Origin of the sequence: Corynebacterium lactis RW2-5 (genome assembly GCF_001274895.1) — a bacterium.
Classification (GTDB): Bacteria; Actinomycetota; Actinomycetes; order Mycobacteriales; family Mycobacteriaceae; genus Corynebacterium; species Corynebacterium lactis.
On record NZ_CP006841.1, the window covers coordinates 461372 to 518025 of the forward strand.

A 56654-nucleotide genomic window follows, 5' to 3' on the forward strand; every position below is an offset into this window, starting at 1 on the left:
AAGAAGGGGCCCACGTCATGCCGGCGCAGGCAACGAGGGTATCGGAATGAAGCCGGGTTGGAACTATCCGGACCGGGCAGCCGATATGACGGCAATCCACATCGCGGCGTAGTGTGCCGCGGCAGCAATAACTGTCGCGGTGTGGAAATGCTCATGGTATCCGTACAGTCTGGCGTTTCGTCCGGGTCTACAGGTGGTAGGCAGCCGAGACACCGAAGAGAAGGAAACCTCCGATGGAGTACACAAGCACCCCGAGCGCCGCTGTGAGGTCTAGTCGCATGAACGCGTAGGTCGACAGCACTGAGCCAGTAACGAGAGAGACTGCGGAGGCGAACAGGTGTGCCCATCCGCGCCCGGCAGGTCGCGGCCCTCGGTCGGCGCGGGGCCGTGGGCGACGGGTGCTGGCAGTGGCAGCTGCGGACGGCGCAGTGGTATTCACACTGTGCAATCTACGTTCCCGTAGTGCAGCCGACAAGAGGCAAAGCTTCGACATAGCTGTGGAATAACACCTATGCTACCTGCGTATTTGGGGAAAAATCCCAGCTAGCGTACTGTTAATGAACGATCCCAGAAACGAATTGGGAACTTGAGACATTACCCAGTAGGCCAGCGAGAGCGGCTGACTGGGTTTCGCACGTTCAAAATCCCCCCGCGTTTCTTGCATAAAGGTGGACTCACCACTGGATGAATAAGGCCCTGAAAGCAGGTCCCTGTTCCGCTCCGGTTGGCGCCGGTGCGAGGCCGAACGCGAGGATTGAAAACAGAAAGAGGCTTCATGCCCACTATGCAGCAGCTGGTCCGCAAGGGCCGCCATGACAAGAAGGCTAAGGTCGCGACCGCAGCCCTGAAGGGTTCTCCGCAGCGTCGCGGCGTTTGCACCCGCGTTTACACCACCACCCCGAAGAAGCCGAACTCGGCGCTTCGTAAGGTTGCTCGTGTTCGCCTGACCTCCGGTATCGAGGTTTCCGCTTACATTCCGGGTGAGGGCCACAACCTCCAGGAGCACTCCATGGTGCTCGTCCGCGGTGGGCGTGTTAAGGACCTCCCGGGTGTTCGCTACAAGATCGTCCGTGGTTCCCTCGACACTCAGGGTGTTAAGGACCGCAAGCAGGCACGTTCCCGCTACGGCGCGAAGAAGGAGAAGTAAACCATGCCACGTAAGGGCCCCGCACAGAAGCGTCCCGTCGTCAACGATCCGGTCTACGGCTCCCCGCTGGTGTCGCAGCTGGTCAACAAGGTTCTCCTGGACGGTAAGAAGTCCACTGCAGAGCGCATCGTCTACGGTGCTCTCGAGCTCTGCCAGGAGAAGACCGGCACCGATCCGGTGCTCACCCTGAAGCGCGCTATCGAGAACGTTAAGCCGGCTCTCGAGGTTCGTTCCCGCCGCGTTGGTGGCGCAACATACCAGGTTCCGGTCGAGGTTCGTCCGGGCCGCGGCAACACCCTGGCTCTGCGCTGGCTGCTGATGTTCTCTCGTCAGCGCCGCGAGAACACCATGACCGAGCGTCTCGCAAACGAAATTCTCGACGCGTCCAACGGCCTGGGTGCATCCGTCAAGCGTCGTGAGGACACTCACAAGATGGCGGAAGCAAACCGCGCATTCGCTCACTACCGCTGGTAAATGCTTGCCGACGGCGGCCGCTGCGGTGGCTGCTTAGTCGGCCGCAGCCGGTAGTCACGGCGCGCGTCGGTCGCGGTCCATCGATCTGTAGGGGATCTAAAAATCTGGGCCAGCCCGACGCTCTCACCCGAGGTCTTGCGGAAAAATTCCAGCAACGGGTGGACGTCACGGCGCGACTTAGCGCCAAGACGGTGGCATTATAGATAAAGCAAACCCGACCGACGGCGGACAGTGGGTGCGCTCGCAATCCTGCAAGCGTGGCCAGCCGCCAAACCGATTTGAAACGAGTGGGGAATCAAGTGGCTGAAGGTGCACTTCCCGTAAAGAAGGACCTCCACAAGGTCCGCAACATCGGCATCATGGCTCACATCGATGCCGGTAAGACGACTACGACCGAGCGCATCCTGTTCTACACGGGCATCAACCGTAAGGTCGGTGAGACGCACGACGGTGCGTCCACCACCGACTGGATGGAGCAGGAGAAGGAGCGCGGCATCACGATTACCTCGGCTGCCGTGACCTGTTTCTGGAACGACAACCAGATCAACATCATTGACACCCCGGGCCACGTTGACTTCACCGTTGAGGTCGAGCGTTCCCTCCGTGTCCTCGACGGCGCAGTTGCAGTCTTCGACGGCAAGGAAGGTGTTGAGCCGCAGTCCGAGCAGGTTTGGCGTCAGGCTCAGAAGTACGATGTCCCGCGTATTTGCTTCGTCAACAAGATGGACAAGCTGGGCGCTGACTTCGAGTACACCGTCGGCACCATCATCGACCGCCTGGGCGCGAAGCCGCTAGTTATGCAGCTGCCGATTGGCGCTGAGGATGACTTCGAGGGCGTTATCGACCTTCTGGAAATGAAGGCTCACGTCTGGCCAGGCAAGGTCGAGATTGGCACCCCTGCCAACATCGAAGAGATTCCGGCTGAGCTTGCCGACAAGGCAGCTGAGTACCGTGAGAAGCTCATTGAGACCGTCGCTGAGTCCGACGAAGAGCTCATGGAGAAGTACTTCGGTGGCGAAGAGCTGACCATGGAAGAGATCAAGGGCGCCATCCGCAAGATGGTCCTCAATAGCGAGATCTACCCGGTCTACTGTGGTTCCGCATACAAGAACAAGGGTGTTGAGCCGCTGCTCGACGCTGTCATCGACTTCCTGCCGAACCCGCTGGACATCGGCGAGGTCCACGGCCACCAGATGGGTGCCGAGGACGTCGGCATGACCCGTAAGCCGTCCAAGGACGAGCCGTTCTCCGCACTCGCGTTCAAGATTGCCGCTCACCCGTTCTTCGGCAAGCTGACCTTCGTCCGCGTTTACTCCGGCCGCGTCGAGCCGGGCCAGCAGGTCCTGAACTCGACCAAGGACAAGAAGGAGCGCGTCGGTAAGCTGTTCCAGATGCACGCCAACAAGGAGAACCCTGTTGACGAGGCAGTGGCTGGTAACATCTACGCGTTCATCGGTCTGAAGGACACCACCACCGGTGACACCCTGTGTGCTCAGGACGCTCCGATTGTTCTGGAGTCCATGTCCTTCCCGGATCCGGTTATCTCCGTCGCTATCGAGCCGAAGTCGAAGGCTGACCAGGAGAAGCTGGGTACCGCTATTCAGCGTCTGGCTGAAGAGGACCCGACCTTCACCGTCAAGCTGGACGAAGAGACCGGCCAGACCGTCATCGGCGGTATGGGCGAGCTGCACCTCGACGTCCTGGTTGACCGCATGAAGCGTGAGTTCAAGGTCGAGGCGAACGTTGGTGCTCCGCAGGTCGCTTACCGTGAGACCATCCGCAAGCCGGTCGAAAAGTACGAATACACCCACAAGAAGCAGACTGGTGGTTCGGGTCAATTTGCTCGCGTCATCATCGCCCTGGAGCCGTACGCTCCGTCCGCTGATGAGCTCGAAGAGGGCGAGTCCGCTACCTACCTCTTCGCTAACGAGGTCACTGGTGGCCGCGTTCCGAAGGAGTACATCCCGTCCGTCGACGCCGGTATCCAGGATGCTATGCAGTACGGTACCGTCGCAGGCTTCCCGCTGGTGAACATCAAGGCAACCCTGCTCGATGGTGCTTACCACGAGGTTGACTCCTCTGAAATGGCCTTCAAGATCGCTGGTCAGCAGGCTCTGAAAGAAGCCGTTCAGAAGGCGAAGCCGGTCCTACTCGAGCCGATGATGGCCGTCGAGGTTATCACTCCGGAAGAGTACATGGGCGAGGTTATTGGCGACATCAACTCCCGCCGTGGCCAGGTCAACTCCATGGAGGACCGCACCGGTGTCAAGGCTGTTAAGGCCCTGGTTCCGCTCTCCGAGATGTTCGGTTACGTTGGCGACCTGCGTTCCAAGACTCAGGGTCGCGCCAATTACACCATGATCTTCGACTCCTACGCTGAGGTTCCGTCCTCCGTGGCCGAGGAGATCATCGCTTCCCGCAACGGCAACTAAGTCTTAGTTCCAAAGCGTTAAGCGCGAGTCAATAAAATAGGTTCCAGCCTTCTCTTACGCCGGTGCGCCCGCTATGGGGGCGTGCTGGGGGAGAGGAGGTGGGTAACCGCTCGCAATTCATATTGTTTGCAAACCGGTGATTTATCACACTGGTCTACTGCAAAATTGCAGGTAGTAGAGGATATGGGTTGCCAGCCGTTACCCAGTAATGGCTAGGGGTTTGTTCTGGTTTGTAAAAGTCCAGTACCCTGCCCTAGTATCGAGTAACTGGCACAGTGAAAGAATAGTGCTCTTCTACGCGCGCTCGCCCCGCTCTTTGGCAGGGCAGGGAGGGCGAAATGCGGGGAGAGTGTCCACAAAATTGTGGCTGCGAGAGTCGTGGCCACCTAGACCTCCAGGAGGACTAAAAGTGGCAAAGGCGAAGTTCGAGCGTACGAAGCCGCACGTCAACATCGGTACCATTGGTCACGTCGACCACGGTAAGACCACCACCACCGCCGCTATCACCAAGGTTCTGGCTGACACCTACCCGGACCTCAACCAGGCTTTCGCTTTCGACGCCATCGACAAGGCGCCGGAGGAGAAGGAGCGCGGTATTACCATCAACGTTTCCCACGTTGAGTACCAGACCGAGAAGCGTCACTACGCTCACGTCGACGCTCCGGGCCACGCTGACTACATCAAGAACATGATCACCGGTGCCGCTCAGATGGACGGCGCAATCCTGGTTGTCGCCGCTACTGACGGCCCGATGCCGCAGACCCGTGAGCACGTTCTCCTGGCTCGCCAGGTCGGCGTTCCGTACATCCTCGTTGCTCTGAACAAGTGCGACATGGTTGACGATGAGGAAATCATCGAGCTCGTCGAGATGGAGGTCCGCGAGCTTCTGGCTGAGCAGGACTACGACGAAGAGGCTCCGATCGTTCACATCTCCGCTCTGAAGGCTCTCGAGGGCGACGCCAAGTGGGCAGAGTCCATCGTCGAGCTCATGCAGGCTTGTGACGACAACATCCCGGATCCGGTTCGCGAGACCGACAAGCCGTTCCTGATGCCGATCGAGGACATCTTCACCATTACCGGTCGTGGCACCGTCGCTACCGGTCGTGTTGAGCGCGGCGTCCTGAATGTCAACGACGAGGTCGAGATCCTGGGCATCAAGGAGAAGTCCCAGAAGACCACCGTCACCGGTATCGAGATGTTCCGCAAGCTGCTCGACTCCGCTGAGGCTGGCGACAACTGTGGTCTGCTGCTCCGCGGTATCAAGCGCGAGGACATCGAGCGCGGTCAGATTGTTGCTAAGCCGGGCGCTTACACCCCGCACACCGAGTTCGAGGGTTCCGTCTACATCCTGTCCAAGGATGAGGGCGGCCGCCACACCCCGTTCTTCAACAACTACCGTCCGCAGTTCTACTTCCGCACCACCGACGTTACCGGTGTTGTGACCCTGCCGGAGGGCACCGAGATGGTTATGCCGGGCGACAACGTCGACATGGCTGTCAAGCTGATCCAGCCGGTCGCTATGGACGAGGGCCTGCGCTTCGCTATCCGCGAGGGTGGCCGCACCGTCGGCGCTGGCCGCGTCACCAAGATCGTCAAGTAAGGTTCTCGCGCCCTAAGGCGCTGACCTTCTTACCAGGTCTTTAAAATCCCGATCTTCGTGGGAAACCACGGGGTCGGGATTTTTCTATCGCCGCGCTACGACGTCGCCTCACGCCCGCAGTGCAATCGTCGTCGGCGCAATCGTAACGAGGCCTATGCTGTGGGCGGGGGAGTGGCTGTCGTCGTAAAGCGAATGGGGAAAGTGTGGTGTGTAGCTCACTTTTGCGAAGGGATTTTACAAGCGGGGCAGTCACGTGTTTTAATACTGGGGTTGCTTTAACAAAGGCATTTACAAGTGATTGTCGGGTGAGGCCCAATCGGGAACCGGCCTGAAATCACCAGAGTGTCTATGGTAAGGCGAGCATGACCACGATGGTGGAAAGGGAAACCAATCCGCCCGTGCCTTGCGGAGAAGATGGGCGACACGCCCGACCGCGGGGGTCGGAGGTGGCATGGCAAATAAACAGCGGCAGTAGGCAATAAGAGCCCCACGGGGGAGCTTGTTCTACTGGGATTTGAGCACAAGCGTTTCTGCGTCCGCTCGGGTCACGGCCAATGTGAGTTTGCCGTGGCTATCGAAGACGAAGTCGCTTTGAAGTAATGCACAACCCAGTTTTAGTTTTCTGGCGCTGGCCATGACAGCTATTTACGACGTCGGAAAACATTGACAGGGTCGACGCCCCTTTGATTGGGGCGCGCCGACCGAGGAGAGGACAAGCGTGGCCGGACAGAAGATCCGCATCAGGCTCAAGGCCTACGACCACGAGGCTATCGACGCATCTGCGCGAAAGATCGTGGAGACCGTTACCCGCACGGGTGCACGCGTCGTTGGCCCGGTGCCGTTGCCAACCGAAAAGAACGTTTACTGTGTCATCCGTTCGCCGCACAAGGACAAGGACTCGCGCGAGCACTTCGAGATGCGCACCCACAAGCGTCTGATCGACATTCTCGACCCAACGCCGAAGACCGTCGATGCGCTCATGCGTATTGATCTTCCGGCAAGCGTCGATGTGAACATTCAGTGATCCTGGACTTTTGGTAGCGGAGACAAGATAAATGAGTGAAAACGAGATCAAGGGCATCCTGGGCAAGAAGCTCGGCATGACCCAGATCTTCGACGAGAATAACCGCGTTGTTCCGGTTACTGTCGTTGAGGCTGGGCCCTGTGTCGTCACCCAGGTGCGCACTAAGGAAACCGACGGCTACGACGCCGTCCAGATCGCATTCGGCGAGATTGACCCGCGCAAGGCCAATCAGCCGCAGGTCGGCCACTTCAAGAAGGCCGGCGTGACCCCGCGTCGTCACAGCGTTGAGATTCGCACCGCAGACGCTTCCTCTTACGAGGTCGGCCAGACTGTCGGTGTTGACATCTTCGGCGACATCGAGTTCGTCGATGTCACTGGCACCACCAAGGGCAAGGGCTTCGCTGGCGCTATGAAGCGCCACGGCTTCGCTGGCCAGGGTGCTGCTCACGGTAACCAGGCTGCTCACCGTCGCGTCGGTGGCATTGGCGCTTGCGCCACGCCGGCACGCGTCTTCAAGGGCAAGCGTATGGCAGGCCGCATGGGTAACGACCGGGTCACTACCCAGAACCTGAAGATCCAGAAGGTTGACGCTGACGCGAACCTGCTGCTCATCAAGGGCGCAGTTCCGGGTGCACGCGGCGGCCTGCTGGTTGTCAAGACTGCCACGAAGGGTGGTGCTCACGCATGACCAACCTCAAGCTAGACGTACACACCGCTGACGGCGGCGTGAACGGTTCGGTTGAGCTTCCCGCTTCCGTCTTCGACGCGGAGGTGTCCATCGCTCTGATGCACCAGGTTGTTGTTGCTCAGCGCGCAGCAGCCCGTCAGGGCACCCACAAGGTCAAGACCCGCGGCGAGGTCCGCGGAGGTGGCCGTAAGCCGTGGCGCCAGAAGGGTACCGGTCGCGCTCGTCAGGGATCGATCCGTGCTCCGCACTGGACCGGCGGTGGCATCGTCCACGGCCCGGTGCCGCGCGATTACTCGCAGCGTACCCCGAAGAAGATGATCGCCGCAGCTCTGCGTGGCGCTCTCTCTGACCGCGCTCGCCACGACCGTATCCACGTCGTCGAGGAACTGGTTTCCGGCCAGACCCCGTCCACCAAGGCAGCACGCTCCTTCGTCGAGCGACTGACCGAGCGCCGCAACGTGCTCGTCGTTCTGCCGCGCGAGGACGCAACCTCTTGGAAGTCCGTTCGCAACCTGCCGGGCGTCCACATCCTGTCCGAAGACCAGCTGAACACCTACGACGTGCTCAAGTCCGATGACGTTATCTTCGCCGTCCAGGCGCTGAACGACTTCATCGCTCGCACCGCCGGTAAGGAGGAGAAGTAATGGCTACCATCGCAGATCCCCGTGACATCATCGTCGCACCGGTAGTGTCGGAGAAGTCCTACGGACTCATGGAGCAGAACGTCTACACGTTCCTGGTCCACACCGACGCAAACAAGACCCAGATCAAGATCGCGGTCCAGGAGATCTTCGGTGTCAAGGTCGCTTCCGTCAACACCCTCAACCGCGAGGGCAAGCGCAAGCGTTCCCGCACCGGCTACGGCAAGCGCAAGGACACCAAGCGCGCCTACGTGACTCTCGCGGCCGGCAGCGATCCCATCGACATCTTCGGCGGTTCGGCTAGCTAACGCGGGCCGACGAGGAAGTTAAGGAAGAGCAAAAGTATGGCTATTCGTAAGTACAAGCCGACTACGCCGGGTCGCCGCCAGAGCTCCGTCTCCGAGTTCAGCGAAATCACTCGCTCGACTCCTGAGAAGTCTCTGCTGCGCCCGCTGTCGAAGACTGGTGGTCGTAACGTTCACGGCCACATCACCACTCGCCACAAGGGTGGCGGACACAAGCGCCAGTACCGTGTCATCGACTTCCGTCGCAATGACAAGGACGGTATTCCGGCAAAGGTCGCTCACATCGAGTACGACCCGAACCGTACCGCCAACATCGCCCTGCTGCACTACGCAGACGGCGAGAAGCGCTACATCGTCGCCCCGAAGAACCTGAAGCAGGGCCAGCACGTTGAGTCCGGCGCTAACGCCGACATCAAGATTGGTAACAACCTGCCGCTGCGTAACATCCCGACTGGTACCACCATTCACTGCGTGGAGCTCAAGCCGGGCGCAGGTGCTCAGCTGGCACGTTCCGCTGGTGCTTCCATTCAGCTGCTGGGTAAGGAAGGCAAGTACGCAATCCTGCGTATGCCGTCTTCTGAAATCCGCCGCGTCGACGCACGTTGCCGTGCAACCATCGGTGAGGTCGGAAACCAGGACCAGATCAACATCCGCTGGGGCAAGGCCGGCCGTATGCGCTGGAAGGGCTGGCGCCCGACCGTCCGCGGTGTTGTCATGAACCCGGTTGACCACCCGCACGGTGGTGGTGAGGGTAAGACCTCCGGTGGTCGCCACCCGGTTTCCCCGTGGGGCCAGAAGGAAGGCCGCACCCGTAAGCCGAACCGTCCGAGCGACCGCCTGATCGTTCGCCGCCGTCGTACCAACAAGAATAAGAAGCGCTAAGGAGGGAACTGAGAATGCCACGCAGCCTTAAGAAGGGCCCGTTCGTCGATGAGCACCTCCTCGCGAAGGTCGATGCACAGAACGACAAGGGCACCAAGCAGGTCATCAAGACCTGGTCCCGCCGCTCCACGATTCTCCCCGACTTCATCGGTCACACCTTCGCCGTCCACGACGGTCGCAAGCACGTGCCGGTATTCGTGGATGACTCCATGGTCGGCCACAAGCTGGGCGAGTTCGCCCCGACCAAGACCTTCAAGGGTCACGTCAAGGATGACAAGAAGGGACGTCGATAAGCCATGAGCAACGACATTACTTCTGCACGCGCTACCGCGCGCTTCGTCCGCGTCACCCCGATGAAGGCACGTCGCGTCCTGGACACCGTTCGCGGCAAGTCCGTCGACGAGGCACTATCCATCCTGGAGTACGCTCCGCAGGGTGCTGCTGAGCCGGTCGCCAAGGTTGTCGCGTCTGCAGCTGCAAACGCTGAGAACAACTTCGGTCTCGACCGTCGTACCCTGGTCATCTCCGAGGCTTTCGCTGACGAGGGACCGACCATGAAGCGCTTCCGCCCGCGTGCGCAGGGCCGTGCTTTCCACGTCCGCAAGCGCACCAGCCACATCACCGTGGTCGTCGAGAGCCAGAAGGAAGGTGACCGATAGTGGGACAGAAGATCCATCCCCACGGCCTTCGCCTCGGTATTTCCAGCGACTGGAAGTCCCGCTGGTACGCCGACAAGCAGTACGCTGACTACCTGGCCGAGGACATCAAGATCCGCGATCTGCTGTCCACCGGTCTGGAGCGCGCCGGCATCGCCGACGTCGTGATCGAGCGCACCCGTGACCGCGTGCGTGTGGATATCCACACCGCTCGCCCGGGTATCGTCATCGGTCGCCGTGGCTCCGAGGCTGACCGCATCCGCGGCAAGCTCGAGAAGCTCACCGGCAAGCAGGTCCAGCTGAACATCCTCGAGGTCAAGAACATTGACGCCGATGCAAAGCTGGTTGCTCAGTCCATCGCCGAGCAGCTGACCAACCGCGTGGCTTTCCGCCGCGCAATGCGCAAGGCTATCCAGTCTGCAATGCGTCAGCCGCACGTCAAGGGCATCAAGGTTGTCTGCTCCGGTCGTCTCGGCGGCGCGGAGATGGGCCGCACCGAGCGCTACCACGAGGGTCGCGTTCCGCTGCACACCCTGCGTGCGGAGATCGACTACGGCACCCACGAGGCTCACACCACCTTCGGACGCATTGGCGTCAAGGTGTGGATCTACAAGGGTGACGTCATCGGTGGCCGTCGCGAGTCCGAGATCAACGCCGGCGGCGACCGCCAGCGTCGCGGCAACGACCGCCCGCGTCGCGGTGGCAAGCGTCGTCAGCGTGCATCTGAGAAGAAGGAGGGCTAATTCATGCTCATCCCGAAGCGCGTTAAGTTCCGTCGCCAGCACCGCCCGACCCGTTCTGGTGTCTCCAAGGGCGGAAACAAGGTGACCTTCGGTGACTACGGTTTGCAGGCTCTCGAGCCGGCCTACATCACCAACCGCCAGATTGAAGCTGCGCGTATTGCAATCAACCGTCACGTCAAGCGTGGTGGTAAGGTCTGGATCCAGATTTTCCCGGACCGCCCACTGACCCAGAAGCCGCTGGGCGTTCGTATGGGTTCCGGTAAGGGCCCAGTCGAGAAGTGGATTGCAAACGTTAAGCCGGGTCGCATCATGTTCGAGATGTCCTACCCGGATGAGGCAACCGCAATGGAGGCGCTGAAGCGCGCCGGCGCGAAGCTGCCGATTAAGACCCGAGTTGTTCGGAAGGAGGATCAGTACTGATGTCGAACGGCATTCCCGCCCACGAGCTCCGCTCGCTGGATAACGATGACCTGGTCGCAAAGCTCAAGGAGTCTAAGGAGGAGCTGTTCAACCTCCGATTCCAGAGCGCTACCGGTCAGCTGACCAACAACCGCCGTCTCCGCACTGTCCGCAAGGATATTGCTCGCATTTACACCGTTATGCGTGAGCGCGAGCTCGGCCTGTCCGCTGCACCCACCGATGGTGATGCGGCATGAGTGAGGAAAACATGAACAACACCGCCGCTGGCGCACGCAAGGTGCGCACCGGTTACGTCGTGTCCGACAAGATGCAGAAGACCATCGTTGTCGAGCTCGAGGACCGCAAGCAGCACGCCCTGTACGGCAAGATCATGCGCACCAACTCCAAGGTCAAGGCGCATGACGAGAACGAGGAAGCCGGCGTTGGCGACCGCGTTCGCATCGAAGAGTGCCGTCCGCTTTCCAAGGACAAGCACTTCCGTCTGCTGGAGATTGTTGAGAAGGCTAAGTAATTAGCTAGCCTGCTCCATCCCGCTTTACGACGACAGCCCCGTCACAGGTAAACGAGTAATCGTTTCGCCAGTGACGGGGTTTCGTGTATTTGGTGGCCCTTTTCGGTATTTTTGGCACAAGCGTATTCCTATTTCATTGTGGCGCCAAGACGTACCGTGAACGTGAAAAGGGGTATCGATGAACGGTCAAGACGGAGAAAGTGGCAACCCTGCGAAGAAGGTCGGCTGCGGCACATACGCCCTGGTGGCAATCGGCATTGTCATAGCCGTCGGAGTTGCCGTTGTGGCTATGGTGGGTTATTCGCTCTCTGCGCATGGGGATGGCGGAAGTACCAAGGCAAAAGTCGAGAAGCTTTTTCACGACGCCGGTTCGACACTTAAGGTCGATGTCTCGGAAGCTATTTCTAAAACTCGAGTATTGGCGGTTGAAACGCGGGGTGAAGTTACCTCTACTGACCAAGCGTTAAAGGAACTTCGGACTCTCTTAGCGGCGGAAGATATCGCCCGCGGCAATGATTGGGAATTTCATGGCTCAAATACGCTGACGGTAGCGGAATCGGGACGCACGTTGGTGCTGACATTCGACGATACTTTTTCCGAAGAGGTGCTAGAGGGGCTACTCACTGACCCGAATGTCTGGGACGTTGGGGCAGTGAGTGTAACTAATCAAATTTGGCTCAAACCCGGTTCTTGTTCGCTGACCGATTTTGAGTGTAATAAGCGCAGAAATGACGCTATTTCCGCTGTAGCAGGGCAGTCGTATGTACAGGATAAGTATGCGGTGTCGGCAACCTTGCTCTTCGAGGGAGTGGGTCTAACGGATTTTGAGACTGAAAATCTCCATTCCGATGCAAGCTACAAGCCGGTACTGGAGGAACTTGAAGTTCAGTTGGAAAATTCCAGTGCTGGAATGAAGAAGGAACATGTCGATGTGGGGCTACGGGTGCTGACTGACTTAGCAGCTGCCGGCATGCAAGGAGTGCCGGAGTTTCCGGGTTTGCGTGTGCAGCCGACAGTGTCAATTAGTCACGGTGGTGGTGTGTTTATTACCTTGGAGGCCCGCCACGCTGAGCTCACTCACGATTACGAGGCGCCCGTTTTGAGGCTCTTGTATGCGCAAGCGAGGAGCCTCGGTGTTTATGCTGACCGATTGAAAGATCTATCCACGCAACCGATAGAGGTGACAGTACTGCGGAACAGTTCTGTGGAAGTTGAGATGAAACTCGGTGAGAAGTGTTCTATTCATGGGTATGACGACGAATTTAACCAAGCGATAAAGGAGCTTTTTGAACAGTGCTAATGCACAAGGCACTCCGCAATGAGTAGTCCAATTCCCTACGGATACAACGCTTACGGCTCGAGTGGAACCGAGCAGTGATACTCGACCAAACACCGGTTATCTGGCCGAATCGAGTTATGCGGCGGGCAACCCAACTGACGAAAGATTCTCGGCGTGGTCTGAATTCGCGTTTCAACCAGGGCTACCACGATAGCTGGGGCAAAGTTTGTCTGGTGCGAGATGTTAAATAGTTTGTTTTGCTGTGCAGGCAAGGCAGAACCCCTACCATGTCTTGTATGCAAAACAATCTTGATGGCAAAAGTACTATTTCTTTAGCAGGAAGCGCTCGGACAGGAGTAGCAAGGACCGGAGTAGCTCGGGCGCAGGCCGGCGGCCAATCCGCGCAAAGTCCACTGGACCTGCTTATCGTCGGCGCGGGCATCTCGGGAATCGACTTAGCCCACCACGTCGCCAAAAATTTCCCCGACTGGGCTTGGCAGGTTATCGACAAGGCCGACGATCTAGGAGGGACGTGGCACACGTTTAAGTATCCGGGCATTCGCTCGGACTCCGACATGGCAACCTTCGGTTTTCCCTTCCTTCCCTGGCCGCACCCGACAACCTTGGGACGCGCGCCGGATATCAAGAACTACATAAAAGCTGCAGCGGCTAATGCCGGAGCTCTCGACCGTCTCCGCCTGAATACTCGTGTCGACAGGCTTTCTTGGGACTCGCAGGCTGGCTTGTGGAAAGTCGCAGTCTCGGACCCGCGATCGGACGACTCGGGGCACACCATCTATGCGCGCCGCGTTCACATGGCCACCGGCTACTACAAACACGAGCAAGGTTATCGCCCCGACTTCCCCGGTGAAGAAGATTTCGCCGGCACCATAATCCATCCGCAGGAGTGGCCGGGGGGCCTTGAGGTCGTCGGCAAGCGAATAGTGGTTGTCGGGTCGGGTGCGACAGCAGTGACCTTGGTTCCTGCACTTCATGACGAAGGCGCGAAGGTGACGATGCTGCAGCGCACCCCGACTTGGATTGGTCCGTTGCCTGCCAGAGACGTTATCTCGGCAATCTGGAAGAAAATCCTGCCCGAGCGGGCGGCTTACACTGCAACGAGGGTAAACCACTCGATCCGCGATATGGCACAGTATGTTATCGCCCAGCGCGCACCATTTTTATTCAAATCTGCACTGTGGGCGATGCAGCGCAGGTGGTTGAGTCCTGCAGAGATTCGCGCGCACTTCCGTCCGTCTTATAGGCCATGGGACCAGCGGGTATGTAAGGCCCCGGACGGCGACATTTTCCAGGCAATCAAGGGTGGTGCGCAGGTGGTCACCGCCCGCATCGACCGCTTCGTGCCCGAGGGGATTGTGCTTGACGATGGCCGCCTCCTCGGCGCTGACATCATTGTCTCGGCGACGGGGCTCGATCTGGAGATTTTCGGCTCGGCGACGCTCGAGGTGGATGGGCGTGAGGTCGACCCCGCAGAATGCGTGACCTACCGTGGGCTGATGCTGGCGGACATTCCAAACTTAAGTTTCACTACGGGGTATATCAACGCGTCGTGGACCCTGCGCGCGGACATGGTCTCGAAGTACATGGTCAAGGTATGGCAGAGGGCGGACCGGGTGGGGCAGGGGATTTTCCGTCCGGTGCCGTCGAACCGAGCACAGGAATTTAATGGCCGCATGATGGAAGAGCTGGATGCGGGCTATATCAAGCGCTCGGGACACAAGCTGCCGCGCCAGGGTACGGAAGATCCGTGGCACTACACGCAGAACATCATCCGTGATTACTTCGATGTGGAGCGTGGCGACGTTACGGAGGAGATGGTGTTTGGCGCCGTCCCCGCGCAATAATGGTTGGCATGAACCCTCATCGCACCTGGAAAGAGATTATCGCCGCAGACCCGGAGCATTCGCGTCGTTATGCGAATCGCTGGCGCGGCTTCGTGCGTCAGGGCCGCGATATTAACGGGGAGGCCCGCCTGGTCGATGCGATGGCACCGCGACACGCCCGAATCCTCGACGCTGGATGCGGTCAGGGGCGCGTCGGTGCGTACCTCGCGGCCGCCGGGCACAAGGTTGTCGGCGTGGATGTCGACCCGTACTTGATTGAGGAGGCGGGGCGCCTCTACTCGGGGGAGCTTTACGACGCCACGACCTGGCTCGTCGGCGACCTTGCGGACCTGTCGGAGGTGCTGGCTGAGGCAGGGCAGTCGGAACCGTTTGACTTCATCGTCTGTCCTGGCAACGTGCTGACTTTCGTGGCGGACGAGGATCGCCAGGCGGTGCTAGAGGGGTTCGCTGCGGCGCTCAGCCAGGATGGCGGCCGCGCCCTTATTGGTTTCGGTGCCGGCCGCGGCTGGGATTTCTCTGACTTTGAAGATGTGGCGATTGCCGCTGGCCTGCGGGTCGTACAGAAGTTCTCGACCTGGGACTTGAGCCCGTTTGCGGACGAGTCGCAGTTCTTGGTCGCTGTGCTGGAGCGGGATTAGGAAACCGCCGCGCCGAAGAGCAGGCCGATTCCGTAGGAGGCGGCCAGGCCCAGGGAGCCGCCGATCACCAGGCGCACTGCGGCCTTGCCCGAGTGAGTATCGCTGAGTTTCGCGCTGACCAGGCCGGTCAGGGCCAACGAGACGAGCGTTGTCGCTACGACAGCGACGGCCCCTCCGCTAGTGAGGAAAACCAGTGCGGCAATCATTGGCAGCAGCGCGCCCATCAAAAACGAGATGGCCGATGACCACGCGGCCGCCCAGGGGTTGGTGAGCTCTTCGCCGTCAATGCCCAGCTCTAGGCGCAGGTGCGCGGAGAGTGGATCGTTGGCTTCGATTCCGCGCGCGGCCTGCTCGGCGATATCTTCGGGAATGCCGTAATCAGCAAGGGATTCGACGAGTTCTCGGTGTTCCTCTTCGGGAAAGCGCCGAAGGCTGGCTGCCTCCTGGGCAATCAGAGCGCGTTCTGTGTCACGCTGAGTAGACACCGACACGTATTCGCCCAGAGCCATGGAGATGGCGCCCGCCAGGATTGCAGCGCTGCCCGCCGTGACGACCGTGCCCTGCGAAGCCCCGGCCGCAATCAAGCTGAGCAGCACGAGAGCCGTGGATACGATGCCGTCGTTGGCGCCGAGTACTCCCGCTCGCAGCCAGTTTAATTTTGCGGTTTGGGAAGACTCATGGGGCTCGGCGCGTACGCTGCTGGCTGAGACGGCCCCTGCCGACGGGGGCGTTTGCTTTGCTGCGTTTCCGGCTAAGAGCGTCATGGTCGCGTCACTCCCAAGTAATGCGTGGCCACTAAAGATAGGCAGGCCTATAAAAAATATCTGGTGTGCAGGGTGGAACTATTTTCCCTGCATATGACCCTATGGTTTCCGAGATTGCGTATAAGCGCAAGCATTTTCCCCCTTCTAACCGTTTGGAGATATGCCTGGCGAATAAGAGTGTGATAGCCCTAAAACGTGCAGGTAGGAGGGGTTTTTGGCCCGGGAGGCAGGCAAAAACGCCATCTGCTTCACGCTTTACGACGGGGGTTTCGGGGCTCGTCGTAAAGCGTGAAGCAGGTGGCAAGGTGCGTGCGCGACCTATGCGACTGCTGCGCCGAAGAGCAGGCCGATTCCGTAGGAGACGGCTAGGCCTAGAGCGCCGCCGATGACTAGTCGGATGGCGGCCTTGCCGGAGTGGGTGGCGGAGAGCTTGGCGCTGACGAAGCCCGTCAGTGCGAGTGTGAGAATCGTGACCACAGTGACGACCAGCGCGCCGTTTGCGGGCGTGGTCAAAAGCGCGGCGAGCATCGGCAGGATGGCACCCAAAATAAAGGCAATCGCGGATGAGAATGCGGCTGCCCACGGGTTCGTGAGGTCTTCACCGTCGATGCCGAGCTCCAGGCGCAGGTGTGCGGACAGCGGATTGTTGGATTCGATTCCGCGTGCGGCATCCTCCGCGATATGGGAGGGAATCCCGTAGTCGGACAGGATTTCTACTAGTTCCTCATGTTCCTCCTCGGGGAAATCGCGCAGTTCCGCGCTTTCCTTGGCGATCAGCGCGCGCTCGGTATCGCGCTGGGTGGACACTGAGACGTACTCGCCGAGGGCCATCGAGATGGCGCCTGCGATAACGGCGGCGGCGCCGGCGGTCAGGATTGCGCCGCGGGAGGATCCTGCGGCGATGACGCTGAGCAGAACCAGGGCGGTTGAGACGATGCCGTCGTTAGCGCCTAAAACGCCCGCGCGCAGCCAGTTCAACTTTGAAGTCTCAGAGGACTGATGGGGCTCGTTCGAGTGGGGTGTGGTTTCTGGGGTGGTCACGAAAGTTCACTCCATGTCAGTGATGCGCCCTCATGGCCGGTGAGTGTGAGCGTGACGATACTGGCGATAGCACCATTGACGGTGATAGCCATGCCCAGGGGCACTGCCCAACTGCGCCAGCCCGCGAGGAAGGATAGTTTCGACAATACGCGAGCGTCCTGGATGAGAAAGGTGCTAATCATGCCCGCGGTCATGACGACGACGGCGATGAGCAGGTACGTGGCGTAGTCGGCGTGAGTCGCGACGGCGCCGGGGTTTTCCTCGCTGAGTCCCATGAGTGGAAGCATTGCCTCTCCGGCAGAGCGGGCAACGACTGTGCTGACGAATGCGACGGCACTCAGAATCGAGGAGGCGAGGCCGAGCCGTTCGCGAAGACGTGGCATGGCCACGTAGACAATCGCGACAATCGCTGCGACGGGGACGATGACGACTGTCAGGTGAACGAACAGCGGGTGCGCAGGGAGACCTGCAATGCGTGTGAACATGTGAGAATTATTAGTTGCGCGGAGGTGCAAATACAACTCTTTTCCCCCTTCTAACCAAAACAGTAATGCCTGGTATTGCCCGCTATGTTCGGCCTAATAAGTGCAGTGTGTGAGGCGTGGAAGATTTGGTCAAGTGGTCTGTCCGGGTGCGTTAATTCGAACCACTGGGGCTAGTCGGCGCCGCGGGTAAAGGAGAGGATTGCGCCCAGTGCGATGACGGCGCACGCGATCATGGAGACGGCAATTGCTAGCGCGGGATTGGAGCCAATGTCGGCCAGAGGGATGGGCGAGGAGTGTCACGATGAGTAGGCCGGCGGAGGTTGCAAGCATTGTGCTGAGCGTGAAAAGAATGATTGCCTTCGGGCTGAAGCTGCGGACCAGTCGGCTGCTGGCAATCGAAGCAACCGTGAGCATCGCCGCATTCGAGGCGAAAACAAAGGAGCATCGCTGGGGCGAAAGGCCGAGTTGCTTCTGAAAGATGAACGGGGAGGCGGCGATGTAGGAGTACGTCACCGAGAAGCCCCCCAGCGAACGTCAGCAGGTATCCGATGTAGGTGGGGCGGCACAGTAGTCGCCCGATGTTGGGGAAGATGCTTTTCAGGGCGCGGTCGGAGCTGGCTTGTGGGCCAGTTAGGGTGCGATATTTGTTAAAGCCGCAGGGACGTGCAATAATACCGAGGTTGTGTTAAACGGCGTCGGCAAGCGTGAGCATGTTTAAAGTGCAAGTCGCGTGGCGCTAAATAAGCACACATCGAATACATCAGACCGCGTGCGTTTAGGACGGAAATCTGACGCACAATGCAACCAGGTCAGGAGAACCGCAGTGATTCAGCAGGAATCGCGTCTGCGCGTTGCCGATAACACTGGTGCACGTGAAATTCTGTGCATCCGTGTTCTCGGCGGCTCGACCCGACGCTTCGCTGGCATCGGCGACACCATTGTCGCAACTGTCAAGGAAGCTACCCCGGGCGGCAACGTCAAGGCAGGCGAAGTTGTTAAGGCAGTAATCGTTCGCGCAAAGAAGGAGACCCGTCGTCCAGACGGCTCCTACATCTCGTTCGATGAAAACGCCGCCGTCATCATCAAGGCTGACGGTGAGCCGAAGGGCACCCGCATCTTCGGCCCGGTCGCGCGTGAGCTGCGCGACAAGAAGTTCATGAAGATCGTCTCGCTCGCACCGGAGGTGATTTAAGTGAAGATCCGTAAGGGCGATACCGTGCTGGTTATCTCCGGTCCGGACAAGGGTGCTCAGGGCAAGGTCATCGAGGCCTACCCGAAGCGCGATAAGGTCCTGGTCGAGGGCGTTAACCGCATCAAGAAGCACGTTGCTAACTCCGCTGCGGAGCGCGGCGCATCCTCGGGTGGAATTGTCACCCAGGAGGCTCCGATTCACGTGTCGAACGTCATGCTGGTCGACGAAGAGGGTACCCCGACTCGCGTCGGTTACCGCTTCGACGAGGATGGCAAGAAAGTTCGCATCTCCCGCCGTACCGGGAAGGACATCTAAGCATGAGCGAAAACTACACCCCTCGTTTGAAGACCCGTTACCGCGAGGAAATCCGCGGCAAGATGCAGGAAGAGTTCTCCTACGAGAACGTCATGCAGATCCCGGGTATCACCAAGGTTGTCGTCAACATGGGCGTCGGCGCAGCTGCTCAGGATAAGAAGCAGATCAACGGTGCTCTCCACGACCTCACCCTGATCACCGGTCAGAAGCCGGAGACTCGCCGTGCTCGCAAGTCGATCGCTAACTTCAAGCTCCGTGAGGGCGACGCCATCGGCGCTCGCGTCACGCTGCGTGGCGACCGCATGTGGGAGTTCCTGGACCGCCTGCTGACCGTGGCTCTGCCGCGAATCCGCGACTTCCGCGGCCTGTCTGATCAGCAGTTCGACGGCCACGGTAACTACACCTTCGGCCTGTCCGAGCAGACGATGTTCTACGAGATCGACGTTGACAAGATCGACCGCCCGCGCGGTATGGACATCACCGTCGTCACCACCGCTACCAACAACGAGGAAGGCCGCGCACTGCTGCGCGAGCTGGGCTTCCCGTTCAAGAAGTAGTCTTTTAAGTCGGCTTTACGACGACCCCAAAGGGCCTCAAGTGCTTAATGCACTTGGGGTCTTTTTTGCTGCGTCGAGTCCTCCCATGGGTCTCTGAGGGGGGCGGGTAAAGGTTAATATTGAGGGGTTTACCTTGGTAATCATCGTTTTCTTAGCTCAAAGTTAGGCGTTCGTGACCAATTCGTTGTAAACTCTCGGATTGTCATGTTTTGGCGACCATATTGTTTGTGGTCAATACCTTCTACGGAACGCCCCTGTGCGACGTACCTAATACTAAAGGGAATAACTAGCATGAAGAATTTCTCCACGGCCGCTCGTTCGGCAGCTCTTGCAACTGTCGCCGCTCTCGGCCTGGGCCTCGGCGCAGGCGCTGCGGCTGCACAGCCACAGATTCCGGGTCTGCCGGAAATTCCGGGTGCCCCGGCTGCTCCGGCGCCGGCTCCGGGTATCCCGGGTCTGCCGATTCCGGGCCTTGGACAGAGCCCTGAAAAGGGTGTCAAGCAGCTCGTTGCTTTCGGTGACTCTTTCACCGCTAATGCTGGCAAGGGTGGTCCGCGCGGCCTGCAGCCGGGGCAGACTCCGCTGGTTGCCAACTGTGCGACTGACATGGAGAACTGGCCGAAGATTGCCGGCGAGCAGCTCAACAAAACTGTGGGCGACTGGTCCTGCAACGGTACCGGTGCGGTGCCGGGGCAGCTCCTGGCGTACCTGGAAGCTGCGATTCAATACGGTGACTTGGGTGAAGGGACCGAGAAGGTCGTCCTGATGTACGGCGGTATGGACCAGGTTCAGTGGGTTGACGTTGCAGGCCAGCTCATCGCAAAGCCGGCTACCCCCAATACGCCGAGCATTTTCAAGAGCCTGGTTAAGCAGTTCACCGATCGCGTTCACTCCGTAGCCCCGAACGCTCAGGTCGTTCTGGCTTCGTACCCGGAGTACGCCACTGACAACCAGCTCTGCCTGGTAAACACCCCGGGTCGCGTCAACCCGATTCCGGCCCCGGGAGCTAATGAGATTCAGGGTGCTTTCCGCGACAGCATCAAGGCCGCCGCTGAGAGCTCCGGTGCTGGTTTCATTGATGTCTACGAGGCAACCCGCGGGCACGGTACCTGTAACCCCAACGATTCCGAGCGTTACGTCGCAGGTTTCATGGATCCGGTGCTTGGCCCGATGACCAACCATCCGACCGTTGCCGGTGAGCACGCAATGGGGCACATCATCGCCGACGGCCTCCGCTAAACTTTCGCTCCCGTAGCCCCAGCTCGAGGCGACGATTCTCGACGCGGGGGAGTGTGAGCGCGTCGCAAAGCGCGAAATAGCTAACCACCCTGGACAAAGCGTCCGGGGTGGTTTTGCATTTCCTGGGGTTTTTGCTAGTATTTGCAGGTCTGCCCTCTATGTGAGGTGCAGGTGTACATGTAACAACTTTGCTGAAGGCCCCTCGCCTCGCATCGTCTCTAGCGTCACCTGGGTGGCGAGCTTTCCTGGCTATTGAACCGGGACGGCGAAAAGTAGCCCTTAAATCGTTGGAATCACGATATTGGTTTGTGCGTGAATTCGCGTCTTGCAACCTCGAGGTGGGAAGGAACCGCAGCGAGAAAGGATACGGTCACTAACCATGACCATGACTGACCCAATCGCCGACATGCTGTCGCGCGTGCGCAACGCTAACAACGCGTACCACGACTCTGTCTCGATGCCGTCGTCCAAACTGAAGGCTAATATCGCCGAGATCCTCAAGTCTGAGGGTTACATTGAGGACTACGCCGTTGAGGATGCCAAGGTCGGCAAGACCCTGACCCTGAACCTGAAGTACGGTCCGTCCCGCGAGCGTTCTATCGCTGGTATGCGCCGTGTCTCCAAGCCGGGTCTGCGTGTCTACGCTAAGTCCACTAACTTGCCGAAGGTCCTCGGTGGCCTGGGCGTGGCTATCATCTCCACGTCTCAGGGTCTGCTGACTGATCGTCAGGCAAATGAGAAGAAGGTTGGCGGGGAAGTCCTCGCTTACGTCTGGTAAAGGGGGAACTACACAATGTCACGTATTGGTAAGAACCCTGTCGTCGTGCCGAGTAACGTCACCGCTTCGGTCAACGGCCAGGACGTCTCTGTTAAGGGCCCGAAGGGCGAGCTTTCCTTCACTGTCCCGGCTCCGATTGCTGTCGAGCTGAAGGACAATGAGATTGTTGTCACCCGTCCGGATGACAACCGCAAGAACCGCTCCCTGCATGGCCTGTCCCGTTCGCTGATCAACAACCTCGTTGTCGGCGTTACCGAGGGCTACACCATTAAGATGGAAATCTTCGGTGTTGGTTACCGTGTCGCCAAGAAGGGCAAGGACCTCGAGTTCTCCCTCGGCTACTCGCACCCAGTCCTGATCGAAGCACCGGAAGGTATCACCTTCGATGTCGACGGCACCACCAAGCTGTCCATCGCAGGTATCGATAAGCAGAAGGTCGGACAGATCGCCGCCGTTATCCGTCGCCTCCGTAAGGACGATCCTTACAAGGGCAAGGGTATCCGCTACGAGGGCGAGCAGATCCGTCGCAAGGTCGGAAAGACGGGTAAGTAATGAGCAACACCAACGAAAAGCGCCTCCCGGTAGGCAAGGACATCTCGACTCGTCGTCGTATCGCCCGCGCCCGCCGTCACGCACGTCTGCGCAAGAACGTTCGCGGCACCTCCGAGGCTCCGCGCCTCGTTGTGCACCGTTCCTCTCGCCACATGACTGCCCAGGTTATCGACGACACCGTCGGCCGTACCCTGGCTGCTGCTTCCACCCTGGACGCAGAGGTCCGTGGCTTCGAGGGCGACAAGAAGGCCAAGAGCGCCAAGGTCGGCGAGCTGGTTGCAGCTCGCGCTAAGGAAGCTGGCATCGAGAAGGTCGTTTTCGACCGCGGTGGCTACCAGTACCACGGCCGCGTTGCTGCTTTGGCTGAGGCCGCACGCGAAGGTGGTCTGAAGTTCTAATGATGCGCACTTACAAGTCCAACGGAAGGAATGCGTGATGTCGGAACGCGATAAGCGCGAAGGCGGACGTGACTCCGCTGACAACAAGAACAACAACCGTCGTGGTGGCCGCGATAACCGTCGCCAGCAGGACGAGCGTTCGCAGTACACCGAGCGCGTTGTAACCATCAACCGAGTTTCCAAGGTCGTCAAGGGTGGTCGTCGCTTCAGCTTCACCGCTCTGGTCATCGTCGGTGACGGCGAGGGCATGGTCGGCGTCGGCTACGGCAAGGCCAAGGAAGTTCCCGCAGCTATCCAGAAGGGTGCAGAAGAGGCTCGTAAGAACTTCTTCCGCGTTCCGATGATCGCTGGCACCATTACTCACCCGGTCCAGGGTGAGACCGCTGCCGGCATCGTCCTGCTGCGTCCGGCCGCTCCGGGTACCGGTCTGATTGCCGGTGGCGCCGTGCGTCCGGTTCTCGAGTGCGCTGGCGTCCAGGACGTTCTGTCCAAGTCGCTGGGTACCAACAATGCCATCAACGTTGTCCACGCAACCGTTGATGCCCTCAAGCAGCTGGTTCGCCCCGAAGAGGTTGCCGCTCGCCGCGGTAAGTCCCTCGAAGAGGTCGCTCCGGCACGTATGCTGCGCGCTCGCGCAGGACAGGGAGCGTGATTTTCATGGCACTGAAGATTACCCAGGTCCGTGGTACCGCTGGTACCAAGCAGAAGCAGAAGGATTCGCTGCGTACTCTCGGTCTGAAGCGCCGTCACCAGTCTGTCGTTCGTCCGGATTCTCCGGAGGTTCGCGGCCTGATTAACGTCGTGCGCCACATGGTCGAGGTTGAAGAAGTAGCGGGGGAGTAGGTAAACCATGAGCGAACCAATCAAGCTCCACGACTTGGCCCCGGCTCCGGGTGCCAAGAAGGACAAGACTCGCGTCGGCCGTGGTGAGGCTTCCAAGGGTAAGACCGCTGGTCGCGGCACCAAGGGCACCAAGGCCCGCAAGCAGGTTTCGGCAGCATTCGAGGGTGGCCAGATGCCAATCCACATGCGCCTGCCGAAGCTAAAGGGCTTCAAGAACCCGGCGAAGGTCACCTACCAGGTGGTCAACGTCTCGGATCTCGAGCGCCTGTTCCCGAACGGTGGCGACGTCACCGTTGCCGACCTGGTTGCGAAGGGCGCCGTCCGCGCCAACCAGCCGGTCAAGGTTCTCGGCGATGGCGACATCAACGTTGCCGTCAAGGTCACCGCAACCAAGTTCTCGGGCTCCGCTAAGTCCAAGATCGAGGCTGCTGGTGGCTCTGTCACCGAGGCCTAAGCCGGATTTTTCCGTGAACTAGCCATAGTGGCAGTTCACCTCGGCTTTAAAAAGGGACCCGCACCTCAACAAATGTTGAAAGTGTGGGTCCCTTTTTGGTCTTGTGGTGCCCCTCAGTTCTCTCGTGCAGCGGCATTCGCCTTCCCGGCTGTACGCCAATTAGTCGCCAACAGCCTCGCCAGCGGAGTCTCTACGACAGGACTCCAACCTCTCGCAATGCCTGCGCTAGGCGAGCAATGTCGTTGTCGCTGTGCTTCGCTGTGACAGTAAGTCGCAGCATCGCCTGGTCGCGGGGAACCGTCGGATAGCGAATCGCCGGGATAAAGATGCCGCGTTCGTTCAGCGCGTCAGCGATCTCCATCGCGCGGCGCTCCTCGCCAATGGGGATTGGGATGATCGCGCTTGCCACCGGGTCTCCCGGCAGGCCCAACGCCGCCCTCACCGCAGCGATGTTCACCCGCAGTCGCTTGCCGACGATTCCTCCACGCAACTGATCCAGTGCGGCGTCAATGGCGGCCACGGAGCCGGGATTCATCGCGGTCGAATAGACAAAACTGCGGGCCTGGTTACGCAGGAGTGTCGCAACCGGGGACGCACACAGGACGTATCCACCCTCTACGCCAAGGGCTTTGCTGGCAGTTCCGACCAGGATGTCCGGAGAGATTCCGAGCTCGTCGCAGGTACCCCGACCATGTTCGCCGAGGACGCCGACGCCGTGGGCGTCGTCAAGCATGAGCCAGGCCCCGCGCTCGCGGCAGATGCTCTCCAGTCGGCGGCCGTCGATGACTTCGCCGGACATGGAGAAGACGGCGTCTGAGATAACGAGCTTATGGCGGGCGATTGAGGCATCGAGTAGACGGGCGAGTACGTCGTAGTCGGCGTGTGGGAAGATAGTCACTCGGGCTCGGGCGGAGCGGCAACCGTCGATGATGGAGGCGTGGTTGTCGGAGTCGGAGAAAATTTCGACGTCCGCGCCGGCGATCGCGGCGATAGTGGAGTGATTGGCCTGGTATCCGGTGGCGAATAGTACGGCATCGCCGAAGCCGAAGAACTCGGCGAGCTTGCGCTCCAGTGCTGAGTGGATGCTCGTACCCGTGGTCAGTCGCGAACCACCTGAGCCTGTCCCGAGGCGCCGGGTCGCGCGGACGGCGGCCTCAATTACTGAGTCATTCGTGGATAGGCCCAAATAGTCGGAAGAGGAGAAGAGCAGGTAGTCGCTGCCGTCGACACGGCTGTGTGGTAGCTGCGCCGATTCGAAAGTGCGCAAGCTGCGCGAAAGGCCCTGGCTAGCCCACTGGTCATTCCGCCGTGCGGCGACCGTCGTAATCGAGTCGCGGACGGGCAGCGGTGCCGTACCAGCAGCGATGGAGGCGAGGTCCACCCGGACTGGCGTGTCCTCGAGGTTGGAAATCAGCTCGTCGACGTCCGTTCCCGGCTTAACGACGAAGATACGCGTGCCCAGGTCAGAGCCCTCAGGCTTGATATTGGGGACACGGTAGAACTTGCCGTCTACCGCCACATATCCCTTGGTGTAGTGGGGATCGTCCGAGAGGCAGATTTCGGCGAGGATTCCTGGGGTGGTGGCGACCTTGGAAGCGAGGATGATTGCTTCGTGGAAGTGGTCCTTGACGCAGTCGGACGCGGGGTGCTTGACGGCGTCGACGAGAGCGGCTCCGCGAAGTCCAGTGAGAGAGTACGCCAGGGCCACGGCCTGCTCTGCTGCGGTGATTCCAGCGTCTTTTAACAGCGTAGTGACTAGCGCCTGGGCGGATTCGGGGGATGCGTTATCCGTCTGCACCGGTTCGAGTGCGGGGACGGTCGCGACAGCATCGGATTCGATCTTCTCCACGGTGATGTGAATGTTGTCGGCGACTCCCTTGTCGTGGCATAGCGCGCGGGAGGTCATCGCGGCCGTGAGCTGCGGCAGCTCCAGCGTGTCTGAGAGGCGCTCGGCCCCGGAGATGTGGGATCCGGCGAGGGAGGAACGCATCCGAATGCTATAGGTGTTCACTCGCAAAACTGTACACTGTTCAAGTTTGTTCTAGTGGTCAACCCGAAGGTGCGGCCGTCCCCAAAAGTGCACCGCATTGCGCCGACAGGTCGGGACGCTGGTAGACTCTCAACGTCAAATACTGTCAATTCATGGTTCACTGCTGTTTAGCCAGCCCGCGCGGTCTGTCGAAAGTCCGCGATGTGGCAGCAAAAGCTTAAGGTGGGCTCGGGAGGATGCACGTGGCTTCCGGTTTTATTGCGGCGTTGCGCGATCCTGATTTGCGAAAGAAGATCCTGTTCACGCTGTTCATGATCATTCTTTACCGAATCGGCGCTCAGATTCCTACTCCTGGAATCGATTACGAGCTGGTCAATGCGCAGTTAGAGCGAATCTCTGAGGACCAGTCCAGCGTTTACTCGCTGATCAACCTGTTCTCCGGTGGCGCTCTGCTGCAGATGGCCATTTTCGGCATCGGCATTATGCCGTACATTACTGCCTCGATTATTGTGCAGTTGCTCACGGTTGTGATTCCGCACTTCGAGCAGCTGAAGAAGGAAGGGCAGTCCGGTCAGGCGAAAATGACGCAGTACACGCGTTACCTGACAGTCGCTCTGGCGCTGCTCCAGTCCGCCGGTATCGTCGCCATGGCCGACCGTGGCGCGCTGCTTGGCGGCACCCAGTCGCTGCTGGTGCCCAACGCCGGTGTCTTCGACATGGTTGTCATGGTCGTCGTGATGACCGCCGGTGCGATTCTGGTGATGTGGATGGGCGAGCTGATCACCGACCGCGGTGTAGGCAACGGCATGTCCCTGCTGATTTTCGCCGGTATTGCCGCCGGCATGCCCGCACAGGGCGCGAACATTTTGCGCTCCACCAGCGGCATTATCTTCGCGACCGTTATCGTCGCTGTCCTGATTCTCATCATCGGCGTGATCTTCATCGAGCAGGGCCAGCGCCGCATCCCAGTTCAGTACGCCAAGCGCATGATTGGTCGCCGTCAGTACGGCGGTTCCTCGACCTACCTGCCGCTGAAGGTTAACCAGGCCGGCGTTATCCCGGTCATCTTCGCGTCTTCGCTGATTTACGTGCCGGTGCTGATCACCCAGATCGTACAGTCGGGGCAGCAGAATCCCTCGCTGGATAACTGGTGGCAGCGCAACGTGATTCAGTACCTGATGGCACCGTCGAGCTGGCAGTACATTGTCCTGTTCTTCCTGATGATCGTATTCTTCTCCTTCTTCTACACCTCCGTGCAGTACGACCCGCACGAGCAGGCGGAGAACATGAAGAAGTACGGCGGCTTCATCCCGGGCTTCCGCCCCGGCCGCCCGACTGCCGAGTACCTCTCCTATGTCTTGACCCGCCTGCTGTGCGTCGGCTCCCTATACCTGGGCATTATCGCCGTGTTGCCGAACTTGGCGCTCGATATGGGCCTCGGCAATGCCGACGCGGGCACGCGAGGCGGTATGTTTGGAGGTACGGCACTGCTGATTCTGGTTAGCGTCGCGCTGACGACGGTCAAGCAGGTTGAAAGCCAAATGATGCAACGTAATTACGAAGGGTTCTTGAAGTAATGCGACTCGTACTAGTAGGTCCTCCGGGTGCCGGCAAGGGCACTCAGGCAGCCATCCTCTCCGAGAAGCTGGGTGTGCCGCACATCTCCACCGGCGATCTATTCCGCGCCAACATCGGCGAGGGTACTCCGCTGGGCATCGAGGCCAAGTCCTACATCGATGCCGGCAACCTGGTCCCGGATGATGTTACGGTTCGCATGGTCGAGTCCCGTCTGGCTGAGGACGATGCCAAGAACGGATTCCTCCTCGATGGCTTCCCGCGCACCGTCGGCCAGGCTGACGAGCTCGAGCGCCTCCTGGGCAACCTGGGCACCACCCTGGATGCCGTTGTTCAGTTCGATGTTTCCGAAGATGTCGTTGTCGAGCGCATGCTCGCCCGCGGTCGCGCGGACGACACCGAAGAGGTTATCCGCAACCGCATGCACGTCTACGACAACGAGACTGCTCCGCTTCTCGATCACTACTCGGACAAGATTGTGAAGATAGCCGCGGAGGGCACCGTTGAGGAAATCAACGATCGCACCATGGCAGAGCTGAACAAGCTGAAGTAGTTAGAGCCTCAAACTACAGCGAAAGACCCGCTGCACCATCCTTCTCCGAGGATGAGTGCGGCGGGTCTTTTGCATCCGCGCAGCGCGCCGGCTAGCCCTGCTGGAAAGCGGCGATGATCGCGTCAATCTCCGGCTGAGCCTGCTCCGCTGAAGCATTGCCGAACGCGTACTCCTGGTAGATTCCCTGTTCCTCATCGAGAATCGTTACGAACGGTGTGCCTCGGCTGATTCCGCTGAAGGCCCGCTTCCCGGGGACGTCAACAGGCTTGTACTGTTCGACGGACTCGGCCCCGGCTGCCATACGGCCAACTGCCTCCGGATCCTGCGCGGTGGTCAGCATGGCGACGGAGCCAGAGGCGGTGCCCATGATGCAGGTAAAGCCGTGGAAGTTCTCACTACCAAACATGATTGGCATTGCCAGGTCGGACTCGACGCAGCTAGAGATGCGCTCACCGACGGCCTGCGGGACACCGTCGCGGAGTTGCTCCGGCAGGGTGGTGGTGCCGAGGAAGCCCGAGCCCTTCGGCGCCGCGGGGTCGGAGGGGTTTTCGGCGGATGGGGTGGACGGGGCGGTCACCGGCGCGGGCGGCCCCGGATTGTCGCCGCAGGCTGCGAGGAGAGCCAGGGAGCCGGCGCCGAACGCCGCCAGAAGCGCGCGTGCGGAAAAAGACTTCTTCGAAACGTGCATGGAAATAGATGTTAGGGCACGGCCGGAGAGAAAGGTAGTGACGACCACGACACACCCAGGGCATAAGGATGGCACGCCGGGGTGAGCTGCACGGGCCTGGCTGAGGCGGGGTAGAGTTTGGACTCGTGATTAAATTCCGTCGCCGCCGTCAGATTGTCCCCGCCCGCACCCCAGGCGAACTCGATGCCATGCAGGCCGCCGGAGAGATTGTCGGCCGCGCACTGCTGGCCTGCCGGGATGCCGCAAAGCCAGGCGTGACCACCACAGACCTCAACGACATCGCGCATCAGGTCATCCTCGATGCCGGCGCCACCCCTTCCTTCCTCGGGTATGAGGGGTTCCCAGCCTCCGTATGTGCCTCGGTCAACGAGGTCATCGTGCACGGCATTCCCTCCAAGGACACCGTGCTTGCCGACGGCGACCTGGTTTCCATCGACTGCGGTGCAATCCTCGACGGCTGGCACGGTGACTCCGCGTTGACGTTCGGAGTGGGCAAGCTCGCGGAGGATGTCGAGAAGCTGAACATCGCCACTTCGGAGGTGCTCGAAGCTGGAATTGCAGCTATGGTTCCGGGCGCGCGTCTGACTGATATTTCCCACGCCCTGGAGATGGCGACTCGGGACGCGGAGCTGCGCCACGATATCGAGTTGGGCATCGTCGACGGCTACGGTGGACACGGAATCGGTCGCGAGATGCACATGGATCCCTTCCTCGCCAATGAGGGCAAGCCGGGTCATGGGCCGCGCATCGTGGAGGGCTCGGTGCTGGCGATTGAGCCGATGCTGATTCTCGGCGGGGAGTGGGGCAGCGACGAGCTGGACGACGGGTGGACCGTCGTCAGTGCGGATCGCATGCCGGCGTCGCACTGGGAGCATACCGTCGCCGCTACTGAGTCGGGGCCGCGAATCCTGACCCCGCGCTACGAGTAGTCGGTTACTAGAGCATCACCTCTGAGCGCACTTGTCGATTGTGAACTGATCGAGCGTGTCGCCTGGTTCCGTGACGCCGTTTGAAGTTTTCTGATTCTCGCCGCGGTGAGTGATAACGGACTCGTAGTGCATCGTGCAGCCTTCGACTCGAATTTTCTGGAATGTTGCAGTTTCCTGCGCCCAGACCTCCCGGTGAGCGCCGCCGCGACGCCAGAAATCAATCGACTCGTCTGTCGGGAAGAACTTGGACCCGGAGGTTGCGACGACGTACTGAGGTCCGGAAGTTTGCTCCGTGCCGTCTTTCGCCCCGCGGCCGTAGGTGTGATCGTGGCCGGTGAGGACCAGGTCGACGCCGTACTTTTCGATAATCTCGCCGAACGCCTCCCGATAGGCGTCCGTGTAGTTTCGCTCGGTCCCGTTGTAAATAGGCTGGTGGACGACAACTACCGACCACCTGTTGGGGTTGCTCTCCAGCTGCTGCTCGAGGAACTTCGCTTGTCGGTCAAGGAAGACGCCATTTCCCGTCAGGGTAATGAATCTGACTCCCTGGTAGTCGAAGCTGTAGGTCGTCTCGTCCAACGGGGCTGGGCCGTTGCTGGGGAGGGTGAAGGCATTCTTGAACTTTGAGGCCGTGAGATCGAACACGAGCTCGTGATTGCCCAGCGCACCGACGGTTTGTATGCGCGCGTTCGCGCCCTGCTGCGCTTGCCAGAAGTCGCTCCACTCCTTCTCCGAGCCCGTATCGACCATGTCGCCCCCGTGCACGATAAGCGAGGCGTCTGGCGCAGCCGCAAGTCCGGCTTCCGCGGTGGTACGCCACTGCTTATCAAGGCCGTTTTGCGCGTCGCCAAAATAGAGGAACTCAAACGGCTTATCGCTTGCCGACGCTGTTGTAAACGTTTCCCACTGACTTGCAGCGCCCCGCTGGCCGACAATGCGGTAGCGGTAGGAAGTCTCCGGGCGCAGGTCCTTCAACTGCGCGGAATACGTCGACAGGCCAATACCAATCGAGGTTCGCCGCGCCGGTATGGAGGAAGTAACTGCGCCATCCTCACCGAACTCAATCGCGGCAGTGGGGGAGGCTCCATGCAACCGGAACGAGACCCCTACCTGCCGCGCACCGTCCTGCCCGGGCGAGATGACGACCCGGTCCGCGCTGGTGGCTTCAGGGGCGGCGGAAAGGGCGTCGGAAAGCGGGGCTGCGGAGGCTGGCGGCAGCGCGGTCGAGGCGGTGGCGGCGGCGACAAAGAGAGCGGCGATGCGGAGTCTTGGCGAGAACTTCTGGGGTGGCACGGAAAACGACTTTCTGTGGCTGGATGATTGCGGGCGAAAGAATGGTATCGCGGCCCGGATGTTTTAGCAGGCGGAATTTTGCAAAATCGCAGGTCGGGTGTAGAGTTAGACGCTGGTGTGAGCGCAGTGTGCCTTCTCCAGGCTGTAAACTGAGACGTTTGCTGGCCGTAGGGGTAAGTCACTGCGTCCAAAAACACCAGGTAGATAGATGATTTCCCAACTGGTGCCGACAAGGTCGGATATCCGCCAGAGAGACGTGGAGGACATGGCTAAGAAGGAAGGCGCAATTGAGGTCGAGGGTCGCGTAGTCGAGCCTTTGCCGAACGCGATGTTCCGAGTTGAGCTGGACAACGGGCACAAGGTGCTCGCCCACATCAGTGGCAAGATGCGCCAGCACTACATCCGTATTCTCCCGGAAGATCGAGTCGTCGTGGAGCTCTCTCCGTACGACCTCGAGCGTGGGCGAATCGTCTACCGTTACAAGTAAGCCGTACGCACTTTTTAAAGTCGTACAGGGTTACTCCCAAGACAGATAACTCCACCGTCCTAGCTGTGCTCAGTCACGGCGAGACTACCTCCGGCAACGGTGGCTGGAGCCTCTCCATTTAAAAGCCCGCGCGGCTCGGCATCCGACCGAGTCGGCGAGGGGCAGGAGGGGATGGCAGTGGAGTAAACCACCGCATCAACCGGAAGGAAATTGCCTTATGGCACGCCTTGCTGGAGTTGACCTGCCTCGCAACAAGCGTATGGAGGTCGCTCTTACCTACATTTTCGGCATCGGCCCCGCCCGTGCCGCTGAGCTGCTGGAGAAGACCGGCATCTCTCCGGATTTGCGCACCGACAACCTGACCGATGAGCAGGTTGCTGCGCTGCGTGACGTGATTGAAGCTACCTGGAAGGTCGAGGGTGACCTTCGCCGCCAGATTCAGGCTGACATCCGCCGCAAGATTGAAATCGGTTCCTACCAGGGACTGCGCCACCGTCGTGGCCTGCCGGTCCGTGGTCAGCGCACCAAGACCAACGCTCGTACGCGTAAGGGTCCGAAGAAGACGATCGCCGGAAAGAAGAAGTAAAACATGGCAGCTCCGAAGTCCGCACGCGGCCGTCGTACCGGCCGTCGCGTTGTAAAGAAGAACGTGGCCCAGGGCCACGCATACATCAAGTCCACCTTCAACAACACCATCGTGTCCATCACGGACCCGAAGGGCGCTGTTATCTCGTGGGCCTCCTCTGGTCACGTCGGGTTCAAGGGCTCCCGTAAGTCCACCCCGTTCGCTGCTCAGATGGCTGCCGAGAACGCCGCTCGCAAGGCCATGGATCACGGCATGAAGAAGGTTGACGTTTTCGTTAAGGGCCCGGGTTCGGGCCGCGAGACCGCCATCCGTTCCCTCCAGGCCGCCGGCCTCGAGGTGTCCTCGATCTCGGATGTGACCCCGCAGCCGCACAACGGTTGCCGTCCGCCGAAGCGTCGTCGCGTCTAGGAATAGGGTAAGGAGTAAACACTAATGGCCCGTTATACCGGTCCCGCAACCCGTAAGTCCCGTCGTCTCCGCGTCGACCTCGTCGGTGGAGACATGAACTTCGAGCGTCGCCCCTACCCTCCGGGGCAGGCTGGCCGCGCTCGCATCAAGGAGTCGGAGTACCTGCTCCAGCTCCAGGAGAAGCAGAAGGCACGTTTCACCTACGGCGTGATGGAGAAGCAGTTCCGTCGCTACTACGCCGAGGCACACCGTCGCCCGGGCAAGACTGGCGATAACCTCGTCGTCCTGCTGGAGTCGCGTCTCGACAACGTTGTCTACCGCGCTGGTCTGGCTCGCACCCGCCGCCAGGCTCGTCAGCTGGTTTCCCACGGCCACTTCACCGTTAACGGTAAGAAGATCAACGTGCCGTCCTTCCAGGTAAGCCAGTACGACATCATCGACGTGCGCCCGAAGTCGCAGAAGATGATCTGGTTCGAAGAGGCACAGGAGAACCTGGTCGACGCCGTCGTCCCGGCATGGCTCCAGGTTGTTCCTGAGTCCCTGCGTATCCTCGTCCACCAGAACCCGGAACGCGCTCAGATCGACATTCCGATTCAGGAACAGCTGATCGTCGAGTTCTACTCGAAGTAATCACTTACGCGAAGTATTTACTTCACCTGCATCCATTCATTCCCTATGGCGTCATATAGCGGTCGCCACCTGGAGGATTTTCGAAAATGCTCATTTCCCAGCGCCCAACGCTGACCGAGGACTACATTGATTCCTCCCGCTCCCGATTCGTCATCGAGCCGCTGGAGCCGGGTTTCGGTTACACCCTCGGTAACTCCCTGCGTCGTACTCTGCTGTCGTCCATCCCGGGCGCAGCCGTGACCAGCATCCGCATTGACGGCGTGCTGCACGAGTTCACCACCATCCCGGGTGTGAAGGAAGACGTCTCCGACATCATCCTGAACATCAAGGGCCTGGTGCTATCCAGCGAGTTCGACGAGCCGGCAACCGTCTACCTGCGCCGCGAGGGCTCCGGTGCGGTTACCGCTGCTGACATTGAGTGCCCGGCTGGCGTGGAGGTCCACAACCCGGATCACCACATCGCCACCCTCAATGAGACCGGTCGCCTGGAAATCGAGATGACTGTCGAGCGTGGCCGCGGCTACGTTCCGGCAACCCCGAACTCCGGTGGCGAAATTGGCCGCATCCCGATGGACCAGATCTACTCGCCGGTTCTGAAGGTCAGCTACAAGGTCGAGGCGACTCGTGTTGAGCAGCGCACCGACTTCGACAAGCTGATCATCGACGTCGAGACCAAGAACTCCATTACCGCCCGCGACGCGATGGCGTCGGCAGGCAAGACCCTCGTTGAGCTCTTCGGCCTTGCCCGTGAGCTGAACGAGACCGCTGAGGGCATCGAAATCGGCCCGAGCCCGCGCGAGGCTGAGGACGTGGCGGCGTACCAGACCCCGATCGAGGATTTGGACTTCTCCATGCGCTCCTACAACTGCCTCAAGCGTGAGGAGATCCACACCGTCGGTGAGCTCGCAGCTCGTACCGAGTCGGACCTGCTGGATATCCGTAACTTCGGCGATAAGTCCATCAACGAGGTCAAGGAAAAGCTCACTGAGCTCGGCCTGTCCCTGAAGGACTCCCCGAACAACTTCGACCCAGCCGCAGTCTCCGACCTGGATGTCGAGACCGATGGCGACGACGCTGAATGGACTGAGGACGCAGGTGCAGGCTACGACGAGTAGTCCTTATCCCACGCGACTTCATTAAAACGAGGAGAAACCTATGCCTACCCCTAAGCAGGGTGCCCGTCTCGGCGGCTCCGCTTCGCACCAGAAGAAGATTCTGGCGAACCTCGCGAAGCAGCTGATTGAGCACGGCAAGATTAAGACCACCGACACCAAGGCCAAGCTGCTGCGCCCGTACGTAGAGAAGCTGATCACCAAGGCTAAGAGCGGCTCCCTCGCGGACCGCCGCAACGCCGCGAAGCTGCTCAACGACAACTACGCAGTCAAGAAGCTGTTCGACGAGATCGGTCCGCAGTTCGCTGACCGCGAGGGCGGCTACACCCGCATCATCAAGCTGGGTAACCGCAAGGGCGACAACGCCCCGATTTCGCTGATCGCCCTGGTTGAGGAAGAGACCGCAACCGCTGAGGCTACCCGCGCTACTCGCGCTGCTGCCTCCAAGAAGGCCGATGAGGCGCAGCTCGAAGAGCAGGAGCTCGAAGAGGCTGACGACGAGGGCATGGTCGACCAGACCGCCGACAAGGACGACGAGAAGTAAGTTTTTCTTGTTCGAGTCCTCGACTCGTCTATAATTTCCAAGGCAATCCCCGCCACTGCGCTGGTCACAGCGCGGAGGCGGGGATTGCCGCTTTTAGCCGAATATTTCGGTCCACCTTAACCGCTACAATCTTTAAACCGTGACTACTTTAGGACAAGGCGACGATGATGGGCGCGCACAAACAGTGCGGCTGCGCCTGGACATCGCCTATGACGGCACGGATTTCCACGGTTGGGCGTCCCAGCGGGACACCCCCGAAGGTGTTCCGGTACGAACTGTGCAAACGACTGTAGAGCAGACCCTGGCAAAGGTTCTTCGCGTGCCCGTGAACCTCACGGTCGCCGGCCGAACCGATGCCGGAGTGCATGCCTCCGGCCAGGTCGCCCACGTCGATGTCCCCTCAGCGAGTCTCTATACGCGGTCGATTGGCGGCGACCCCTCACGCCTGGTGCGTAGGGTCGCGCGGCTACTTCCGTCGGATGTGACGCTGCGCGCCGCAAGTTTCGCCCCGGACGGATTCGACGCCCGCTTCTCCGCGCTGCGGCGCCACTACGTCTACCGTGTCACGACCGCTCCCAGCGGCGCTCTGCCAACTAGGGCTCGGGACACCTCGGAGTGGAATCGTCCGGTTGATCTGGAGAAGATGCGCCGCGCCGCGGAGGCGCTGATAGGTCTCAACGACTTTGCGGCCTTCTGCCGCTTCAAGCCGCACGCGACGACAATCCGGGACCTGCAGCGGTTCGAGTGGGTGGACGTGTCGTCGGAAAGCGAACCGGAGTTATATGAGGCGCGGGTGAGCGCGGATGCTTTCTGCTGGTCAATGGTCCGGTCGCTGGTGGGGGCGTGCCTGAGCGTTGGGGAGGGGCGTAGACCGGAGACCTTCACACGTGATTTGCTGAAGGAGACTAAGCGCTCTTCGCTCGTGCCGGTGGCGGAAGCCCGGGGGCTGTCTCTGGTCGGGGTCGACTACCCGACGGACGCGGAGCTTGCCTCCAGGGCAGAGAGCACTCGCGGGCTGCGGCGCAACCCCTCCGCCGAATGCAGGGAATGTTCCTCCGAGGGCTAGCGCTCGAGGCATGCGAATGAATGTTTTCCTACGATAACTGAGGAGTTTACGAAACTTGGTTTGGCCGATTATAGCCCTGGTGCTGTTACTGATCATCCCGGGAGCCACAGTGGCGTTTGCTGCCGGGGTTCGCTCTGCGTGGGCCCTAGCTATCGGCCCCGCAGTGACCTTTTCCATCCTCGGCGTGGCAGCTTGGCTCTACGGCGCCATCGACGTTCGCTACGGCCTCGGGAGCGCAGCGCTAGCCTGGGCCGTCGGCATTGTCGCCGCGCTGTTGTGGCGGAAGCTAGTTTTCGCTCCTACCCAGCCGGCGAAGGGGCCAGCCGGGGCACGGGACGTGATTATCCACGCGCTGCCGGCCGCCATTGGTGTCGTAGTGACCGCCGTCGTGCTGGCGACTACGGCTCTGACCAGGATTGCGGCGTCGGCGCAGGGGATGGAGTCCATCCAGCAATCCTGGGATACGCTCTGGCACGCGTCGGTTATCAAGTCGATTGTCGAAAATGGCATGGCTTCGCCGACACGGATGGGTGAAATCCAAAACGTCGAGACCCATGCCGAATCCTTCTACCCGGCCGCGTGGCACGCTCTCGGAGGGGTGTTCGCAGAGATTTCTGGGGTCACCGTCACGGCGGACATGAACTACCTCGGGGTGATTCTGCCGGCAATTCTGATTCCGCTGGCCGCAGCCACTCTCGCGTGGAGAATTGCCGACCGCTACAGTATCGAGTCCTCCTACGCCGCGGGCATCGCTGCGGTGGTCTCCGGCACGCTTCCCGTCCTGATGCCGATTGTCATCTTCGTCGGCGCTTGGCCCTACCAGGTGGCGATTGCTCTCGCCGTAATCGTTTTTTCCTTCGTCACATCGGTGCCGAATTCGCCGGCCCGAATTCTGATCGCGTTCCTGGCATTTCTAGGAGCGGCGATGGTGCACCCCTCGGCAGTGCCGACGGTTTTGTTCCTGGGCGGATTCTGGTGGCTTTTCCACCGTGTGTGGTCACCCGTGCGCCCGGGACTGGGGCCTGTGAAGGCGAGGCTTGCCGACGTCTGCCTGATTCTCGCCGTACTCCTTCCTGCTCTGGCTCTTTTGATTCCCCAGTGGGCGAGCGGCAGCGGGCAGAAGGACGACATCGTCGAGGTCAGCGCCGAGGTGGATGTGAGCCGCTTCGCCTCCTGGTACCGGGCCTTCACAATGCTTACCCGTCACTCGGAGGAGTACCGCCCGTTCTGGCTGATAATCCTATTGGGCTGCGCGGGCATCGCCCTGGTGACGCTGTCTCCCGGCGCACGGCGCCGTGCCTGGGTTCTGCCGGCGTGGCTGATGTCGGCAGTATTCGTCACGCACGCAATTCGTCACTTCGCCGGGCCTGTTGGCTTCGTGCTGGCCAAGTACACTGACCTGCATTACTCGACGCCGCACCGACTCGTCATGGTTAGTGCGTTTGTCGTCTCCGCGACCGCAGGCGTGGCTGTTGCCAGGGCGTGCATCTGGATGGGCTCACTCCTGAAGTCGGCGGCTGCCGCCGCAACGGCAGTGGCAGTGTGTGCGGGCGGGCTGACCACATACGGCGTGGTGTACAACTCACAGGCCGCGGAGTTTGCGTACAGTTCTCCCCGTCAGTGGGAGCTGATCGGGCAAGCGGACCTGAATGCGTTTGACTGGTTGGCAAAGCAGCCGGAGGCGCATGCCCATCGCACGTTCACCAGTCCGTCCCAGGGCTCGGGATGGATGTATGCCCGTAACGGACTTCCTGTGGTTTTCCCGCATTTTGATTGGCCGATTGCCAACAAGTACTCGGACACTGCAATGTTGTACTGGCACGCGGATTTCCTGGGGGCGGGCGAGCCGTGGGATAAGAAGGCCAAAAACGATGTGGACCGGGCGGCGGAGGCTCTGGATGTCGCGTTCATTTATGCGTCCCCTCCCGATATCTGGAAAGACAAGCCAACACCGCGACAGATGGGTGAGCGGCTTCCCGTTACTCCGGGCCTCGCCGAGGTCTATAGGGATAGGGAAGTAACCATCCATGCGGTCAGAGCTGTGGTGCCTGAACAGCGAATTGCCGAGATGAGAGCCACTTCGCCGGAGCCAGTATTCATTCCTTAATCTGTCTTAAGTATTAGCTATTGAGTTCGGCGTCGGGTAGGTTGGTGGACTATGCGGACGAAAAAGATGTTGATGACCGGGGCCGTGGCCACTGCAATCTCCCTTTCCATGGTGGGGTGCAGCGGCATTACTGAGAGCGATTCGGACAAGGTCGCCTCCACGTCGCAACTGCAAACGCAGTCCCCGTCGGAAACCACTACGTCTAAGAAGCCTTCGCCGACGCAGTCGTCTGAAACGGAAGCAAAGCCGCAGGCGCTGTCCCGCGATACCGGAATTGTGGACGTCCCGGAGGCTGACTACACGCCGGCGGATGGCCCGAACGCCCGCATCTTCCAGTTGCAGGACGGGGCTACCAAGTGCTTCCTCAATAATCTGGGCGGCGACGCGTACCTCGCGTGCCAGACTCCGATTGCCAACCCACCAATGGTCGATGACGGAGCGGGAAATCAGGTTCCGGCTAATGCCGTGTCTTGGAATCCGGGTGGTGTCACTTACGAGGTGTTGACTTTCCCGCAGGCCTCGGAGATTCACACTCTCGCTACGAACCAGCGACTGAACGCTTTTGGCTTCACCTGCACCGCGCTCGGGCCCTCATCCGTGGAATGCTCCGGAGGGCCGGGCACTGCTCGTATTGACTCCGGGGTTGTCACTGGCGCTCAGATGCCCAAGCCTCCCGTGACAGGAGGTCAGCAGCCCGGCCCCGGCCAGGCGCCCGCACCGGCTCCGGCGCCTGAGCCCGGCCAGGGACTGCCGAAGTTGCAGGATTTGATTCCGGGAATTCCGGGGTAGCGGAAGAGGCGGGCCACTCAATCGGCTGCAGCGGCTTGATTGTGGTTATAGACCGCGCCGTGTGCAGCAGCCAAACGTAGTCCTGAAATTCCAGGTAGGGGACGAAGCCTGTGGCGGTGCATGCCTGCGGGCTGTCCTGAAGCCTTATGACGCGGGCTTGGAGAGCATCGACGTCGTCGCAACCAACGTCCAGAACGAGGCAATCAATTGTGGGATCCCCTTGGCTGGGGACCAGCACCGCGCCGGCGGCCAGCGTCGCAGCGAAGTAGGGCTGTCGTAAAGTCCGGATTCCTACTCTGTAGCCCGCCTGTAGCGCCGCGAGAATCACACTTTCGATCCCTTTCTGGGCGGCAGCTCCGGAAATGAGCACGTGCAGGAGGGGAACCTCTCCCAACCTCATCGTCACGGGGCGCCCGGTTTCTCCGATACCGAGGACTATCGACGCCGGCGGTGGTAGCTCGATACTGCGGGCCTTGGTAAACCACAAATGCGGGGTGCGCGCTAGCATTGGAGCCCCTCCTGACCTGCGCAGCTCCACTGTTGCAGGCGACGTGGGGAGGTTCTCGAGCCGCCTCGCCCTAGTCCCGAGCAGCATTAGACGGTGCGCGAGGAACTCAGCGGTTGCCGCCACTGCGGCATCCGCCCGGTCAGTGCCGCTACGTTCCTCTGCTCCGGCGGGGTGGTCAATCATCGCAACGAGTTCAACCCAGTCCTGTCGGTCAGCGCTGATGCCGCGGGATATCGGTTCCTCGAGGGACCCGAGCCCTCCTGGAGCAACCCGGTGAATTTTCAGGGTGGAGACCGAGTGTGGGGAGTCCTCGACGAGGCCGACGATGTCAGGGGATTCCAACTGCTTCGATAACCCCGGCGTAACGCGAAAGCCCAGTTCGATGCCAACGTGGGGCCGTCGGAAAGCGTCGCGGAGGCTACGGCCGCGGAAAGAGATATGGGCCACGGCGGTTCCGACGACACTGACACCGATGAGTGAAGCCGCGATGCTCATAGAAAAATCCCCCCGATTTTCCCCTTTGATTTGTGCTCTGGTCGCAGATTACCCGTGGAGGGCTTAATCTGCAGTGCGAAGAGTATTTGTGGGGGAAAATTCTTGGGGGAAAGTATGCCTCGTACGCCAACAACGCCTGCGCAGGTCAGCGGGCATAGGTTTCTATTTCGAAGGATTGAGCACGCGCTAGTTCGCGCTGATGCGAGAATGCTGCACGATCCGCTGCGCACTCGCGGCCGGGCGCTGGTTGTGGGAGGGGCACTGGTCGCGATTATGGCGGCAGGTACCGCAGTACTCACTCTGGTTCGTCCGGGGGCTGCGGCTGTGGCGGAGGCGGACCTACTTGTGGTGGAAGGCTCGCAGGCGATGTACGTCAGGGTGGATAAGCGCCTGCATCCAGTGGCGAATCTTGCCTCCGCCAGGCTAATTCTAGGGCAGCCAGCCGTGCCACAGCGGGTTCGCGAGGACGCCTTGGGCCGGGCGGAGATTGGCTTTCCCCTGGGTATTCCTGGCGCACCAAGGGTGCCAGCAGAGACTTTAACGCTCGATGCCGAGTCAGGTGTAGCCGTGGAGATGTGTGAGTACACTTCCTCTGAGCTGGCTGCAGCCCCGTCGATACGTAAGACCGTGACCAGGCTCGCAGATGCGGAGCAGGAGAGCGCGCGTGAAAACTCGTTGACTTTCCTCGCTCACGACGGGGTCCATACCTGGTTGATTCACCGTGGGAATCGAGCGCGCATCGACCCTGCTGATCCGGCGGTGTCCCGGGCACTTGGTATCGATGGGGCTCCGGTACGTCCTGTCGGGCAAGCAATGCTCCGCTCCATTCCGGAGGCTTCGCCCGTCGAAATTCCCGCCATCCCCAATCGCGGGCACTCGACGGGCTTCGCCGTCCCTTTCGACACCGTGGGCAATATTGTGCAGGTGCGCGACCGGCGCGTGGTAGTGCTTGCCGACGGCGCGGCCACCCTCACCAGCGTCCTCGGGGAACTGCTTGGAGCAGTAGGAAGTGTAGAGGAGGCCACGGAGGAACAGTTAGCGACCATCCCGGTAGCGCCAGCGCTGAAGGTCAAAGGCCTTCCCGACGAACGGCCTGTTTTCTCCAGCGCAATCGGCTGGATGTGCTCGAGCAGGCACTACACGGGGCAGGCTGATGTCGGCAGGAGTCCGGGTGAGACGGTGGCGGAGCCCCGCGTGGCATGGAGCTCGGAGCAGCCTTCAGGCCGGGAGATTGCCTATCCTCACGCGGACGGGCAGGGGCCTGCAGTGGACGGTTTCATCGATGGCCGGGCAGAAAAGGCTCACGCACTTCCTGTCCGTACCGCAGGGACGATGCATCTGATTTCTCCGGAGGGCACCCGCTACAAGGTTCAGAATCGCACAGCGCTGAGCGAGCTGGGATTCGGTTACGCTGTGGCCATTGACTGGCCGATGCTTGCGCCGTTTAGGCTCGGCGCCGAGTTAACCAGGCAGGATTCACTTCGGCCCATCGGTTTGAGGGGAACTCCTCCTACTGCTAGCGCGCAGGAGTAGCCAGAGACACATTCCGCTGGCTAACAGTAGGAGAAGCCCCGCCGTGCGAGATCCGGGTTCGGAATCGGCTGACGGAGACGCGGATGGCACGGGCGAGACTTCTCTGGAGGACTGCGCGGTCAGATCCGCAGCGTCCCAGGACAGCGCCGCCGCCGGATTGAGCACGCCGTGTCCGATTTCAAGCGTTGAGTCGATAGGCGTTGCCGAGGAGATAATCTTCTCGCGGACGGCAAAGGCAGAAAGCCACGGTTCGCGAGAAATGATTAGGGCGGCTGTGCCGGAGACTGCGGGAGCCGCGAAGCTGGTTCCTGCGATAGGTCGCACAGTCCCCGGGCCGGATGCGGATTCGGTGACGTGAAGGTCGGCTAGTGCTTCCGCGTCGTTCGGGTCGGGACCGAGGACGGGTCCGCCCGGCGCGGAGATGTCTATCCACTGCCCGGTCAGAGAGTATGCCGTCGGGGCGAACTGTCCATCCTCACTCGTCTGCACCGCGCCGACGGCCACGACCTGAGACAGTACCGCTGGCCAGGCGATGGCTCCTTCCTGACACGTGTCGCTGTTGTTTCCCGCCGCTGCGATGACTACTGCGCCCTCGCGCTCTGCCCTCTCGACGGCGCTGACCACCTCATTCACCCCGGGTGGTAGGTGCTCAGGGGAGGAGCATGAGGTCAGAGAAATATTGATGACTCGGGAGCCCCGGTCGAGTGCGATGTTGATGGCCTCTGCGAGGGAATATAGATCGCCGTGGCCGTCAGCGGTCTGCTTGATGGAGAGCAAGCGCGCGCCGGGCGCGACTCCTGCGAAAAGATCCTTCCCGGCGGTGCCCGCGATTATGCCTGCCACGAAGGTTCCGTGCGCATCACAGTCGACGAGGGCGCCGCCCCCGTCGGTAAGGTCTGCCCCGTCGATTACTTCACCTAGGCGCGAATGGGCGGATATTCCCGTGTCGATGACCGCAACGGTGACTCCGCTGCCCATGGACAAGGACCAGGCGCTGCGGAAATTCAGCATTTTTTCGAATTCAGTGGCGGAGTACACCACATCTTCGTTAGAGAGTCCGGTCGCTTGGCAGTGCTGCTGGGGTTGAGCATGGGCCAGCTCCGGAAGTGCGGACATTCCGCTTAAAAGAGCTAGGAAAATTCCTGAGGTGCACCGCCACCTTCGGGCTTGGCGTATGCGTCCGGGAAGCGAGTTCAGCCATTTGTTGCGGGAGGAGATCATTGAAATGCCCCGCTAATTAGCTCGGGGATGCCGATGAGGACTGCTACCAGGGGAAGCACGATTGCGATGGCGATTGCCTCGACAAACTCCGCGATGCGGCGCGTAACTGGGGATATTTGGTCGGAGGGAATCGCGACCAACAAGGTGGCGGCAAGCAGCGGTACTGCAATTGCGGTCGATACGTGCCAATTGCCAGTGCCGAATTGGTGGGCTGCGATAGCGAGCAGCACGGATACGGCTGACAAGGCCGCCGCGGCCGCGGGAAGGATACGCGCGTGGCCTCGCGAGTGCACCGCGGCGAAAACGGCGACGGTTGCGCCCAGAGTCAATTGCCAGAGCGGCGCACCATGAGGGGCGGCAAACAGGACGAAGATGGTCGATACGGCCATGGCAGGTGCGAGTACCAGGGTGAAACCATCGAGATACCAACCGGCTCTTATCGGAGCGTCGGCCTTTGTCTCGACGGTGGAGGGCTCGTCAAATGGCTCCCCGGCAGCCGGGATGCGTGGCACTCGGATGCCCGCCAGCGAAATCGCTGCCGTGGGGCTGAGCAGGAGGGCTACGGTGGCTACAGCGACGACCGCAGCGGCAGCCCGGGACGGAGATCCCAGCAGCGTCAGGGCCAGGGGATAGCATCCGAGTGTGAGTCCAGCCACGATAGATCCGGACCCGAAGGTTGCGAATACCCGAGCGTATCCGGGGAAAACAGCATGGTCCGGGCGAAGTAGGAAGAAGGCTATCCCGGCAGCCAGAAGGGTCCCCGCAGCAGCGGCGGAGGGCTCCCAGGTGTCGAACATCGCAAATGGGTCGATGCCAGGCAAAGCGATGGCGCAGGTTATGGACACGGTTATCGCCTGGCAAACGAGAGCCGAGACTGTAGCTGGGGCCGCGGAGCGGGTAATCGCCACTCGAACCCCTGCGAACAGAGCCACTGCGGTTATGAAGCAGATTGCTGCCGCGAGCACGAAGTCAGTCCGACTCAGTGTCAGCATCGCAGCGGAAAGAGCTCCCGTCGCCGCTAGCGCAGTGGTCCGGCCGACAAAGCCATCGACGATACCGATGCCCGAGCTGTTTTCGGCAAGTGCGTCCGCGGCGTCGTAAAGCCTTGGAGCGGGAGTCGGGCCGGGGTCGTTGGAGAGAACCAGCAGGTCCCCGTGCGAAACGGAGGTTTCGGCGAGGGTACTGCCAGCGGGAAGGGCCTCGCCGGTCGCCGTGGAGGTGCGCAGCTGCCACTGGGCCAGCGGATAGTCGGCAATATCGATGCCGAAGATGCGGATTATATCCGGAATCAGCGCTGCGGTCGGGACCGTCGTCGGCAGAGCGACATCAGCCCTAAGCCGCGTGATTTCCGATGGCGCTTGCGTTGCGTCAATGCGCACCCTGACAATTTCCCCCTGCATGTTGATTTCCCCCAAATGATGATTTCGCGCGGAGGTGCCTGACCCCGCGCATGCGTTTGTATTAAAAACTTTTACCCCATTGCGCGGATTCCGCTACTCGAATGGAGGTGGCTTCCCCTGCGCCGGTCCGGGCCGTGGTCTATTCTGAAGCCACTTCTCGTCGGGGATAGCGCTGATGAGCGCGGACGCAGAGGTAGGGGACAGATAATTTGTTGTGAACCCGGGGGGGGGGGATTTTTCAACGTGAGTACTGGTTTACGCGAGGAAATTAGGGTGGGGGAGCGCCGGGTAGTCGGGCCGCAGCCTATGTCGGGGACTATTGCGCCGGACGCGCCGCCGGAGGCGCCTGAGCCGCAGAGTGTTCCTCTAATGCGGGTTTTGATGCCGATTGTGATGGTTATCGCGGTGGTCGGCATGGTGGCTTTGATGTTCGTCTCAGGGATGGGGCGAAACCCGATGTCCTTTCTCTTTCCGCTGATGATGGTGGTGTCGACGGTGGGAATGATGGCCACGGGAGCGGGCGGTGCGGGAGGAAAGGATATCTCCGGGCCCCGCCGGGATTACCAGCGTCACCTCTCCAGCGTGAGGAGGGCCGTGGCGAAGGCCGCCGATCGGCAGCGGGAGGCCGCGGAGTTTATTCACCCCGACCCGCAGGCATTGTGGCAGATTCCTCGGGTGGGCAGGGCTTTTGAGCGCTCGGCGCAGGATTCGGACTTCATGGTGGTGCGGCTGGGGCGCGGAACACAACAGCCGGCGACCCCGGTGGCGCCTCCTGCGATTCCGGCTCCGGAGAAGCTCGATCCCGTCTCGGCGGTGGCCCTGCGCGAGGTCATCAGGGACGCCCTCCGTGTAGAGAGAGTGCCACTGGCAATCGACATGAAGGCCTTCCCGCTAATCGCGCTTGCCGACGGTGCCCAGGACCTCGGGCGCGCACTGATTGGACAGGTGGCGGCGCTGCATCATCCGAAGGAGTGCGCGATTGTCGCGGTCGACGAGCTCGCCTCTACGAGGTCGGAGCCGCAACTGAGGTGGGATTGGCTGAAGTGGTTGCCTCATCACTGGCATCATTCGCAGTGGGTAGCGGGGCTACACGGTGACGAGGCTGGGGCGGCTCGGCTGCGTTTTGGCAGCTGCTCGGAGCTGTCCGCCGCGGTTGGGCAACTGCGCGCGGCACAGCGGATGCCCGCGGTATTGGTCGTTGTGCTTATCGCCCCTACTGATGGTCTCGATACCGAAAGCCTCTCCGAGATCGTAGAGACCGCGGGGACTGATAATTCAGTGGTAATCCTTAGCATCGGCGGTGCTGACAGCCAATCGCTGTGGGACGCTGCGATTGACTACGGGCTTGCGCTCAGCGTCGATGGGGGAAAGGTGATCGCCGAGACTGAGTCGGGGAGTCAGACAGTTGCCGAAGCTGATGCACTTTCGGAGGCTGAGGCGGAGGTCCTAGCCCGGGGCCTCGCGGCAGTTTCGTGGGAAGTCGATCAGGAGGAGCGGAAAAGCAGCCAAGGCGATCCCGTCTTGTCGGAGCTGGGGTTGGTGCCGCCTCGTGAAACGGTCCGCTACCGGGAGCGTCTTGGAACTGCGCGCCTTCGTATCCCGGTAGGGGCGAAGGATGATGGTTCCCCCGTCTACCTGGACTTTAAAGAAAGCGCAGAGGGTGGGATGGGGCCGCACGGCCTGTGTATTGGTGCAACAGGTAGCGGCAAATCCGAGTTTCTTCGGAGCGTTGTCGTCGGGCTAGCTGCGACTCACAGCCCGCAGCAGCTGAACTTCGTGTTGGTCGACTTCAAAGGCGGGGCGACCTTCCTAGGGCTGGACGGTTTGCCTCATGTCTCCGCGGTTATCACCAACCTCGAAGACGAGTTGTCCCTGGTCAACAGGATGGAGGACGCGCTGCGCGGGGAAATGACAAGGCGCCAGGAACTATTGCGAGCGTCGGGAAACTACTCGAGTGTCGCGGAGTACGAGCAGGCGCGGCGTTCCGGCACGAATAGCAACCCGCCGCTGCCTGCGCTACTGATCGTGGTAGACGAGTTCTCAGAATTGCTCAGCGCACGCCCGGAGTTCGCCGAGCTCTTTGTCGCCATTGGGCGGCTGGGGCGTAGTCTGCACATGCATTTGTTGCTGGCCAGCCAGCGCCTGGAAGAGGGGCGACTGAGAGGGCTGGAAAGCCACCTTTCCTACCGTGTGGCTCTCAAGACCTTCTCAGCAGCGGAGTCTCGGAGTGTTCTGGGAGCCCCGGATGCTTTTGATTTGCCGGCAATTCCTGGAATCGGGTTTATCAAGTCATCGTCTTCGGAGCCGGTGCGTTTTCGCTCCGCGTATGTTTCGGGGCCTGTGCCAGAACTCACCGGGGAACGGGGAGAGCCCGCGGTGGCCTCGGCAGCAGCCGTGGTTGCAGAGTTTTCCGCTCTGGCGAAGCCGAACCTGGTGAGTCGGATGCAGGAGAAGCAGCAGACACCTACGGATGAGGAAACTTCCGTCGGTACACAGGGCAAGACGATTCTCGAGTCCTTTGTCTCGTCGGTGGAGCACATACCGATTAGAGCGCACCGTGTGTGGTTGCCGCCCCTTCCTGCGAAGGTTCCGCTAGACCTGTCGGATCCGGAAGGAGTCGAGCCGTGTTCAGCAATGACTGCGGCGATTGGTCTCGTCGATAAGCCCCTTCATCAGCGCCAGGACACCCTGTCTGTGGATTTGCGAGGGACCGGCGGGCACGTGGCGATTGTCGGGGCTCCGCAGTCGGGAAAGACCAACGCGGTGCGGACGCTCACGCTGGCATTGGCGAGGCAAACGGCGCCCGAGAAATTGCACTTCTACGTCATCGATTTCGGTGCGGGTGGTCTGAGCGACCTCGCGAGTTTGCCGCACGTGAGTTCCCTCGCGCACAGGGCCGACGAGGAGTTGATTCGTCGAATTGTGGGGTCTTTGCGGCGCGAGATTGTCAGTCGGGAGCGTCGTTTTCGGGAAAACAACTGGCTCACCCCAGAGGCCGCCCGCGCTGCGGGAAATCCCGATGCCGTGCTGATCATCGACGGATGGTCGGCGTTTCGGGCGGAGCACCTGGCGTTGTCCGACGACGTCTCGGCACTAATCTCCGACGGACTTTCACTCGGAATTCACGTCGTTTTGACGGCGCATAGATGGTCCGAGCTAAGGCCGTCGATACGTGATCTCATGGGAACACGGATTGAGTTACGGCAGGCGGAGGCCATCGATTCCGTTATTGACCGGAAAGCTGCGGAGCTGGTTCCAACGAGTCCGGGTCGAGGAGTTGCCGTGGGAGGGCTGGCGATGCTTATCGCTTATTCCGACGCCCGGGACACCGCGCTGGTGGCGGAGTACTCAGCGCAAGAACATGGGCGTTCAGCCGCGCCCGAGCTGCGGCTTCTGCCTCGCCTGGTCGAGGTCGATGCCCTGCCGATGCCGACGGGGCGGCGCGCGGGCGCGGTGCCAATCGGCCTGGAGGAAGCGGGCCTGGGCACCGTGGTATTTCACCCGGAAAAGGATCGTCACCTGCTCATATTTGGGGCCGCCGGTTCTGGTCGGACATCGGCACTTATGACGGTTATGCAGCAATTGCAGCGCGCCCATTCAGAATCGAAGTTTGTTGTCGTCGACTATCGACGCGGCCTGATGGAGGCAGTTGCCCCGGAGAGAATGGCCGGATACGCAGGCTCGAGCGCAGTGGCCGCGCCGTTGCTGGAGGAACTGGCGGAGAGGCTGCGGCAGCGCCTCCCCAGTCCCGAAATCACCCCGGCGCAGTTGAAGGCGCGCAATTGGTGGTCGGGCCCTGCCATCACGCTAGTGGTCGACGATTATGACCTGGTCGTAGGCTCTCGGGCGAACCCGCTGGCGCCACTGGCGGATATCATCCCGCACGCAGCGGACATTGGTTTGAATATCGTGTTTGCGCGACGGATCAGCGGGGCCCTTCGTTCACTTCACGACCCAGTAATGGGGGCCGTGAAGGACCAGGGCGCTACGGTCTTCGTGATGTCGGGGACCAGGGAAGATGGGCCAATCATGGGAATTGTGCCCACCGAACAACCTCCGGGCCGAGGGCACTGGATCGCGCATGGCAGGCCCTTCGAGATCGTTCAGTTCGCCACGGTCGCAAGGCAGGAGGAGAGCTAGCCGTGGACAGCTTGGATACCCTTCGGGAGGGAACATGGCACCTGTGGGGCATGGCCGCGGTCGGGCTGAATCATCAATTCACGCCGACGCCGGACGCGAGGCGAAGCCTGCTGCAGTCGATACATACCGTGGTAATCCCCAGCTATTGGGCGTTGCCGCGGCAGCGAAAACTCGCCCAAAAACTGATTGACCAGGGGATCAACCCGGTGATTGTGAAGCTTGCCGATGCCGTCTCAGAGCTCGAGCCTCCCAGCGTCGCGCACAGCATAATCGTCGAGGTGGAGAAGGAACGGGTCTGCGTTACTCGGACGACGGGGCCACGGCGGGTGAGCAGGCTGATTCACACCGTCGGCGGTGGAGAAGGCGCAGCGCTGGTGGAAACCGTTATTGCGGTGGCTTATCAGCTGACCGCATCCCCGGATGACCCGTCTGGGGTGCCCGACCCAGTCGAGGTAAACGGAGGCCGGGGAGTCACGGAGTACCCGAAGAAGTGGGTTGACTCAGTGGAGTTCATCGTCGCCGAGACCCCACCGGGTTATCCCGTTCTCAGGCGTCAGCCTCTCGTCGACCGATTGCGTTCCCGGGGATTTCTGTCTTTCGTTGTCCCCTGCGAGAGCCTCGCGGATTCTCCTATGCCGACGCCTACACCCCGCCCCGCTGAGCCGACGCCGGACTTTGGTGGCGTTCCCTCTGGCTCTGAGGAGCCCAGCCAGAAAGCCCAGGTCGCGGTAGCGATTGGTGTCCTCGCAGTGAGCGTAGTGGTTCTAGCGGGCCTAATCTGGGCAATTCCGCACATGGGCGCGCGCGACGCAGAGGGGAGTTTCCCGCCCGCGCCGTCGGAAAGCAGATCGGTCCACGCCCAGCCCTCAGTGGCCTCGCCACCGCCACCCAAACCCCAAGATCCTGCGCCCATCGACGTGGACATCGAGTTTGCGGGCGTGGCGCTGTCTCTGCCCGGAGGGTGGCAGCGCGATGACACCAGCCCCCGCGACCGCCTCATCGCCGTTAACGGCGGGGATATGCGCGTGGTCGCTCAGTCCTATCCGCTTTCCGACGGCGCGTCCCTGGAGCATATCGTTGCGGGGCTGACCAGTCATTCAGAGGTGGACGCGACGATGAGCATTCCCGTCCGCTCTCAGCTGTACGGAATCGACATGGTGACGCTGCAAGAGAGACCACCTTCAGGCCAGTCGGTGGTGCTGTGGCATCACAAAATTATTGACGGGGTTCAGGTCAGCGTCGGCTGTCAATTCCGTGGCTCCGACATTCCTCGGCAGCGTCCCGCCTGCGAAAAGGCCGTGCAATCCGCAATTCCGGCGCTCTAGAGCCAAGGGATTCCTCGACGGAGGCAGGGGGGGGGATGGGTGGGGTGAGCGAAAAAAAGATGGAACCGAAACAGTGATTTTCGCGCCAACAAGTATGACGGTCCTTTTACCGTCTGATTCGATACCAGGTCACTGCCGGATACTAGGGGGAATTTAAAGTGACAAACATTTTTGCAACTGAGTCATCGCAGATGAGGACTACGGCGGGTGATGTCGATGGCGTCAACGCCGAGGTCCAAGGAGAGCTTTCCCGAATCAGGGGCGTTGTTGATGGGCTCGCGGGGGATTGGCGTGGTCAGGCCAAGGCAGCATTCGACGATTTGATGCTCCGCTGGGATGACGCTGCGATGAGGCTCTCTTCGGCGCTGACCGATATCGCAGAAAACATCCGGGCTAATTCCACCAGCTTCGATGAGGGCGAACAGGAAGGTACGCAGGCGTTCAACCGCGTTGGCGCAGCCGGATCGTCGCTACTGAATCTGTAATCAAAAATCTACTGAGAGACTGGAGCAAAAAAATGGATACTATTCACTACGGTTTTGGCGGCATTAACAGTGCGGCCGAGGACATCCGGTCCACTTCGGCTTCGATTGCTGAGCTGTTGGGAGACCTGAAGTCGCGAATCCAGCCGATGGTGGCGACGTGGGAAGGCGATTCCGCAGATTCCTACCAGGCCGCGCAGCGTGAGTGGGATACGGCGGCTGAAGAACTCAACCAGATTCTGAACACCATCGCGGGGGCCGTCAGCGAGGGCAGCGATCGCATGGCCGATATCAACCGTCGTGCGGCGGCCAGCTGGGGCTAGGTGCGCGGTGCATTAAAGAAGATTTTGGTTCTCGCTCCTGGTCACGGTAAAGTAGCCATTCTGTGCGCGCGCGCCATACGTTGCCTCGGGTCTCCACCGGCCGCCGGGGAGTGACAACGGTGCGCACAGTGGCTGGCAGAATCTACACGGACCCTAAAAGGAGTCATGTTGTCTACTTTCCACCCGAAGGACGGTGACATCGAGCGCAAGTGGTACGTCATCGACGCTACCGATGTTGTTCTCGGCCGTCTGGCTACTCATGCCGCAGATCTGCTGCGCGGTAAGGGCAAGGCTTACTTCGCCCCCAACGTCGACTGCGGTGACCACGTCATCATCATCAACGCCGACAAGGTGCACGTCTCCTCTAACAAGCGGGAACGTGAGATGCGCTACCGCCACTCGGGCTTCCCGGGCGGTCTGAAGTCGATGACCCTGGGTCGTTCCCTCGAGGTTCACCCGGAGCGCGTTATCGCTGAGGCTATTGAGGGCATGATGCCGCACAACAAGCTTTCGCGTGCGTCCATCAAAAAGCTGCACGTCTTCGCCGGTTCTGAGCACCCGTACGCCGGTCAGCAGCCTGAAAACTACGAGATCAAGGCGGTGGCACAGTGACCAACCCACAGGACGTTAACGAGAACCAGAACGTAGAGTCCACCGAGGCTTCCTACGACGACGTTCAGGCTGCAGCTGCTGCCGCCACCGAGGAGTTCACCTCCTCCATCGGCGATGCTGTTGCAACCGAGTCCGTCGAGGCTGAGGCAGCTCCGGCTGCTCCGCTGACCCTGGATCGCCCGATTCAGACCGTTGGTCGCCGTAAGCGCGCTGTCGCCCGCGTCGTACTGACCGCCGGCTCCGGCAAGATTGTCTGCAACGGCCGCGAGATCGAGGATTATTTCCCGAACAAGCTGCACCAGCAGGAGATCAAGGACCCGCTGGTTCTGGTTGAGCGCGAGGCTCAGTTCGACATCAAGGCCAACATCCACGGTGGTGGCCCGTCCGGTCAGGCAGGTGCTCTGCGCCTGGCTATCGCTCGTGCACTCAACGAGTTCAACCCGGAGGAGCGCGGCGTTCTGAAGAAGGCTGGATTCCTCACCCGCGATGCTCGTGCCGTCGAGCGCAAGAAGGCTGGTCTGCACAAGGCCCGTCGTGCACCGCAGTACTCGAAGCGTTAAGTTTCAGCTGCAGTACTTTGCACCCTCACCTGCGGATATTTTTCGCAAGGTGGGGGTGTTTTCTATTTCGTGGGCGTCTACGCCTGTCGTGGACCACTTTCGCCCCTCGGGTCATTAATGTTTTCCACATTGTAGAGGAGCCATGTGGGAATGCTCCGCCAAGTTGAGGACAAGAGAGGATGCGCGTGATTTCCAAGCACCCCTTCCGGATTCGCCGGGTACCCGGTATTGACGGGCTACGTGGTTTGGCGGTCCTCGCCGTGGTCCTTTACCACTTCTTCGGAGACATCATGCCCGGCGGATACGTTGGTGTGGACCTCTTCTTTGTCTTGTCCGGATTCCTTATTACCTCTCTGCTGATTCGCGAGCGCGCGGTCACGGGTCGTATTGACCTGAAAGATTTCTGGCTGCGCCGACTTCGTCGAATCGCCCCGGCGGCGATCTTTGTACTAGTTGTCTCAATCGCCGCCGCGGGAATCATTGGGGGAGACCCGGCAGTGGGCCTTACGACGCAGTTCTTCGGGACCTTGTTTTTCGTAAACAACTGGACCCAGATTGCAGGATCCGAGTCTTACTTCGCCGACTCTGGTGTGCAACTTTTGGCGCACTACTGGTCTCTGGCGGTGGAGGAACAGTTTTACGTGTTCTGGCCGCTGGTGTTCGTAGCGCTGCTGGCGATAGGGATTAAGCTCCGGCGCCTCGGCTATTGGGCGGCAGCCGGTGCGGTAGCTTCCTTCTTTGCAATGGCTCTACAGTATGATCCTGCCGCTGACCCGACCCGCGTCTACTACGGAACAGACACCCACGCGTTCGGGCTTTTGATTGGTGCAACGCTGGCACTGCTTTTGACCTCCACGTCGCCGAAATCGACGGCTGACTCGTGGCCGCGGATAGAGCCGCTGCTGCGGGACTACTTTGGCAGCTCTGCTCAGGCTTTCGTCGCCTCTAGTTTGCCTCTAATTGCGATGGGCACGGTCCTTTTCACGATGCCTGATACTGCAGCGTTTACCTACAACGGCGGACTGGTTATTGCCTCATTGTTGGGCGCGTGCCTTCTTTACCTAGTGATTCGTGGCGCAAACCCCGTCCACACGATTTTTAACTGGTCTCCGATGCGTTGGCTCGGAAAGGTGTCGTTTTCTCTCTACTTGTGGCATTGGCCGATGATTGTCCTCATCCGAGAGGTGCTTGAGCGCAATGGGTGGACCCAGTACCAGGATGTCGCCGCGCTAGTTGGTCTGGCAACTGCGCTGGGTCTGTCCGCATGGTCGTTCCGCTATGTCGAAACTCCGATTCGTCGCAATGGCTACCGCGCGTGGTTCGAGTCAGTAAAGCCAAAGAAGAGCCCTGCAATCGCGTGGAGGGATTACCTACTTCCAGCTGCTGGGGTGGCAGTCGTCGCACTGGCTGTTTTCGCGATGTTTACAGGTCCGTCAATGACTCGGCTGGAGCAGCAGCTCGAGCTTGCCGCCCAGCAGCGTGCAGCGGCGAAGAAGGCTGAGGAGGCGGAACTGGCAAAGCGCTTTATGCCGAGAGGCGATCAGATAACTGCCATCGGCGACTCGGTGATGCTGGCCTCTCAGCAGGCGCTCGATGAGGAGCTCCCAGGTATTTACATTGATGCCGCGGTCTCCCGTGGATACCCGGCGGCCCCGGCAATTATCGAGCAGATGAAAGCCGCGGATACCCTCGATCCGTTTGTCGTCCTGGGGTTGGGGATTAACCAGTCGGCGGCAGCTTCGGATGACAAGCTCCTAGACGAGATTTTGGATTCGCTCGGCAAGGACCGCATTATTGTCTTGATCAACCCCTATGGGGATCGCGCGTGGATGCCGCAGTCAGAAAAGGAAGTAATTGACGCCGCGAAGAAGAGGGACAACGTGTATGTCGCGGATTGGTGTCACGGTGTGCGCGACGACACTTCGGTTCTGCGCGGCGATTTAATTCACCCGACACCCGACGGTGCGAAGATCTACGCCGGCGCGGTGAAGGAAGCGTTCCGCCAGTATGCGGAAAACGACAAGAAGATTCCGGGCAAGTGCGGTGTTTAGGTAACTTACGGCGCTTCGCAAATAAATAAGGTTCATCTAAGTATTGCACTTTGCGATTTCACGGTAAGGTGCTTTTCGTGGCAAAAAATCAGCGTAAGCAGGGGCGTCGGGCGCCGAAAATCGCCGTCGGCGTTATCGTGGGCGTCTTCGTCCTCTTTGGCGTTTTTTTCGCCGTCGATTACGTCCTTAACAAGGGCCATGTCCCCCGTGGCTCGACGGTAGCGGGCGTGGACATCAGTACGCTGAGTTCGAATCAGGCGGAGGCGAAGCTGGAGCAATCGCTGGGCGATATCGCAACGAGGAAGATTGATCTTCGTGCCGGGCAGCGCTTGGCCGTGGTCGACCCTGCATCCGCGGGGTTGAGCATCAACTGGGAGGAGACGGTTGCCCAGGCCGGGAAGCAGACGGCAAACCCAATCACTTGGGTGCGTAGTTTCTTTAGCAAGCATGAGCTGGATATCGTCAGCGACGTCGATCAGGGCAAGTTCAATGCCGAGGTTGACCGTCTTGCGGGAGAACTCAGCGTCGCCCCAGTGGACGGCGCGGTGTCGCTCAAGGATGGCCGTGTGGAGGAGTCCCGCCCCGTGATTGGCCAGTCCGTCGATAAGCAGGAGCTGGGGGAGGAACTGTCCAGCGAGTGGCTGAAGCCCGGCGGCATCGACATCACCCCGTCGGTGGCGGCCCCGGCGATTGGTGAGGAGCAGGTAAGGCAGATTGCGGACGGTGAGGCGAAGACCGCGGTATCCTCGCCGATTACGGCCAAGGGCCGCGATGGCATCAACGGCATCATCCCGGTTGAGCGCATGGGGGAAGTTGTAACTTTCGTGCGCGATGGCGAGAAGCTGCGTGCCGACGTCAACACGGACCGGGCTCGCGAGATTCTCAGTGAGGGACTTAGCGCCTCGGAGGTTGAGGTGCGCAATGCGCAGGTTAGCTTCGCGGGCGGGGACAAGGCAGTGAGCCCGTCGGTGGATGGCGTGGAGATCAATTGGGAGGACACGCTTAAGGACTTCGCCCCGCGCGTCACAGGTGAGGAAGGGCGAGAGTTCGATGCCGTCTATAAGGACGTGCCGGCAACCTTCACCACTCAGCAGGCGGAGGCCGCGCGCTTCGACGATGTCGTGGGCGAGTTCACTACGGGTGGCTTCACCGCCGAGTCTGGAACGAACATTGCCCTGACTGCGCAGATGGTCAATGGTGCCTTCGTCGCGCCGGGCGAGACCTTCAGCTTGAATGGCTACACGGGTCCCCGCGGCACTGCTCAGGGGTTCGTCGAGTCGGGCATTATTCTCAACGGTCACGCGGACAAGGCCGTCGGTGGCGGCATCAGCCAGTTTGCGACGACTCTCTACAACGCCGCGTACTTCGCGGGGATGGAGGACGTGGCCCACACCGCGCACAGCTACTACATCTCCCGTTACCCGGCGGGCCGTGAAGCCACGGTCTTCGAGGGTGCAATCGACCTGCAGTTTAAGAACACCTCGGCGAACCCGGTCATCATTGAGTCCTTCGTCGACGGTGGCCAGGTCACTGTCCGGCTCAAGGGAGTCAAGACTGTGGATGTTGAGTCCGTTAACGGCGGCCGCTGGAACTACACGTCGCCGCAGCCGATGAACCTCTCGGGGCCGACGTGCTCGCCGTCATCGGGCGCGCAGGGCTTTACGACGTCGGATACGCGGATTATCCGCGACCTCGCTGGAAACGAGATTTCGCGCCAGACCCAGACCACCGTGTACGACCCGCAGCCGATTGTGCGTTGCAGCTAATCTCGATTGAGAGCGAAACCGGCTAGAGTGAAGCGGTAATTGAAAAGACCTTTAAGGAGTGGTCGAGAAACAATGGCACGTCTTTTCGGAACTGACGGCGTCCGTGGACTGGCGAATAAGACGCTGACCGCGCCCCTGGCGATGAAGCTGGGCGCTGCTGCGGCGACGGTGCTGACGTCTGGCTCAAATCCCTCCGGGCGCCGGCCACTCGCTATCGTCGGGCGCGATCCCCGAGTTTCCGGCGAGATGCTGGCCGCGGCGTTGTCTGCGGGTATGGCCTCGCAGGGCGTTGACGTGCTCCGCGTCGGGGTACTGCCGACCCCCGCCGTCGCATTCCTTACGGATGACTACGGTGCCGACATGGGCGTTATGATTTCGGCGTCTCACAACCCGATGCCCGATAACGGAATCAAGTTTTTCGCCGCAGGCGGCACCAAGCTGGACGATGCGGTGGAGAAGGAGATTGAGCACGCTCTCCACAACCTGCAGGAGACCGGTCCGACCGGCACCGGCGTGGGGCGCGTTATTGAGGAGGCTCCGGACGGCCTCGACCGCTACCTCTTCCACCTCTCCCGCGCAGTTGGCGCCAAGCTGGATGGCATTCGTGTGGTCGTGGACTGCGCCAACGGCGCCGCATCGCAAGCCGCGCCCATGGCCTATGCGGCCGCGGGCGCTGACGTTGTCGCGATTCACAACAAGCCAAACTCTTACAACATCAACGATGGCTGCGGCTCTACCCACATCGATGTGCTCCGGGCTGCTGTGGTGGAGCACGGCGCGGACTTGGGGCTTGCTCACGACGGCGACGCCGACCGCTGCCTCGCGGTGGATTCCGAGGGCAACCTTATCGACGGTGACCAGATTATGGCTATCCTGGCGGTGTCGATGAAGGATGAGGGCCTGCTACACCACAACACGCTGGTGGCCACAGTAATGAGCAACCTTGGCCTGAAGTTGGCTATGCAGCGCAACGGCATCACGCTGCGCACGACAAAGGTCGGCGACCGCTACGTCCTGGCGGACCTTAATGCCGGCGGTTATTCGCTGGGCGGCGAGCAGTCGGGGCACGTGGTGATTCCGGATCACGCGACCACCGGAGACGGCACGCTGACCGGCCTGTACCTGATGTCCCGGATGGCCCAGACCGGCAAGTCCCTGGCCGAGCTGGCCAGCGTGATGAAGGTGCTGCCGCAGACGCTGATCAACGTACCGGTATCCAATAAGGCGGTCATCATGGACTCGCCGGAGGTCAAGGCTGCGATTGCCCGTGCGGAGGAGAAGCTGGGGGAGACTGGCCGCGTTCTGCTGCGCCCGTCCGGCACCGAGGAGCTCTTCCGAGTGATGGTCGAGGCTGCTGACGCTGAGTCCGCTCGCAAGATTGCGGGCGAGTTAGCTGCCGTGGTGGCATCCGTCTAAAGTCAATAGTTGTGGCTATGAACAACTCCCTAGAGAACATCCAGGCGCGTTTTGCCCCAGGCGAGGCCGATATTCAGGTCGAGGTCGTCGACACTGAGGGCCGGGTACTGGGTACGGTAGGCAAGCTTGAAGCTCATGTTCC

General features: G+C 60.6%; 61 protein-coding genes and 1 pseudogene (2 of these 62 running past the window's edge). 52 read left to right on the forward strand and 10 right to left on the reverse strand.

Annotation, left to right across the window (positions count from 1 at the left end):
* Window positions 1-50 carry the end of a purine-cytosine permease family protein gene (locus CLAC_RS01880; RefSeq protein ID WP_211255365.1) on the forward strand. 1624 nt of this gene lie to the left of the window's left edge, so the window shows 50 of its 1674 coding nt (coding positions 1625-1674); the start codon falls outside the window, past its left edge; the stop codon is at window positions 48-50.
* 13 nt (window positions 51-63) lie between these two features.
* On the opposite strand, the pseudogene CLAC_RS12230 reads toward CLAC_RS01880, so the two are convergent.
* Window positions 64-439, reverse strand: a pseudogene (locus CLAC_RS12230) (hypothetical protein).
* A 336-nt stretch (window positions 440-775) separates the two neighbouring features.
* Between CLAC_RS12230 and rpsL the strand changes: the two are divergent.
* From rpsL to CLAC_RS01970, 18 genes are all read left to right on the forward strand, one after another.
* Complete coding sequence (rpsL, locus tag CLAC_RS01885) at window positions 776-1147, forward strand: 30S ribosomal protein S12 (RefSeq protein ID WP_053411456.1); 372 nt, start codon at window positions 776-778, stop codon at window positions 1145-1147.
* A gap of 3 nt (window positions 1148-1150) precedes the next feature.
* Window positions 1151-1621, forward strand: coding sequence for a 30S ribosomal protein S7 (gene rpsG / locus CLAC_RS01890; protein ID WP_053411457.1), 471 nt, complete (start codon window positions 1151-1153; stop codon window positions 1619-1621).
* Between the two features lie 299 nt (window positions 1622-1920).
* Window positions 1921-4053, forward strand: coding sequence for an elongation factor G (fusA, locus tag CLAC_RS01895; RefSeq protein ID WP_082313017.1), 2133 nt, complete (start codon window positions 1921-1923; stop codon window positions 4051-4053).
* Window positions 4054-4462: 409 nt separating this feature from the next.
* Window positions 4463-5653: an elongation factor Tu gene (tuf, locus tag CLAC_RS01900; protein ID WP_053411458.1), complete on the forward strand. Its 1191-nt coding sequence runs from the start codon at window positions 4463-4465 to the stop codon at window positions 5651-5653.
* A gap of 718 nt (window positions 5654-6371) precedes the next feature.
* Window positions 6372-6677: a 30S ribosomal protein S10 gene (gene rpsJ / locus CLAC_RS01905; protein WP_053411459.1), complete on the forward strand. Its 306-nt coding sequence runs from the start codon at window positions 6372-6374 to the stop codon at window positions 6675-6677.
* A gap of 31 nt (window positions 6678-6708) precedes the next feature.
* The gene (gene rplC, locus CLAC_RS01910) at window positions 6709-7365 is read left to right on the forward strand and encodes a 50S ribosomal protein L3 (RefSeq protein ID WP_053411460.1); all 657 of its coding nucleotides are present in this window, start codon (window positions 6709-6711) and stop codon (window positions 7363-7365) included.
* On the forward strand, window positions 7362-8009 hold the full coding sequence (gene rplD, locus CLAC_RS01915; RefSeq protein WP_053411461.1) for a 50S ribosomal protein L4: 648 nt from the start codon (window positions 7362-7364) through the stop codon (window positions 8007-8009). Before rplC ends, rplD begins: the two co-directional genes overlap by 4 nt.
* Window positions 8009-8314 carry a 50S ribosomal protein L23 gene (rplW, locus tag CLAC_RS01920; protein WP_053411462.1) on the forward strand — a complete coding sequence of 102 codons (306 nt, stop codon included), beginning with the start codon at window positions 8009-8011 and terminating at the stop codon, window positions 8312-8314. The genes rplD and rplW overlap by 1 nt, the downstream gene beginning before the upstream one ends.
* A 36-nt stretch (window positions 8315-8350) precedes the next feature.
* Window positions 8351-9193, forward strand: a complete 843-nt coding sequence (gene rplB / locus CLAC_RS01925) for a 50S ribosomal protein L2 (RefSeq protein WP_053411463.1) — start codon at window positions 8351-8353, stop codon at window positions 9191-9193.
* A gap of 14 nt (window positions 9194-9207) precedes the next feature.
* Window positions 9208-9486 carry a 30S ribosomal protein S19 gene (gene rpsS / locus CLAC_RS01930; protein WP_053411464.1) on the forward strand — a complete coding sequence of 93 codons (279 nt, stop codon included), beginning with the start codon at window positions 9208-9210 and terminating at the stop codon, window positions 9484-9486.
* 3 nt (window positions 9487-9489) lie between these two features.
* Window positions 9490-9852 (forward strand): 50S ribosomal protein L22, encoded by a 363-nt coding sequence (gene rplV, locus CLAC_RS01935; RefSeq protein ID WP_053411465.1) that lies wholly within the window; start codon window positions 9490-9492, stop codon window positions 9850-9852.
* Window positions 9852-10592, forward strand: a complete 741-nt coding sequence (gene rpsC / locus CLAC_RS01940; RefSeq protein WP_053411466.1) for a 30S ribosomal protein S3 — start codon at window positions 9852-9854, stop codon at window positions 10590-10592. The genes rplV and rpsC overlap by 1 nt, the downstream gene beginning before the upstream one ends.
* A gap of 3 nt (window positions 10593-10595) precedes the next feature.
* On the forward strand, window positions 10596-11012 hold the full coding sequence (gene rplP / locus CLAC_RS01945; RefSeq protein WP_053411467.1) for a 50S ribosomal protein L16: 417 nt from the start codon (window positions 10596-10598) through the stop codon (window positions 11010-11012).
* Window positions 11012-11248, forward strand: a complete 237-nt coding sequence (gene rpmC, locus CLAC_RS01950) for a 50S ribosomal protein L29 (protein ID WP_005509851.1) — start codon at window positions 11012-11014, stop codon at window positions 11246-11248. Before rplP ends, rpmC begins: the two co-directional genes overlap by 1 nt.
* A complete protein-coding gene (rpsQ, locus tag CLAC_RS01955) occupies window positions 11245-11523 on the forward strand; it encodes a 30S ribosomal protein S17 (RefSeq protein WP_053411468.1) in 279 nt (92 codons plus the stop codon). Before rpmC ends, rpsQ begins: the two co-directional genes overlap by 4 nt.
* A gap of 178 nt (window positions 11524-11701) precedes the next feature.
* Entirely contained in the window at window positions 11702-12823 is a 1122-nt protein-coding gene (locus CLAC_RS01960; protein ID WP_053411469.1) for a hypothetical protein, read from the forward strand.
* A gap of 275 nt (window positions 12824-13098) precedes the next feature.
* Window positions 13099-14667: a flavin-containing monooxygenase gene (locus CLAC_RS01965; RefSeq protein WP_082313019.1), complete on the forward strand. Its 1569-nt coding sequence runs from the start codon at window positions 13099-13101 to the stop codon at window positions 14665-14667.
* Between the two features lie 8 nt (window positions 14668-14675).
* Entirely contained in the window at window positions 14676-15305 is a 630-nt protein-coding gene (locus CLAC_RS01970; protein ID WP_053413199.1) for a class I SAM-dependent methyltransferase, read from the forward strand.
* On the opposite strand, the gene CLAC_RS01975 is transcribed toward CLAC_RS01970, so the two are convergent.
* The 3 genes from CLAC_RS01975 to CLAC_RS01985 form a co-directional block, all read right to left on the reverse strand.
* Entirely contained in the window at window positions 15302-16069 is a 768-nt protein-coding gene (locus CLAC_RS01975; protein ID WP_082313021.1) for a VIT1/CCC1 transporter family protein, read from the reverse strand. The genes CLAC_RS01970 and CLAC_RS01975 overlap by 4 nt on opposite strands.
* Window positions 16070-16387: 318 nt before the next feature.
* The gene (locus CLAC_RS01980) at window positions 16388-17110 is read right to left on the reverse strand and encodes a VIT1/CCC1 transporter family protein (RefSeq protein WP_053411470.1); all 723 of its coding nucleotides are present in this window, start codon (window positions 17108-17110) and stop codon (window positions 16388-16390) included.
* Entirely contained in the window at window positions 17107-17595 is a 489-nt protein-coding gene (locus CLAC_RS01985; RefSeq protein ID WP_156324740.1) for a DUF2231 domain-containing protein, read from the reverse strand. The genes CLAC_RS01980 and CLAC_RS01985 overlap by 4 nt, the downstream gene beginning before the upstream one ends.
* 301 nt (window positions 17596-17896) lie before the next feature.
* Between CLAC_RS01985 and CLAC_RS12565 the strand changes: the two genes are divergently transcribed.
* From CLAC_RS12565 to rplO, 11 genes are all read left to right on the forward strand, one after another.
* Entirely contained in the window at window positions 17897-18070 is a 174-nt protein-coding gene (locus CLAC_RS12565; RefSeq protein ID WP_156324741.1) for a hypothetical protein, read from the forward strand.
* Window positions 18071-18418: 348 nt separating this feature from the next.
* Window positions 18419-18787 (forward strand): 50S ribosomal protein L14, encoded by a 369-nt coding sequence (gene rplN, locus CLAC_RS01990; protein WP_053411472.1) that lies wholly within the window; start codon window positions 18419-18421, stop codon window positions 18785-18787.
* Complete coding sequence (gene rplX, locus CLAC_RS01995) at window positions 18788-19102, forward strand: 50S ribosomal protein L24 (protein WP_053411473.1); 315 nt, start codon at window positions 18788-18790, stop codon at window positions 19100-19102.
* A 2-nt stretch (window positions 19103-19104) separates the two neighbouring features.
* Window positions 19105-19659 carry a 50S ribosomal protein L5 gene (gene rplE, locus CLAC_RS02000; protein ID WP_053411474.1) on the forward strand — a complete coding sequence of 185 codons (555 nt, stop codon included), beginning with the start codon at window positions 19105-19107 and terminating at the stop codon, window positions 19657-19659.
* 291 nt (window positions 19660-19950) lie between these two features.
* Entirely contained in the window at window positions 19951-20898 is a 948-nt protein-coding gene (locus CLAC_RS02005) for a GDSL-type esterase/lipase family protein (protein WP_053411475.1), read from the forward strand.
* A gap of 379 nt (window positions 20899-21277) precedes the next feature.
* On the forward strand, window positions 21278-21676 hold the full coding sequence (rpsH, locus tag CLAC_RS02010; protein WP_053411476.1) for a 30S ribosomal protein S8: 399 nt from the start codon (window positions 21278-21280) through the stop codon (window positions 21674-21676).
* Between the two features lie 15 nt (window positions 21677-21691).
* On the forward strand, window positions 21692-22228 hold the full coding sequence (gene rplF / locus CLAC_RS02015) for a 50S ribosomal protein L6 (RefSeq protein WP_053411477.1): 537 nt from the start codon (window positions 21692-21694) through the stop codon (window positions 22226-22228).
* Complete coding sequence (gene rplR, locus CLAC_RS02020; protein ID WP_053411478.1) at window positions 22228-22626, forward strand: 50S ribosomal protein L18; 399 nt, start codon at window positions 22228-22230, stop codon at window positions 22624-22626. The genes rplF and rplR overlap by 1 nt, the downstream gene beginning before the upstream one ends.
* Window positions 22627-22663: 37 nt before the next feature.
* Window positions 22664-23278 (forward strand): 30S ribosomal protein S5, encoded by a 615-nt coding sequence (gene rpsE / locus CLAC_RS02025; protein ID WP_053411479.1) that lies wholly within the window; start codon window positions 22664-22666, stop codon window positions 23276-23278.
* Between the two features lie 5 nt (window positions 23279-23283).
* Window positions 23284-23469, forward strand: a complete 186-nt coding sequence (gene rpmD / locus CLAC_RS02030; protein WP_053413201.1) for a 50S ribosomal protein L30 — start codon at window positions 23284-23286, stop codon at window positions 23467-23469.
* Between the two features lie 7 nt (window positions 23470-23476).
* Complete coding sequence (gene rplO, locus CLAC_RS02035; protein ID WP_053411480.1) at window positions 23477-23923, forward strand: 50S ribosomal protein L15; 447 nt, start codon at window positions 23477-23479, stop codon at window positions 23921-23923.
* Between the two features lie 190 nt (window positions 23924-24113).
* On the opposite strand, the gene CLAC_RS02040 is transcribed toward rplO, so the two are convergent.
* Complete coding sequence (locus CLAC_RS02040) at window positions 24114-25934, reverse strand: 6-carboxyhexanoate--CoA ligase (protein ID WP_245621938.1); 1821 nt, start codon at window positions 25932-25934, stop codon at window positions 24114-24116.
* Window positions 25935-26149: 215 nt separating this feature from the next.
* Here CLAC_RS02040 and secY point away from each other — a divergent pair, with 215 nt between their 5' ends.
* Together secY and CLAC_RS02050 are read left to right on the forward strand one after the other, a co-directional pair.
* Window positions 26150-27490, forward strand: coding sequence for a preprotein translocase subunit SecY (secY, locus tag CLAC_RS02045; protein ID WP_053411482.1), 1341 nt, complete (start codon window positions 26150-26152; stop codon window positions 27488-27490).
* Window positions 27490-28041 carry an adenylate kinase gene (locus tag CLAC_RS02050; RefSeq protein WP_053411483.1) on the forward strand — a complete coding sequence of 184 codons (552 nt, stop codon included), beginning with the start codon at window positions 27490-27492 and terminating at the stop codon, window positions 28039-28041. Before secY ends, CLAC_RS02050 begins: the two co-directional genes overlap by 1 nt.
* Window positions 28042-28132: 91 nt before the next feature.
* Here CLAC_RS02050 and CLAC_RS02055 read toward each other — a convergent pair whose 3' ends face one another.
* The gene (locus CLAC_RS02055; protein WP_082313482.1) at window positions 28133-28729 is read right to left on the reverse strand and encodes a hypothetical protein; all 597 of its coding nucleotides are present in this window, start codon (window positions 28727-28729) and stop codon (window positions 28133-28135) included.
* Between the two features lie 128 nt (window positions 28730-28857).
* On the opposite strand from CLAC_RS02055, the gene map reads away from it, so the two are divergent.
* Entirely contained in the window at window positions 28858-29658 is an 801-nt protein-coding gene (map, locus tag CLAC_RS02060; RefSeq protein ID WP_053413202.1) for a type I methionyl aminopeptidase, read from the forward strand.
* Between the two features lie 15 nt (window positions 29659-29673).
* Here the strand turns inward: map and CLAC_RS02065 are convergent, their stop codons facing one another.
* Window positions 29674-30951: a purple acid phosphatase family protein gene (locus CLAC_RS02065; RefSeq protein WP_053411485.1), complete on the reverse strand. Its 1278-nt coding sequence runs from the start codon at window positions 30949-30951 to the stop codon at window positions 29674-29676.
* Between the two features lie 265 nt (window positions 30952-31216).
* Here CLAC_RS02065 and infA point away from each other — a divergent pair, with 265 nt between their 5' ends.
* From infA to CLAC_RS02105, 8 genes are all read left to right on the forward strand, one after another.
* Window positions 31217-31438, forward strand: a complete 222-nt coding sequence (infA, locus tag CLAC_RS02070; RefSeq protein ID WP_016422077.1) for a translation initiation factor IF-1 — start codon at window positions 31217-31219, stop codon at window positions 31436-31438.
* 217 nt (window positions 31439-31655) lie between these two features.
* Window positions 31656-32024, forward strand: coding sequence for a 30S ribosomal protein S13 (gene rpsM / locus CLAC_RS02075; RefSeq protein WP_053411486.1), 369 nt, complete (start codon window positions 31656-31658; stop codon window positions 32022-32024).
* Window positions 32025-32027: 3 nt separating this feature from the next.
* Complete coding sequence (rpsK, locus tag CLAC_RS02080; RefSeq protein WP_005509761.1) at window positions 32028-32432, forward strand: 30S ribosomal protein S11; 405 nt, start codon at window positions 32028-32030, stop codon at window positions 32430-32432.
* A 24-nt stretch (window positions 32433-32456) separates the two neighbouring features.
* Window positions 32457-33062, forward strand: a complete 606-nt coding sequence (gene rpsD / locus CLAC_RS02085) for a 30S ribosomal protein S4 (RefSeq protein ID WP_053411487.1) — start codon at window positions 32457-32459, stop codon at window positions 33060-33062.
* Window positions 33063-33148: 86 nt separating this feature from the next.
* Window positions 33149-34177, forward strand: coding sequence for a DNA-directed RNA polymerase subunit alpha (locus tag CLAC_RS02090; protein WP_053411488.1), 1029 nt, complete (start codon window positions 33149-33151; stop codon window positions 34175-34177).
* A 40-nt stretch (window positions 34178-34217) separates the two neighbouring features.
* A complete protein-coding gene (rplQ, locus tag CLAC_RS02095; RefSeq protein WP_053411489.1) occupies window positions 34218-34718 on the forward strand; it encodes a 50S ribosomal protein L17 in 501 nt (166 codons plus the stop codon).
* Window positions 34719-34857: 139 nt separating this feature from the next.
* The gene (gene truA / locus CLAC_RS02100) at window positions 34858-35784 is read left to right on the forward strand and encodes a tRNA pseudouridine(38-40) synthase TruA (protein ID WP_053411490.1); all 927 of its coding nucleotides are present in this window, start codon (window positions 34858-34860) and stop codon (window positions 35782-35784) included.
* 55 nt (window positions 35785-35839) lie between these two features.
* The gene (locus tag CLAC_RS02105; protein ID WP_053411491.1) at window positions 35840-37891 is read left to right on the forward strand and encodes a DUF6541 family protein; all 2052 of its coding nucleotides are present in this window, start codon (window positions 35840-35842) and stop codon (window positions 37889-37891) included.
* Window positions 37892-38537: 646 nt separating this feature from the next.
* On the opposite strand, the gene CLAC_RS12570 is transcribed toward CLAC_RS02105, so the two are convergent.
* The gene (locus tag CLAC_RS12570; protein ID WP_156324743.1) at window positions 38538-39683 is read right to left on the reverse strand and encodes a hypothetical protein; all 1146 of its coding nucleotides are present in this window, start codon (window positions 39681-39683) and stop codon (window positions 38538-38540) included.
* Between the two features lie 114 nt (window positions 39684-39797).
* On the opposite strand from CLAC_RS12570, the gene eccB reads away from it, so the two are divergent.
* Window positions 39798-41216: a type VII secretion protein EccB gene (gene eccB, locus CLAC_RS02120; protein ID WP_053411494.1), complete on the forward strand. Its 1419-nt coding sequence runs from the start codon at window positions 39798-39800 to the stop codon at window positions 41214-41216.
* On the opposite strand, the gene CLAC_RS02125 is transcribed toward eccB, so the two are convergent.
* Both CLAC_RS02125 and eccD read right to left on the reverse strand, forming a co-directional pair.
* The gene (locus CLAC_RS02125) at window positions 41160-42227 is read right to left on the reverse strand and encodes a S8 family serine peptidase (RefSeq protein ID WP_211255366.1); all 1068 of its coding nucleotides are present in this window, start codon (window positions 42225-42227) and stop codon (window positions 41160-41162) included. The genes eccB and CLAC_RS02125 overlap by 57 nt on opposite strands.
* A 206-nt stretch (window positions 42228-42433) precedes the next feature.
* Complete coding sequence (eccD, locus tag CLAC_RS02130) at window positions 42434-43837, reverse strand: type VII secretion integral membrane protein EccD (protein WP_053411496.1); 1404 nt, start codon at window positions 43835-43837, stop codon at window positions 42434-42436.
* A gap of 243 nt (window positions 43838-44080) precedes the next feature.
* On the opposite strand from eccD, the gene eccCa reads away from it, so the two are divergent.
* The 10 genes from eccCa to idi all read left to right on the forward strand — a co-directional run.
* Window positions 44081-47977 carry a type VII secretion protein EccCa gene (gene eccCa / locus CLAC_RS02135; protein WP_156324744.1) on the forward strand — a complete coding sequence of 1299 codons (3897 nt, stop codon included), beginning with the start codon at window positions 44081-44083 and terminating at the stop codon, window positions 47975-47977.
* A gap of 2 nt (window positions 47978-47979) precedes the next feature.
* Window positions 47980-49302: a type VII secretion-associated protein gene (locus CLAC_RS02140; protein ID WP_053411498.1), complete on the forward strand. Its 1323-nt coding sequence runs from the start codon at window positions 47980-47982 to the stop codon at window positions 49300-49302.
* Between the two features lie 158 nt (window positions 49303-49460).
* Window positions 49461-49787, forward strand: coding sequence for a WXG100 family type VII secretion target (locus CLAC_RS02145; protein WP_053411499.1), 327 nt, complete (start codon window positions 49461-49463; stop codon window positions 49785-49787).
* A gap of 32 nt (window positions 49788-49819) precedes the next feature.
* Window positions 49820-50107, forward strand: a complete 288-nt coding sequence (locus CLAC_RS02150) for a WXG100 family type VII secretion target (protein WP_053411500.1) — start codon at window positions 49820-49822, stop codon at window positions 50105-50107.
* Window positions 50108-50275: 168 nt separating this feature from the next.
* On the forward strand, window positions 50276-50719 hold the full coding sequence (gene rplM, locus CLAC_RS02155) for a 50S ribosomal protein L13 (RefSeq protein ID WP_053413203.1): 444 nt from the start codon (window positions 50276-50278) through the stop codon (window positions 50717-50719).
* Window positions 50716-51279, forward strand: coding sequence for a 30S ribosomal protein S9 (rpsI, locus tag CLAC_RS02160; protein WP_082313029.1), 564 nt, complete (start codon window positions 50716-50718; stop codon window positions 51277-51279). The genes rplM and rpsI overlap by 4 nt, the downstream gene beginning before the upstream one ends.
* A gap of 185 nt (window positions 51280-51464) precedes the next feature.
* The gene (locus CLAC_RS02165) at window positions 51465-53330 is read left to right on the forward strand and encodes an acyltransferase family protein (RefSeq protein ID WP_425388800.1); all 1866 of its coding nucleotides are present in this window, start codon (window positions 51465-51467) and stop codon (window positions 53328-53330) included.
* A gap of 77 nt (window positions 53331-53407) precedes the next feature.
* Window positions 53408-55096 (forward strand): VanW family protein, encoded by a 1689-nt coding sequence (locus CLAC_RS02170; protein ID WP_053411502.1) that lies wholly within the window; start codon window positions 53408-53410, stop codon window positions 55094-55096.
* A gap of 72 nt (window positions 55097-55168) precedes the next feature.
* The gene (gene glmM / locus CLAC_RS02175; protein ID WP_053411503.1) at window positions 55169-56512 is read left to right on the forward strand and encodes a phosphoglucosamine mutase; all 1344 of its coding nucleotides are present in this window, start codon (window positions 55169-55171) and stop codon (window positions 56510-56512) included.
* 17 nt (window positions 56513-56529) lie between these two features.
* Window positions 56530-56654, forward strand: the 5' end (the start) of a protein-coding gene (gene idi / locus CLAC_RS02180; protein ID WP_053411504.1) for an isopentenyl-diphosphate Delta-isomerase. The gene runs 532 nt beyond the window's last position; the window shows 125 of its 657 coding nt (coding positions 1-125); the start codon lies at window positions 56530-56532; the stop codon falls past the right edge of the window.

Coding starts and splice junctions, on each gene's coding strand:
- rpsM (WP_053411486.1), top strand. CDS start 31,656: ATGGCACGCCTTGCTGGAGTTGACCTGCCTCGCAACAAGCGTATGGAG.
- rpsD (WP_053411487.1), top strand. CDS start 32,457: ATGGCCCGTTATACCGGTCCCGCAACCCGTAAGTCCCGTCGTCTCCGC.
- rplW (WP_053411462.1), top strand. CDS start 8,009: ATGGCTACCATCGCAGATCCCCGTGACATCATCGTCGCACCGGTAGTG.
- rplB (WP_053411463.1), top strand. CDS start 8,351: ATGGCTATTCGTAAGTACAAGCCGACTACGCCGGGTCGCCGCCAGAGC.
- CLAC_RS01970 (WP_053413199.1), top strand. CDS start 14,676: ATGAACCCTCATCGCACCTGGAAAGAGATTATCGCCGCAGACCCGGAG.
- rpmC (WP_005509851.1), top strand. CDS start 11,012: ATGTCGAACGGCATTCCCGCCCACGAGCTCCGCTCGCTGGATAACGAT.
- rplQ (WP_053411489.1), top strand. CDS start 34,218: ATGCCTACCCCTAAGCAGGGTGCCCGTCTCGGCGGCTCCGCTTCGCAC.
- rplO (WP_053411480.1), top strand. CDS start 23,477: ATGAGCGAACCAATCAAGCTCCACGACTTGGCCCCGGCTCCGGGTGCC.
- rpsE (WP_053411479.1), top strand. CDS start 22,664: ATGTCGGAACGCGATAAGCGCGAAGGCGGACGTGACTCCGCTGACAAC.
- rplV (WP_053411465.1), top strand. CDS start 9,490: ATGAGCAACGACATTACTTCTGCACGCGCTACCGCGCGCTTCGTCCGC.
- rplC (WP_053411460.1), top strand. CDS start 6,709: ATGAGTGAAAACGAGATCAAGGGCATCCTGGGCAAGAAGCTCGGCATG.
- CLAC_RS12565 (WP_156324741.1), top strand. CDS start 17,897: ATGAGTAGGCCGGCGGAGGTTGCAAGCATTGTGCTGAGCGTGAAAAGA.
- rpsH (WP_053411476.1), top strand. CDS start 21,278: ATGACCATGACTGACCCAATCGCCGACATGCTGTCGCGCGTGCGCAAC.
- eccB (WP_053411494.1), top strand. CDS start 39,798: ATGCCTCGTACGCCAACAACGCCTGCGCAGGTCAGCGGGCATAGGTTT.
- CLAC_RS02125 (WP_211255366.1), bottom strand. CDS start 42,227: ATGCTGAATTTCCGCAGCGCCTGGTCCTTGTCCATGGGCAGCGGAGTC.
- rplR (WP_053411478.1), top strand. CDS start 22,228: ATGAGCAACACCAACGAAAAGCGCCTCCCGGTAGGCAAGGACATCTCG.
- CLAC_RS02150 (WP_053411500.1), top strand. CDS start 49,820: ATGGATACTATTCACTACGGTTTTGGCGGCATTAACAGTGCGGCCGAG.
- rpmD (WP_053413201.1), top strand. CDS start 23,284: ATGGCACTGAAGATTACCCAGGTCCGTGGTACCGCTGGTACCAAGCAG.
- rplD (WP_053411461.1), top strand. CDS start 7,362: ATGACCAACCTCAAGCTAGACGTACACACCGCTGACGGCGGCGTGAAC.
- eccD (WP_053411496.1), bottom strand. CDS start 43,837: ATGCAGGGGGAAATTGTCAGGGTGCGCATTGACGCAACGCAAGCGCCA.
- CLAC_RS12570 (WP_156324743.1), bottom strand. CDS start 39,683: ATGAGCATCGCGGCTTCACTCATCGGTGTCAGTGTCGTCGGAACCGCC.
- CLAC_RS02055 (WP_082313482.1), bottom strand. CDS start 28,729: ATGCACGTTTCGAAGAAGTCTTTTTCCGCACGCGCGCTTCTGGCGGCG.
- rpsQ (WP_053411468.1), top strand. CDS start 11,245: ATGAGTGAGGAAAACATGAACAACACCGCCGCTGGCGCACGCAAGGTG.
- rplE (WP_053411474.1), top strand. CDS start 19,105: ATGAGCGAAAACTACACCCCTCGTTTGAAGACCCGTTACCGCGAGGAA.
- glmM (WP_053411503.1), top strand. CDS start 55,169: ATGGCACGTCTTTTCGGAACTGACGGCGTCCGTGGACTGGCGAATAAG.
- rpsS (WP_053411464.1), top strand. CDS start 9,208: ATGCCACGCAGCCTTAAGAAGGGCCCGTTCGTCGATGAGCACCTCCTC.
- secY (WP_053411482.1), top strand. CDS start 26,150: ATGCACGTGGCTTCCGGTTTTATTGCGGCGTTGCGCGATCCTGATTTG.
- rpsL (WP_053411456.1), top strand. CDS start 776: ATGCCCACTATGCAGCAGCTGGTCCGCAAGGGCCGCCATGACAAGAAG.
- CLAC_RS01965 (WP_082313019.1), top strand. CDS start 13,099: ATGCAAAACAATCTTGATGGCAAAAGTACTATTTCTTTAGCAGGAAGC.
- CLAC_RS01985 (WP_156324740.1), bottom strand. CDS start 17,595: ATGTTCACACGCATTGCAGGTCTCCCTGCGCACCCGCTGTTCGTTCAC.
- CLAC_RS02090 (WP_053411488.1), top strand. CDS start 33,149: ATGCTCATTTCCCAGCGCCCAACGCTGACCGAGGACTACATTGATTCC.
- infA (WP_016422077.1), top strand. CDS start 31,217: ATGGCTAAGAAGGAAGGCGCAATTGAGGTCGAGGGTCGCGTAGTCGAG.
- CLAC_RS02005 (WP_053411475.1), top strand. CDS start 19,951: ATGAAGAATTTCTCCACGGCCGCTCGTTCGGCAGCTCTTGCAACTGTC.
- rpsK (WP_005509761.1), top strand. CDS start 32,028: ATGGCAGCTCCGAAGTCCGCACGCGGCCGTCGTACCGGCCGTCGCGTT.
- CLAC_RS01960 (WP_053411469.1), top strand. CDS start 11,702: ATGAACGGTCAAGACGGAGAAAGTGGCAACCCTGCGAAGAAGGTCGGC.
- rplP (WP_053411467.1), top strand. CDS start 10,596: ATGCTCATCCCGAAGCGCGTTAAGTTCCGTCGCCAGCACCGCCCGACC.
- CLAC_RS02050 (WP_053411483.1), top strand. CDS start 27,490: ATGCGACTCGTACTAGTAGGTCCTCCGGGTGCCGGCAAGGGCACTCAG.
- CLAC_RS01975 (WP_082313021.1), bottom strand. CDS start 16,069: ATGACGCTCTTAGCCGGAAACGCAGCAAAGCAAACGCCCCCGTCGGCA.
- rplF (WP_053411477.1), top strand. CDS start 21,692: ATGTCACGTATTGGTAAGAACCCTGTCGTCGTGCCGAGTAACGTCACC.
- rpsG (WP_053411457.1), top strand. CDS start 1,151: ATGCCACGTAAGGGCCCCGCACAGAAGCGTCCCGTCGTCAACGATCCG.